Raw genomic sequence first — 57,671 nt, forward strand, 5'->3', positions numbered from 1 at the left:
GGGGTTACTGGCCCATGAAGTTGCTCATTTAGACTTAAGACACTATGAAAGACAAACAAAACATTCGGAAGAAGAACTTCAAAAAACACTGACGCTATTAGGTGCGGGAATTGCTGCAGCATTAGCTGGCGCAGATGCTGATGCGACAACCGCTCTGTGGTTAGGCGGCATAGCCAATCAAGCAGAAAACAATCTAACCTATAGCCGAACCCAAGAGCAAGAAGCCGATCGGCGTGGCAGACAATATCTTATCGAAGCAGGAATTTCGACAGATGGTATGAACCAATTATTCCAAGCTTTTTTCAAAAAAGCTTTAGGCAGACCACAAATTGAATTTTTATCAAGTCACCCTTTACCGGATACTCGGTTATCTGATTCATTCAGTACAGACAAAAAAGAAACCATATTGAACTATAAAAAAAGCAATGATTTTGAGTATTTCAGGGCCTCATTATTGGCCTATCGAGCGGGGCTAGAAGATCAGCCTTATTCTTACCTAGATCAACAAATTCAAGACGAAGACGCTAACGCGTTTGCAAAAGGTCTTTTTTCTTATCTTGTTCAATCACCAGAGCGTGCACTCGTTTTTTTAGGTAAATTAAAAAAACACAATCAATTTACAGACTATCTTCAAGTATTAAGTTACGAAGCCGCAGGTCAAACAGACAAAGCCTTAATTATTGTTAATAAAGAATTAGAATTGGCACCCAAAAACATTCCATTTTCCATGCTACTGGCCCAACTAACGCACTCAAAACCTCTAGATATAAAATCTCAGTTCCTTTATGAAAATCGATTGTTATGGCGAGCCAACATCCAACACTACCAATCAATCAAAAACATACCGATGGCGTTAAGCTACAAAGCCTTATTAGATTTCAGCCAAGGGAAAGGGAAAACAGCACAGCTTATTATTAAAAGAGCTCTCAATGATGCAGAAGAGAAAGATAAAGAACGGATAAAATCCATTATTCGTTCATTTGACATAATCCAACAAGCGGAAAAACAAGAGGACTTAGATAAAGAATAAAATTGAAATGAAACACTTAAAAATGCACCTAAGCGAGGCGAAGAACTTATAAATGGATAGGGATATAGGCTAGAATTTGCTAACCTGACTTATCCACTTAGATTTTAGACATTATGACGCCGCTTCCTTTAATCGACAACTTAGAACATCTACCAAACCCTTTTACTCAGTTCGAGACAATTGCGACTCATCTAAAGGGAAACTCACCACACCTCAATGACCCTGAATACTGCCGAGACTTACAACTTGCCTTATGCTTTATCTATAGCTATAACGGCTCTCAGGCAACCTTCAATTCATATCGTCGCGAAGTAGAACGTTTATTATTGTGGTCCTGGAATGTAGCATCTTGCCCAACATCACAATTAAGACGAGATCAAATAGAAGAATTCATTCATTTTTGTGTTGCGCCACCAGAAAATTGGATCGGGACTAAAAACGTCGCTCGCTTTAAATTATACATGGGTGAAAGAACACCAAATAAAGATTGGCGTCCTTTTGTGGCTCACGTCAGCAAATTAGAATTTAAAAACGGCGATGTACCGAAAACCAAACAACACTCGTTATCTCAAGCGGCCATTCGTGCTACTTTTTCAATACTATCGTCTTATTATGGCTTTTTAATGCAAGAAGACGCTATACAACAAAACCCTGTTGCTTTGATTCGCCAGAAAAGCAAATTCGTTAAAAAAGAAGTTACTCGAAAGCAAGTAAGACGGATTTCGAACTTACAATGGGACTATGTAACTGAAACCGCTGAAATGCTAGCCGAAGAAGACCCAGCGATGCACGAACGCACCTTATTCATTATGAATGCACTACTTGGAATGTATTTACGAATTTCTGAATTAGTCGCCGATGAACGATCTGCACCAGTCATGGGAGACTTCATAAAAGACTCAGATGGACATTGGTGGTTTAAAGTTCTTTCGAAGGGAAATAAGGAACGCCTTGTCGCGGTATCAGATGATATGCTCAACGCCTTAATTCGATACCGTCGTTTCCGTGATTTACCAACCTTGCCTACCATTGCTGAAAACACACCTTTGATTCCAAAAAATCGTGGTCAAGGGGCGATGACCAGCTCAAGACAAGTGCGCAACATAGTGCAATTCTGTTTTGATAGAGCTTATGAACGCATGTGTGAAGATGGTATGAGAGAAGACGCTGACGATTTACGCGTAGCAACCGTCCATTGGTTACGCCATACAGGGATCTCCGAAGATGTAAAAACACGTCCGAAGGAGCATGTAAGAGAAGACGCAGGACACGCAAGCATGGCAACAACCGATAAATACATAGACACTGAATATCGAGAACGTCACGCCAGTGGTCGAAAGAAAGCGCTGCGTCCGAATTAATTAACGATTCAAACCAGAGTAATAGCTCGACTTTAGCTTATTACTCTTTGGACCAACGCTCTAAGCTTGCTTCATCTTTCGTGTTTGCCTCTACCCACTGACTCTTTGAACCTTGAGTTTCTTTCTTCCAAAAAGCAGCGCGACTCTTCAAATAATCCATAATAAAATCACACGCTTGAAATGCCTCCGCTCTATGTGAAGCACTAACCCCAACGAAAACAATTTGGTCGTCTATCGTCAAACGCCCTACTCGATGGACGACACAGACATCTAATAATGGCCAACGATCATTTGCTTCATCAACAATTTTCTTTAGGTTGCGCTCCGTCATTCCTGGGTAATGCTCAAGCTCAAAAGAACACGCTTCTTTTGATAGGTCTGAAAACTGACGTACCAAGCCTACAAACATAGCCACAGCACCAGTCTTATTTGATTTTAATAAGCCTTTATATAAAGCATCAACATCAAAGTCATTTTCCTGTACTTGTATCATTTAGCCTCCTGTTACGGGTGGAAAAAAAGCCACTTCGGTAACATTCACAGGCACTAGATCATCATCTCTCGTGAATTCAAAATCGACAGAAGACTGAATGCCTTTATCCAATAAAGCATCGCCTTTATCCAGCTCACTTACCAATTGTTGCTTTAATTGAGCAATACTCAGTGGTAAAACTAACTCGATGGAATAATTTGCTTGCCCTATGACTTCTTTTAACGACGCAAAAAATACAACATTAACTTTGTGCTTTATTTGGTTTTCTGCGTTAGACATTGTCTTTACTCCAATCACCACTTTTGCCGCCTTTCTTTTCAAGTAAAGAGACATTATTAATAACAATCCCCTTATCAACGGCCTTGCACATATCGTAAAGCGTTAACGCCGCCACACTCGCTCCGGTTAACGCTTCCATTTCTACACCTGTTTTGCCGGACAAAGAGCAAGTACATAACACTTCTAATTCGCAATCACTGATGGTGTTAATTTCCACACTTACTTTGGTCAGCATTAATGGATGACATAAGGGGATCAAATCCGATGTTTTTTTCGTCGCTTGAATACCCGCAATACGTGCTGTGGCAAGAACATCGCCTTTAGGCAAGCCGCCTTCCATCACTTTTATCAAAGTTGATGCCTTCATTTTTAGAATGGCTTGCGCAGTAGCCGTTCGTTTAGTGATCTCTTTATCAGAGACATCCACCATGTGAGCGTGGCCTTGATGGTCTAAATGGGTCAGTGTTTCGCTCATAAAATTCCTAAACATAATACATAAATTGAAAATATGGCCTATATTTTAAGAAAGCGCATACGATTGCAAGCAAAGTATTGCTAATTCAACAGACTCTAATACTTTTTTGTTCTTATAAGTGTTAATTTATAGCTTTGTATTTTCATACAGATATTTTCGATTAGGATAAATAAATTAGGGTATACAAGGATGATATTTAGAAACGTTGTTTTTTTCTTTTTATTAGCATCACTCTTTTCGACGCAAAGTGCATTCGCCAACGAATACACTCAAAAAAGCAGTGATACATTTCCTACCTTCAAGGAAACTACACCCATTACTGCACAGAGCCTTTTATCACTGGATACATTTCAGGAAAGTCTTTATGAAGAGTCTCAAGGCTTTTCTAATTCTGCTTATTGGCACAAACTAACATTTCCAAAAATCACAACAGAATCAACTGATAAAAGGCTGCATCTGGGTATCAGCTATTACATCATCAATAATTTAGACTTTTATCTATTTCATGGAGACGAGTTGCAGCAACACTGGGCCAGAGGAGCACTGCAAACTTGGAACGCTAAGGATGAAAGCTATAAAGGAATTTGGATTCCCATCGTCTTATCAGAGCAAAAAGAAACAACGCTTCTTATTCGAAAACAAGGGCACTCCCCTCTTTTGACACCTATTATGCTGTTTAATGACCAAGAAGTTATTGACAAAAAAGAGCAAAAGTTGCTTTTTTGGACTGTCATTCTTTGCAGTCTCATAGTTCTTCTCACTCACAATATTTTTGTTTTTATGCTACTTAGACAACCGGGTTATGTTTACTACCTTGGTATTAACATTACAATTTTGGTTTCTCTATCGATTATCACTGGGTTTAACCGCTGGATTTTTCCAGAAGAGTTCTCTCAATGGACAACCAAAAATTTATTCTTTGTTTTTGGTATTGCGACCTGGATACTTTATAAATTCAGTTTATCTTTTTTAAAAGAAGTCCAAATCCCAACAGCAGAATCTTTTACACGCAGATATGGTGATTTAGGCTTCATCGCCTTTCTCATAGCAACTCAATTATTTTCTGAACAAGTATCCGCTTCACTGTTCGCGTTAATCGAAGTATTTATGTTTTTCTTTTGTACCTACTGGGGAGTAAAAGCCTATAACAAGGGCTTCCTAGCTGTTCGTTTTTACCTATTTTCTTGGCTTACTTTGATGTTAGGCAGCATTTTTAATACATTAATATTTTGGAAAGTTTTACCCATTAACATTATGACGGAATCCATACTTCCTATTTGTAGTCTTCTGCAATTATTAGGGTTTGCTTTTGCCTTCGCAGACAAATCTAATTACATAGAACGTAAGCGTCAACTCCAAGCCATTACCGACCCATCAACAGGTTTGCCAAATCGCACCTATTATTTTGAAAAACTACCATTATTAATTTCAAAAGGAGCTCATGATCAACCGAATCTTGCATTAATCATGGTAGAGATCACTAGCCACCTAAAATTGAGCCAAGCATTTGGTCCTGCACAAGCAGACATTGCACTTAATGACATTATTAAGCGAATCCATAAAAAAACCATGACAATGGATGGGTTCTTACCTTTACCACTGACAGGCAAACACACCAAACATTTAATGCGTTTAACAATCAGAAACATCGTCATCGTTAGTACAACGCCTAACGAATTAAAGAGTCAAATAGAACAAATTCAACAAGTGCTCGACCATTCTATACTGGTAAACAAGGCACACTTCCGCCATCAATATAAAATTGGTAGTGCACTTTATCCCTCACAGGGCTCCAACCTTGATAAACTTTATCAAAATGCCCTAATTGCCAGTAACACAGTGACTTACTCATCTGGAAGTTGGGCGCCTTTTACAAACAAATTACAAAGCAACCATGCCCACCAACTAAGGTTAATAACGCTATTAACTGATGATATTAAAAATGAAAAACTCTATTTTGATATCCAACCACAAGTTGATCTATCTAAAAACAAAATCGTTGGAGGTGAAGTCCTTCTTCGCTGGCATAACGAATATCTAGGTCAAATTTCTCCTGCTGAATTTATTCCTTTGGCAGAACAAACCGGACTTATTTATAAACTCACTTATATGATAATTGAAAAAGCCTTTCAGTGGGCAGCCGCTCACTCTAAAGAACTCACAACACACACCTTATCTATCAACATATCTGCTCTGGATCTTTGGCAAGAAGACTTTGCTAAACGTACAAGTCAGTTGATTCAAAAATACAATTTAAACGCCGAACAATTCACAATAGAAGTGACAGAAACCAGCATTTTTCAGAATAATGACATAGTCATCAGTAATGTGGCACAACTCCATCAGGCGGGTTTTAAACTCGCAATTGATGATTTTGGTGTGGGTTATAGCTCAATGCAAAACCTAGTTTCTCTTCAAACTGATGAGCTCAAAATTGATCAGTTTTTTGTCATGAATTTACTAAATAATAAGCAAAGCCAAACCTTATGCCGCAATATGATTAACCTCAGTGAAGAATTAAATATCACCAGTGTGGCAGAAGGTATTGAATCAGAAGAGATACTAAACTTACTACAAATGTGGAACTGTCAGCTTGGTCAGGGCTATCACCTTCATAGGCCAATGACTCCAGCTAGCTACCTTAACCTTTTAGACCCTGGTCTATCAGAGTCAAGTCATCAATAAGAACTGGATGCGCCTTTGTCAGAGACCACAAATTGTGCATAATGAGTCTGTTCACCCACTTTCTCATAAACATGGTTAGTATCTAAAACACATGAGCCTAATTGATGACTATCATTTGCTGGAAATACCAACAACTGCCAGCGAAAAGGAAGCTAAAGCTGCTTTTAGACGTTTAGCTAGGTTGTATCATCCAGACAAAAACCCAGATACGGATACCACTGAACACTTTCAGCGACTTCAAGCCGCCTATGAAAATGTCAATAATGCCATTCGCCAAGGTAAAAAGGTCAACGACTGGAAACCTTTTAGCTTTACTAAAGAAAATACTCAAAGCTCTGCGGCGAAAAATCGTTATAACAATTACTCAACCAGTACAGATAAAGAACAAGAAGCTTTCATTAAAGAAGGCCAACGCGCTTACGAAGAAATGAAGCGTAACAATGCTTATCAGGAAAAAGCACGCAACGACGCTATCAAAACCGCGAGAAACACACTAAATGAAAAACGTTTAAAAGCGCTTTATGAAGAAGCCTTTAAAGCCTCCAAAAGCGCTAACACCCAAGGCTACAATTTTACCGACTCACAAGCGCAACCAGATATACCGCCCTATCAATCTTTTGTCGATGATGAAGAGGATTCTACACACTCATCCTATCAAGACTCTTCATATAAGCATCAAGAGCCAATCAGTCAGCCTATTCGTCTAGACGCTGCAAAAGCGGCGTTTCGTGTAGTAACTTACATTGCTTGTTTCGCTGCAGGTATCTACGGCACCCTATATTGGCAATCATCATTCCAAGAAACATCTGAGTCTGACAAAAAAAATACAACTTACATTAGCGGCTTATATCCACAGTTTCGAATAGGAACGAACTACACACTGATAAATACAAACCTATATTCAGAGCCAGATTCATCAAGCAAGATTCTATTAAACGTACCAGCACAATCTAACTTACAAAGCATAAAAATGCAGGGCGATTGGTTAACCGTACGTTTTGAAGGTGTCAGCGGTTGGGTTAAAGCTAAAAACATAGGTTATGGCAGCTCAGAACATGCGACACAAACAAGCTGTGTCGGCCAACCGGGAATATCACCATCTCACGGAGAATTAATAGGCAAAGCAAAAGGTACCAGCCGACTAAGAATACTCAATCAACTACCAGAACACAGCTTACTAACATTTGAGTCTTACGATGGTCAAAAACCCTTCTCTATTTACCTTTACGGAAGACAGTCCTATGCCGCTAACTACATTCCCAGAGGCAATTATCGATTGGTGTTAGAGACAGGATCACTGTATCATCACGCCTGTAATCAATTCCTCTTTAACGACACAACCAAAGTCATCTTAGAAAATGTCGATTTCGCCAGCACAGAGCAATCCCTCACGCTAACGCCATAATCGTACTAAGAGACAATCAACCCTGAGCGCTTAACAACCCATGCTAAGTAACATCCGAATCGTACTAATCAACACCTTTCACCCTGGAAATGTCGGTGCCATTGCACGCGCCATGAAAAACATGGGATTAACCAACCTCTATTTGGTTGATCCAAATGATTATCCATCGGAAGAAGCCACCAGCCGAGCAGCGGGTGCTGTTGATCTACTAGAAAACGCCACGATAGTTCCAACACTTCAAGAAGCCATCGCTGACTGTAGTTTGGTTATTGGGACCAGCGCTCGTCATCGTACCTTCCAGCTACCAATAATGAATGCCAGAGAATGTGCTGAAAGTGTTATTCCTGAAGCAGTAGATCATAGCGTTGCCATTGTTTTTGGTCGCGAAACAACGGGGCTTCTAAACGAAGAAATCGCCCAGTGCCATCGCCAAGTGTATATCGATGCCAACGACGCTTACCCTGTATTGAATATCTCACAAGCAGTGCAAATCATCGCTTATGAAATTTGGATGGCAAACCAAAACAAAAACTTCAAAAATACAGAAACACCAGAGTACCCTCGCAAGAAAGACATGGATCTTTTTTATGAGCATTTAGAAGAAACTTTATACGGCATCAACTTTGTCGTGCGTAATCATCCTGGGAAAGTCTTAGAAAAATTACACAGATTCTTCAATCGCTCGCGCCCAGAGAAACAAGAGTTGGGGATTTTACGAGGCGTCTTAGCGGCTGTTCAACGTGAAGCAGGATTAACGGAAGCGAATAACCATCCTGAGAAAAGATTAAAAGACGATCAAAAATAATTTCTTAGCTGTTAAATTATAACCATAAAAAAACGCAGCCTATCGCTGCGTTTTTTATGGTTATAATTTAAAAAGGATTGCCTTTTTAAGCGCGTCCTGCAAATTTACGCTCTTCTACATTGACCTTAATACGGTCGCCAGTAGAAATATGCTCAGGCACTTGAACAACCGCACCCGTTGACAATTTTGCAGGCTTGTTACGAGACGTCGCTGAAGCGCCTTTAATAGACGGATCGGTTTCAACCACCTCTAGCTCAACATTAGTTGGCAATTCAATCGCCACCGGGCTGTCATCAACCAAAACAACTTGAATACCACTGGTACTTTCATTGATGAATAAAATTTCATCTTCTATCGCTGATTTATTCAAGGTAAAAGGCGTATAGTCTTCATTATCCATGAAAACATACTCATCACCATCAGAGTAAGAATACATAACAGGACGACGAATAAGATCGGCAAGGTTGATCATGTCCGAATCTTTAAATGTCTCGTCCAATTTACGGCCTGATACCACATCGTACATACGCATACGGTAAAGACTTCCACCCGCACGGCCTTGTGGTACTGAACGTTCAATGTCTCTTACGATATACGTTTTACCATCGTATTCAACAGCCATATTTCTTTTAATTTCACTCGCCTTAGGCATTTTTTCTCATCCTAAAAATAACGTTTTATAATATGTAAAATGAGCTTTCACTCATCAATTAACTTCCCTAGGGACTTTAATACTGATTGTACTTTTTAGCACTATTAATCATCTACTTTCATATGAATACTGTTGATTACTTGATGAATCGGATACAACACATCAGCACCCAGAATTTTTGCACGCTCAGGAGACCAACCAACCATATCATCAGGTAGGTTTTGATTATCTTTAAACGGCATTTCCAAAGTGAAAGAAAGACAGTTATAGGTTTCGCCAACCCATTTGGTTGCCACGGTTAAATTGGCTTCACCAAATTGATCTGGCGTATAACCAAGCTCAGTTTGAAAATCAGGACTCACTGAACAGAAAATATTCTTAAACAAGGTTTCCATGGCTTCTATACGAGTATCGAAGGATGGTACACCTTGACAACCGTCTACAAAGTTAACTGGCAGGGCTTCGTCTCCATGGATATCTAAAAACATATCAACACCGGTTTCAGCCATTTTTTTCTGCACCGCCAATACTTCAGGGCTAAATTCTTGTGTTGGATTTTTCCACTCACGATTTAAGTTCACACCTTTAGAATTAACTCGTAAATTACCAAGCACAGCCCCATCCGGGTTCATGTTTGGCACCACATAAAAACGACACTGATTGAGAAGCGAACGAGCAATTGGATGAGATTCATCAAACAAACGCTCTAACAAGCCTTCAACAAACCACTCCGCCATGGTTTCACCGGGATGCTGGCGAGCAATAATCCAGATATTCTTAGCAAGACCTTGGGTTTTACTGACTTCCAACAAGGTAATATCACGACCTTGTGCCGTTTCACCTAAATGGTCGGTTATACAATCTTCATGACTCGCAGCCCAAGAAACCATATCTAAATGACGCTCATAGCTGTAAGGCGCAAAATAAGCGTAATACACACTGTCTTGTTCTGGCTGGTGAGAAATCACCAATTTTCCATCTACATATTCGGTTGGAACACGGAACCAATACTCTCGGTCATAAGACGCAACCGCTTGATAATCAACCCAACCATCAGGATAAGCCGCATCGCTAGCATTCTCGAAATGGATCACACATTGCTCACCCATTCCTCCTTGTAAACGAAAATAAAACCACTGAAGGAATTTAGAGTTTGTATCCTTAGGGATTATTACTCTAATATTGTCCGGCTCCGCAGCATTAATAACGGAGATGTTACCGCCATCAAACGCACTACTAATCTTGATTCGGCTGGTCATTTATTCTTCCTTAACAATCAAACATTGGTTCTAAATTATGGCAAGTTTACCTATATTCATGACGGCTGTCGCCAATTCTTCCGACGAGCCTGCCTTTCCATTGCTTTTCACCTGGTCTACTCATGAAGCTCAAGTCAAAGAAGTACTCGTCATTCCAGACGACGAATGGCTTGAAAATCATAATATTGAGCCAAACGCGCACGATCTAGACGAGCAACAACTCCACGAATTCGGCTTTGAAGCCAGTGATATTTTGGCTGAATGGATTAACGAGTTTGATACTGATGTAATTTATGGCCTAGAGCCAGAGTTACTTAATCAACTTGTTGAAGCCACCTATGGCATAAAAGGACTGGAGCCGAGTTTCGAAGTACAAAGCATTCACTCTTGGTTTGAAGAACGCGATGTAAACCTAGAAGACGCGTTTTCTGAGCAAGGCCAAACAACGCCTCTGCACTTATTACCACCAGATGAGCTGATTATTCAATTACTTCAAATTGCCGTGGAATATGGGCTAATCGATCAAAATGATATTCCAACCATCGAACAATAATCCCCCTAAGCAATCCCAATAAAAGGCTCCATCTTGATGAGTTAAGATGGAGCCTTTTTTGATTTCAAATAATCAGACGTATTTAAAAATTAACCTTCAAAAACAAACCCTAAAGCATCGCCAACGTGTGAGTAAACAAGCCACGTACACCGTTAACCAGCATCTGTACTGCCATCATCAGCAGCAACATCCCCATTAGCCTTTCCATTGCCGCCAAGCCTTTTTCTTTCAATAGTCGATTCAATAAAGGCGACATTGCTAAAATCACAACAGAAATTCCCCATGCTGCCACAACAGCAACTAACAGACTTTCTTGGCGCTCAGGAAAGCTCTTCACCATAACCAACAAGGTCGCCAAGGTAGATGGCCCAGCTAGCATAGGAATCGAAATCGGTACAATAAAGGGCTCCATAACCGGAGGCGTATCTTTCGTGAAAGGCGAAGGAAAAATCATCTTCAAGGCAATCACGAACAACACAACACCACCGGCGATGGAAATGGATTCCGTTTCAAGGTGCAATAACTGCAAGAATTCCGCACCAAAAAACAAAAAACATACAAGAATTAGTAAGCCGATCAAACCATCACGTACAACAATTTGATATTGACGCTTTTGCGGCACGCCTTTCATTACTGATAACAAAATAGGAATATTTCCAAACGGATCAATAACAAACAAAAATAACAGTGTGGCAGATAAAATAGAAAATTCAGTACTCATTACAAACTCAATTTAAACGTTCAAGACAATCTAGCCGCGCATTATATTGAAAAAACATCCATAGAGATAGAAAGGTTAAGTCCTTCAATCCAATACGAGCAAAACCGGTGAAATCTACGCGACTTAAATACACACAAAAAAAACCGTTACTCTGTATAGCAAAGTAACGGCTTTAAGAACGAGATAAATATCTAATTTAATACGATATCAGGCAAACTTAAATCGTTTACCTAACCAATTCCCACCAATGCCACCAGCAACCATCACGACCAAGAATATCCAGCCAGATAATGAGAAGTTCGCAATGGGTGTAAACAAAGCACCAACGTTACAGCCATTAGCAAGGCGTGTTCCTAAGCCCATCGCCAAACCAGCAACAACTAGCATGCCGGCTTCACGACCACTCAAGCGAAGACGAGAAATACCACTAAAGAATCGTCCACCAAGTAACAATGAAATAAACGATCCCAATAAAATACCAATATTTTGTACATTCACTGGATGCTCAAAAAACGGCATTGTAAACAAACCAACAGGTCGATGGGTAAACTCCGAAATTGCCATAGGATCAACACCGACAGCTATCAAAATACGACCAATCCACACACCAAATGGTGTAGAAGCACCCCAACCCGATCCAGTAACGCCCATCAATATAGTAAACAGTACAACAATTACAGCGACCCCCATCCCCATTGACCAACGTTTTACAAACAAGGCCTCATAGGTCTGGAAACTGAAAAATTTATGAGCGGCAAAATCATGGGGTATATTTTCTTGCTGCTCTTTTTCTGATGCTGTACCAACGTAAGTATCATTTAAACGACGATTTCGTTCATAACGATGAGCCAACCAACTCACAATACCAGCGAATAACACAGTCAACAAAATAGCGCCTAAATAACCATCCAGCGGTGTGCCAGAGAAAAGATCAGGAAGATACACCCCCTTCCCTTCATACGTCGAAGTAGAAATCACACTCTCACGAATCCAGCTTTCTTGCGCTTGCATAGGGAAACCAAGAAAAACCCCCATTCCGAAACTGAATAAAACCAAAGCAGGACGCGTTAAGCTGCTTGAGAAATACGTCAACACGCCAGATGCACAGCAACTAGCGAACGACATACCAAAACCGAACATCAAACCACCGAGGATAAGGCCCATATTAATTGGGTTAATCCACAAATTCATATCAAGTGGGTTTTGGTTATACAAAAATGCCGTAGAAGTAATAGCAGTTGCGGTAAACATCAGCATCAATGCACGCATTAATCGAGTAGAACCACCACGAAAAGCACGGTTAACACTACCAGCGAAACCAAGCGCAGAGCGTGTTAAGGCATACCCCAAACCTAGACCGATAACCAAACGAAAGAAAATCGCCGAATCCAAGGCAACAGCACCTATAACAATAACGACAACAAGCAGAGCAAACCCGCTTAGATATTCTTTAACCTTCATAAATTAGTCCGATTTTAATAAATGATTATTTAACACAAAGCATATAAAAAGGACGGTGATTGTAAAACAGCAATATCAGACTGCAAGCAGAGCCTTATAATAAATCAATATAAGCTAATTCTATGGCGACGATAAAACATAAAACTCAAGTCGAAAAAAAAGCCCAGACATAATCCGAGCTTTTTATAAATCAAATACAACTTAACAATTCAATTACTTTCGTTCTTTTAGCGCACCAGCAGAGAAAGTAACAAATTCTTCTGCACTGGTTGGATGAACCCCAACCGTTGCATCAAAATCGGCTTTCGTTGCCCCTGCTTTTAATGCGATGCCTAAGCCTTGGATGATCTCGCCAGAGTAGTCGCCTACCATGTGAGCACCAATGACTTTTTCATCCGCGTTGTTAACCAGCATCTTCATCAATGTTCTTGATGTTGCGCCGCTTAACGTATGTTTCATCGCACGGAAGTCTGTTTGATACACACGGAAGTCGATACCGCGAGCTTCTGCTTCTTGCTCAGACAAACCGACTGTACCGATGGCTGGTTGGCTAAATACAGCCGTCGGGATGTTGTCGTAGTCAAAGTCGACTTCTTTTCCATCAAACCAATAATCGATCAACGCCATGGCTTCTTTAATCGCAACAGGCGTTAGCTGAATGTTATCAGTCACATCGCCTAAGGCGAACACGCTGTCGGCTGTGGTTTTGAAATTCTTATCGATTTTCACTGCGCCATTTTTACCGAATTCAACGCCTGCTTTATCAAGCTCTAACGAACCAACGTTTGGTACTCGACCTGTAGCATACAAGATCAAACCAAAGCGTTCAGAAGTGCCGTCTTTAAAGTGAACCATGCGTTCGCTTGCTTGATCTTCTGGATCAACCAATTCGATGCGATCCACACCCGTATTCAAACGAACGTCGATGCCTGATTTTTTATATTCTTCACTGGCAAAGGCACGGACATCTTCATCAAAGCCACGTAGTAATTGATCACCACGATAAGCAAGCGATGTATCCACACTTAAACCATTTAAGATACCAGCAAACTCAACGGCAATGTAACCACCGCCAACGACCAAGGCTTTGCTAGGTAACGAGTCTAGATAGAACATTTCATTAGAGCTAACCACCAAATCACTGCCCTGAAATTCAGGAATGAAAGGTTTTGCCCCCACTGCAATTAAAATACGTTCTGCTGTGTAGGTTTTGCCATTTACCATAACGGTATGAGCATCAACAAAGCTCGCGAAACCAGAAATAACTTCAACGCCTGCATTACCCAGCATATTGCCGTAAATGCCGTTTAGACGTTCGATTTCTTTTGTTTTGTTGTCTCTTAATACTGACCAATCAAACTTTGTTCCTTCGTTTGTCCAACCAAATCCTGCTGCTTCGCCAAAGCCATGACCATATTCAGAGGCGTAGACAAACAATTTTTTAGGTACGCAACCAATGTTGACACAGGTACCACCTAACGCGCTGCCTTCAGCAACCGCCACTTTATACCCTTTAGATGCCGCAACACGGCTAGCACGCACGCCGCCAGAACCTGCACCAATAACAAATAAATCGTACTGATAAGCCATTAAGCTCTCCAATGTATGTTCATTAAAAATTATCCCTTGAGTGTAACAGGGCTTTTTAAAAATGCTAAAAATTATGAATAAATTAGCGTGATAAAAAAAACTAACTCATTCTAACGGGTTAAGCGCTTTATGAGTTTGTAACATCTAGGTATGATTAAGGAAATTAAACGTGGAATGATTCTCATGAAGTTTGTATCTTTTAACATTAATGGTTTACGTGCTCGACCACACCAAATAGAAGCATTAGTAGAAAAACACTCACCAGATGTCATTGGCTTACAAGAAATCAAAGTACATGATGACGCATTCCCTCATGAAATTCCTGAATCTGTTGGTTATCACGCTTATTACTACGGTCAGAAATCTCACTATGGGGTGGCTATCTTTAGCAAGCAAGAAGCGACAAAAGTAGAATATGGCTTTCCAGGCGATGACGAAGATGCTCAACGTCGTATGATTATTGCAACTTTTGATACGCCTCAAGGTCCTATCAAGGTATTGAACGGTTATTTCCCTCAAGGTGAAAGCCGTGACCATGAAACAAAGTTTCCTGCTAAACGTAAGTTTTACGCGGATTTAATGGATTACCTTGCGTCTCATTCTCCTGATGAAAAAATCATTGTCATGGGTGATATTAATATCTCCCCTACAGATTTAGATATTGGTATTGGTGAACCTAATGCCAAACGTTGGTTGAAAACCGGTAAATGCAGTTTCTTACCAGAAGAAAGAGAATGGCTTAGCACCCTTGTGAATTGGGGCTTAACTGATACTTATCGTTCACTGAACCCAACAAAGAACGATCGTTTCAGTTGGTTTGATTATCGCTCAAAAGGCTTTGACGATACGCCTAAACGCGGCCTTAGAATCGATGTTATTATGTCTTCCAATGGCTTAACACCTTATTTAAAAGATTCCGACGTTGATTATGATTTACGCGCCTTAGAAAAGCCGTCAGATCACGCACCGATATGGACGAGCTTCGAGCTAGATTAGAAGAAAACCATATACCGAATTGATCAAATAACGTACAAAACAATATAATGGCCGTACTATATGATAAGAACTACTATTATTTATAACTACCCCCAAATTTATCCACAGACAATGTGGATAAATTTATTTTGTGCCAGCAGTTCAGATAAATTCAAGTATTTAACTTATAAAAATGAAGATGAGAAAGATCAATGAATGACAAAGCGCTCACGATGGAAGATATGCTAAAACAATCCTCTCTCGCAGCGACGTTTTTAAAAGCTTTAAGCAATGAAAACCGCCTGATGATTTTATGTTATTTACTAGATAAGGAACTCTCTGTAACGGCATTAAATGAAAAACTGCCATTAAGTCAGTCGGCACTTTCTCAACATCTTGCTTTATTAAGAAAAGATGGCTTAGTAAAAACAAGACGTGAATCTCAAACCATTTTTTATAGTTTAGGCGATGCACGAGTAAAAACGTTAATTCAAACCCTACATAGTTTATTTTGCCAGAGTTTGTAAGCTTTTTAATTGAAAGACCGTTGCCTTTCTAGTTTCCATAGCAAAAGCAACGGTCTTTTTTGTTTTAAAAAGACTAATAATTTTGATTGCGCAGCCGTACAAAACTCGCAAATCTAGGCACCCCACGCGCTGTAAAACCATGGTATTTATAAGTGACATAGTCTCCTACTTTAGGTGGAGATCGTCGCTCTTCATCGGAAAATCCACTGCCAATTTTAAAACGTAAACCAGATGGCATTTCCACCAACATCGACCCCATCATGCCATCGAACTTCCCTGCTCCGTTTAAAATTTCTATCACTTTAGCCTCAGCATCCATATGAGGTTTAAGTTTTAGCAAGTTATCTGTTCGGCCGCTTTCAAACAATGCCGACTTACGATGCAACATTAACCCCTCAGCACCTCTTTGAACGTACTCATCTAACAATTGATGTAACGCTTTATTATTGGCAACCGTAAATTGTTTAATGGGAATAACGTATGGTAGATTCATTTCATAGGCAATTTGAGTATAGCGTTGAGAGCGTTCTTCAAACCGCATGGTTTTTTCTTTATCAGGCGCATCAAATATCATGTAATGAATTTTTCGCCACTCACTGTCAATTGGCTTACTTTTTCTCACCGTTGACATAATAAATTCAAAATCATGACGCTTAGACCAAAGCTCGCCATCAAGCCATACATTCGGCCATTTATCTGTAAACCATGCTGGTGCATGAATTGAATTACCTTGTCGAGTTATCAGCTGCTCTCCCGTCCAAATAGCACGAACACCATCATACTTCTCACTTATTAAGTAATCTTCAGCGTGAACGTCATCAGAAAAGCTTGTAGCCAATTGCACATCAACTTGTGCGAGAAGAAATACAGGGAATTGTAATAAGCCGATAAACAGCCATTTTTTAAGATAGGTCATGATTCACTCCTTTAATCATAAAAGTGCTATCCGTAGCACCCGATTACGCTAAACCATTTTATATCAGGAATCAAATTCAAGAAGTGAATTGATGTACAAATGAAAAAGCTCATACTTATCAATAAGTATGAGCTTTTTTATCAAAAATAACCCAGAGGGATTATTTACTTAATTGAACAATTAACTTATTCATACGGCTAACGAAGGTTGCTGGGTCTTCTAGCTGACCACCTTCAGACAAGGTCGCTTGTTCAAACAACAACCAAGCCATATCGGCAAAACGCTCTTCATCAGATTCGTCATTCATTTTAGCCACAATTGGGTGATCTGGGTTCACCTCAAGAGACGGCTTAGAATCAGGCAACTGCTGTCCAGCTTGTTCAAGCAGACGACGCATTTGTAAGCCCATGTCATTTTCACCAACCACCAAACATGCTGGAGAGTTAGTCAAACGATTGGTTGAGTTTACGCTTGCCACTTTCTCTGACAATACTGTTTTCATGCGATCAAGCAATGGTTTGATTTGCTCGGCTTTTTCTTCTTTCTCTTTTTTCTCTTCTTCGTTTTCTTGATCGGTTAGATCGAGTTTGCCTTTTGTAACATCTTGGAAAGATTTGCCGTCAAACTCTTGCAGAGAAGACATCATCCATTCATCAATACGATCACTTAGCAATAAAACCTCATAACCTTTCTTACGAAGAATTTCTAGATGCGGGCTGTTTTTCGCCGTGTTGTGGCTTTCCGCATAGATGTAGTAAATCTTATCTTGACCTTCGCTCATGCGTTCAATGTATTGAGCCAAAGACACTGTTTGCTCTACCGCATCAGTATTTGTTGTACTGAAACGCAATAGTGCTGCAATTTTGTCTTTGTTGCCCATGTCATCAGCTGGACCTTCTTTGATAACATTACCAAACTGATCCCAGAATTTCTGGTAACTTTCTGGTTCGTTCTTCGCCATTTTACTCAACATATCCAAGACACGTTTCGTCAATGCAGAACGCATAGAATCAACAGCGTGGTCATTTTGCAGAATTTCACGAGAAACATTCAAAGACAAATCGTTTGAATCTACGACCCCTTTCACGAAACGCATGTAAGGCGGTAAAAAAGCTTCTGCTTGATCCATGATAAAGACACGCTGAACATACAATTTTAGACCGCGTTGCATTTCACGGTTCCAAAGATCATAAGGTGCGACAGACGGAATATAAAGCAAGCTAGCGTATTCTAATTTACCTTCTACTTTGTTGTGTGACCACTTCAAAGGCTCCTGGTAATCATGGGAAATGTGCTTATAGAATTCTTGATATTCTTCGTCAGTCACTTCATTACGAGGACGAGTCCAAAGCGCTTTTGCAGAGTTAACGGGTTCAAACTCTGGCGCTTTATTTTCATCAACTGGCTTAGGATTGCCCTCTTCGTCCATTTCTGGGTAAACCGGCTTTTCCATTTCAACAGGAATAGAAATGTGATCTGAGTATTTCGTTACCAAACTGCGTAGACGGAAGTTATCGGCGAATTCGCTTTCATCTGATTTTAGGTGCAATGTAATACGAGAACCACGAGTCGCTTTGTCGATGTTTTCAATAGTGAATTCACCAGAACCATCGGACACCCAACGAACCGCTTCATTTTCAGCGGAACCTGCGCGACGAGTTTCAACCGTAACTTTATCGGCAACGATAAAAGCAGAATAGAAACCCACACCGAACTGACCAATCAATTGGCTGTCTTTTTTCTGGTCGCCACTTAGCTGCTCTAGAAAAGAAGACGTACCAGATTTGGCAATCGTACCTAAATTGGTGATCGCTTCTTCACGAGACATACCCACACCATTATCGTCGATAATGACGGTATTTGTTTCTTTATCAAATTCAATGCGAACGCGTAGATTTGGATCTTCAGAGAGAAGGTCTGCGTTAGCGACAGACTCAAAGCGAAGCTTGTCTACTGCGTCAGATGCATTAGAAATAAGCTCTCTTAGAAAGATTTCTTTGTTTGAGTACAAAGAATGGATCATCAAATGAAGTAGTTGTTTAACTTCTGTTTGGAATCCTAACGTTTCTTTTTGAGTATCAGTTGCCATGTTATAGCTTGCTCCTATTTGAATGAACCTTTGAACCAAGTCCAAAGGCGTATTTCTTTTCACTTGTGCAACATAGATAAAGCCTCTTGAAGCAATTTCAAGAGGCTGGTGAATCAAAAAAAGGAAAAAGTCACAATAAATCTATGGGTAATGAGAAAAACGCAGAAATATAACTATTTTTTTCGGATTATCGTTAGACCATCACCAATCGGTAACAGAGATAATTCAACATCGAGATCTTGGTGAATGGTTTTATTTAACTCACGAACGATACAGGTGTCTTTATCCGTAAACGCCTCATCAGCAACATTCCCCCACCAGAGCGTATTGTCAATCACAATACAACCACCTGACTGAAGCAGCTTCTTGCTTAAATGGTAATAAGCCAATAAATTTTGTTTGTCGGCATCGATAAAAATAAAATCAAAAGACCCTGCTTGGCTCTCAAGAAAAGTTTCCATAACAGGCAGAGCTTTATCGCAATAGGTTTGGACTCGATCTCTCACGCCCGCTTGATCTAAATAGCGTGTCGCGATATCCAACCACATTTGTTTTTTTTCAATGGCAACTAACGAAGCATTTTCTGACATTGCCATCGCCATCGATAACGTGCTGTAACCCGTAAAAACACCAACTTCGAGAAGTTTCTTAGGTGACTGAAGTTTAATTAGCAAAGCAAGTAATTGACCAACTTCTGGAGATAACTGCATTCGTGCCATATGATATTGAGCAGTTTCTCGACGCAATGCTTTTAATAAGTCAGTTTCACGAACAGACACGTTAACTAAGTATTGATATAGCCTGTCATCAACATTGACGGTTCGATTAACAGGCTTATCATCTTCGGGTAAAGGTTTAGGAAAATTAGGAAGCATGAGATTTCATAATGAGTCCACGGCTCAATGTTTTGAAGGTTTTCGAACGAAACTCCCGGCGATATAAAACAGCGACAACCATAAAGCTCGCCGCCATACAAAAATAAGGGCCAAGAAACCAACCACAAAATGCCATCGCAAAATAATACGCTCGCAAACCATAATTAAACTGGTTCGCAGCCAAGCTGCAAATTTGCGCCATGTGATTCGCATACATTTCTCGCTCACTGTCTTCTATGCCTCGCTCGGTCGCCAAAGGCGCACTACCGACCAATACTGAACAAAAGTTGTATTGTCGAACTGACCAAGTGAAGGTAAAAAATGCATAAGCAAAAATAACAACCAATACGATAATTTTTAATTCCCACTCTTGCTGACTCATTGGCGCTAGAAGGTAAAAATCAGACAGAATACCTAGAGCTTTCTCAGAGTAATTAAAAGCGGTAAAAAGCCCTGCAATAATCAGCAAACTACTCGATGCAAAGAACAAGCTACTTCGTTCTAAATTCGCCATCACAGAAGCATCGGCAATTCGATTATCTCGGCGCAATAAACGAGACATCCACGCCAATCTAAACTGATGTAACACGCTAACTAAACAAGGTCGACGACGAGAATTGTATTGTGCATAGGCAGCATACCCCCACCAACATGTAAAAAAGACAAAAAGAGTAGTTAGATCCAACGTATTAAACAACAAAGAAACCGAACGACTTTCCATAATTTAACTCTGCATTAGTAACAGTTTATGAAGCCTTCATTAAATCATTTTTGTTTTTATATGTCCCTGATTACTCTTATAAAACTCTCATTCAATTAAGAAAAGAGATAATCTAGACTCGTAACAAAAAAGACTTGCATAGACGCCAAATATCGGTAATATTCCGGCTCGTCAACACGACATGCGGATGTGGTGGAATTGGTAGACACGCTGGATTTAGGTTCCAGTGCTTCACGGCGTGAGAGTTCGAGTCTCTCCATCCGCACCATTTTTTATTAGCACCTTTATTACCCTTCACTATTCATCTTTTGCATTCATGTTCTAAAACTTTCTATTAAGCCTTTTAGCAAACTCTCTTTATCCCTAAATAGAAAAAACCGAATCTATTTCTAAATTCGGCTTTTAACGTACTTTTCATTCAAAAATCAGTGAATCTTTATTTTAGCTTCCAAGCCACTTCTTTGCCTGCAAAGAACGGCACAATAGGCTCACCATTTGACAAAGTAATACTTGCTGGTACTTTCCAAGTTTCTCGCACCAAAGTCACCGTTTCCGCATTACGAGGTAATCCGTAGAAATCAGCACCATAAAGGCTTGCAAACCCCTCTAGCTTATCTAACGCATCCAACTCGTCAAAGACTTGTGTGTATAGCTCTAAAGCAGACCAAGCACTGTAACAGCCGGCACAACCACAATCTGACTCTTTGCGGTTTTTAGTATGAGGCGCTGAGTCTGTTCCTAGAAAGAACTTTGGGGAACCAGATTTTACGACTGCACGTAACGCTTCTTGGTGGGTACTGCGCTTCAGAACTGGCAAACAATAATTATGCGGACGCATACCGCCATCTAACATATCATTACGGTTTAACAATAAATGCTGTGGCGTAATCGTTGCAGCAACGCCTTCACGAGCAGACAATACAAAATCGGCAGCGTCTTTGGTTGTGATGTGCTCAAACACGATTTTTAAATTTGGAACGCGATCAACAATTTTCACCATATGTTGATCAATAAATTCTTTTTCACGATCAAAAATATCAATGTGCTTCTGTGTCACTTCTCCATGAATCAAAAGAAGCATGTTGTTGTCGGCTAAAGCTTCAAATACAGGATAAAGTGATTCAAGAGAATTCACACCTGAATCAGAATTTGTTGTCGCACCTGCTGGATACATTTTTGCAGCTAATACCCCTGCCGCTTTTGCATCTTTAATATCTTGGACACTGGTTTTATCCGTAAGATAAATTGTCATAACTGGTGTAAAAGTACTGCCCGCAGGACGTGCAGCTAAAATGCGCTCTTTATAACTTAATGCTAACTCAGCAGTTGTCACTGGCGGAACTAAGTTAGGCATCACTACCGCGCGCTCAAAACAACGAGCTGTCGCCGGTACCGTTTCAAGCAACATATCTTGATCGCGAAAATGTAAATGCCAATCGTCTGGCTTGATTATAGTAATTTCGTTCATCATTGACCTTTTATTTGAGTCTTGAATTCAGGATAGGAGAAAATAAAGTCGTTGTATATTAACAGAATCTTATTCTAAGTAGCAGAGTGTAACGCCCTAGTCTTTCTCCATAAAAACCAATAGGCGAAAAAAAACCGAATCTTGATTTAAGATTCGGCTTTTTAAGATTTGTAACTAACAAAGCAGATTAACTATCTTTGCGTGGCGCTCTTGGACGACGTTCACCGCGGTTACTCTCACCACGACCACCAGCAGGACGCTTGCGCTCACCAGCATTTGATGGACGACGATCACCGCCACCAGAAGGACGCTTACGAGTTGAAGGTGCTGCTGCACGCTTATTCAACTCATCCGCATTTTCCAATTTAGCGATATCAGTACGTTGACCACAAATACGAGTTTTGCTTAATTTACCCAACACACCTGCTTCCAAGTTAGTTGGTAAATCAACTGTTGCAAAATCTTCATAAATTTCGATATGACCAATGTAACGGCTTTCGATTTCCGCTTCATTTGCAATCGCACCAACGATGTTTCCAGGTTTAACACCTGCACTGTAACCAACTTGGACAACATAACGCGTCATAGACGTGCTTGGGTCATCTTTCAAAGGCATAGCTTCAGCTGTTACCGGACGAACTTTACGTTCGCGTGGGGCACGGTCGCCGCGCTCTCCACGATCACCACGAGAATTTTCGCGATCATCACGACGATCTCTACGTTCTTGGCGAACTTCCATTTCAGATAACAACAATGGTGTTTTGCCTTGAGCCATATGAGCTAAAGCCGCTGCCATTTTCAATGGATCAACTTCGTTTTCTTTCTGGTAGCTCTGTACAAGCTCTAGGAAGAAATCAAGATTTTCATTGTCCATTACATCTGTAATTTTCTGCTTAAAACGATTAACACGATGTTCATTAATGTCTGAAGCAGTCGGAAGTGTCATACTTTCGATTGGCTGACGTGTTGCACGCTCAATAGCTTGCAACATGCGACGTTCACGATGAGCAACAAATAAAATTGCTGTACCAGAACGACCAGCACGACCTGTACGACCGATACGGTGAACATAAGACTCTGTATCGTATGGGATGTCATAGTTTACAACGTGACTAACACGCTCTACATCCAAACCACGAGCTACTACATCAGTCGCAACTAGAATGTCAATTTGACCTTTCTTAATACGATCAACAGTACGTTCACGTAAATTCTGGCTGATGTCACCGTTTAAGGCTTCACAAGCATGACCGCGAGCACATAACTTTTCAGCTAATTCAACTGTTGCCGCTTTTGTACGAACAAAGATGATCATGCCATCGTGTTCGTTCATTTCAAGAATACGAGTCAAAGCGTCAAGCTTATGCAAACCACTTACTGGCCAGTATTTTTGAGTAATCGTCATTGCTGTCGATGTTTTCGTAACAATTTTGATTTCTTTTGGATTATTCAAATGACGGTTAGCCACTTGACGAATCACATTAGGCATTGTCGCAGAGAACAAAGCAATTTGACGCGTTGGTGGTGTTTGCTCTAGAACCCATTCGACATCATCGATGAATCCCATGCGCAACATTTCATCAGCTTCATCAAGAACTAGTGCTTTAAGGCCATCTAATTTTAATGTTTTACGACGAATATGGTCCATAACACGACCAGGCGTACCAACAACAACTTGAACGCCACGCTTTAGCTGACGAAGTTGAGTGTCATATGACATGCCGCCATAAATTGGCAAAACATGGAAATCTGGAAGGTGGCGAGCATACGATTGGAATGCTTCAGCGACCTGAATAGCAAGTTCACGAGTTGGAGCCAGAACAAGTAATTGTGTCGTTTTATCTGTAATATCAATGCGAGACAACAAAGGAAGCGCGAAGGCTCCCGTCTTACCAGTACCCGTTTGCGCTTGTCCTAAAAGATCACGACCTTCTAGTAAATATGGAATACTTTGCGCTTGGATAGCAGATGGTTGCTCGTAACCTAAGTCAGCAACCGCTTTAAGAACAGGGGCGATTAGACCCAACGAATCAAATGTAGGCTGAGTTTCAGCATCGGACATGTAAATTAGTACCTTTTTTTAGATGAGTATAAGGCCTGTAATCATTTACATGCCTTAATAAAATTCCCTAGAATCCTTCGGACGAAAATCCGATGGCGAAGTATATACAAAAAAAGTCAAAATAACCAGTTAGATTCAAATAAGATTAACATCTTCTCTTCTATATAAAAACTTAATGCTTGGAGCCATCGCTTTCAGAGTCAATCATAACCGCCAACCAATGCATTTTTGGATTTGCCTCAAAAGCCAGCTTCATGATGATGGTTAATGGAATCGAAAGCAGCATTCCCACAGGGCCAAAAACCCAACCCCACAACAACAAAGAAAGAAATACCACCAAGGTAGAAAGCCCTAACCCCTTACCCATGTAACGAGGTTCAATAACATTCCCCACAATAAGATTAACAACCAAGAAGCCCATCCCAGTTAATCCGGCAGAAAGCCCACCTAGCTGAACAAATGCCAACAACACAGCTGGAACCGCGGCAATAATCGATCCTATATTGGGTACGAAATTCAACAAAAAGGCACAAACACCCCATAGTACGGGAAAATCAACTCCTAACACCCACATCCAACATGTAATCAGCACACCGGTTAAAACACTGACTAAGGTTTTTATCACTAAATAACGGTTGACTGATTTAATAAAAGATTCAAACCGATCTAACGACTGAGATGCATCACTAAAGGCTAAAGACAGCTTCTTCGGCAACTCAACAGCTTCAAATAAAATAAAAATCACAATCATGACAACCAAAATAAGATTTGTTAATGCACCACCAATACCACGTAGTGTACTAGCCACCATTTGCATTAAAGCTGAAGGATCTACATAGCCTTTTATTTGATCGTAAGATATATGCAACCCAAAGCTATTAATCACCTTAATCACATTGGATGTTTCTTCAGCGAAACGCTGCTTATAGTCTGGCAATTGATTGGAAAATTCATCTAGAGAAGCGCCAACCAATAATGCGACAGAACTCACTCCGGTCAATATCACAAACACCACCAAGACAATTGCCAACCAAGTTGGCACTTTACGTCGTCGCAAACTCGACATAGCTGGCGCACAAATAATGGCAATAAAAACAGACAACATAAAAGGCACAACGATTTGAGAAGCCTCTTTTAATGCCGCAATGATAATGACAAAGGCAGCAAAACCAACAAGCCAATGGATTCCTTTGTGCTGTTCAGTCATATCTATTCCTTATAAAGCTATAGGATAAATGCTTTGGCCGTAATCGGCTAAATCTTGTAACATAACCTGTTTCACGGCTGGTAAATCCGGAGTTTGAGCGATTTCATTTAATCGATCAAAATACTGCTCCATATTAATAGAGCCGCCACCATCTTTTTCAAGCAAACGAATCTGTCTGTATTCTTCCCATTCAACTCTTTGCTGCTCACTTAATTGATCTGGGTAATTACGACCAATATAACGCATTAACATTTCAGGTAAACGACGATCATCAAATGACATAGCCAGTTCTGACAGAGCCTCAACAGGTGTAGAGCGGATCGTCTCCATCCTCACCTTATCTTCACGAGAAAAGAAACCACCAAAATACAACATAAGATCAGGGTCTTTTAAGATCGGACGGTCTTCTTGCGTAAACACATCACTGAGTTTCGCAGCCAAACCAGTATGACCTTTAATAAGGGCAAGATTATGACGACACCTAGCACCATCTAATTCTAAACGCTTCACTACATCTGCATCTTTCAAAAAAGTCGCTGGCGCCACCGCTGGTGATTTATTGTAATGGATGACTTTCAATGGCAATCGCTCTAAGTCTCCCAACTCTTCTTGTCGAGTGAAAACACGATGACGAATTTCTTCCACACTTAAATCAACTAACGGCTGCGCATCTGCCATTAAGTCATAAACAATGACGCCGTTTTTATTTGTTGGGTGTGGCGCAATAGGCACAACGAAAGCAGAATAATGTTTAGCCTGCCCGAACATGCCAGAGATATGCAAAAAAGGCTTCAAACGGGCCACATCAATAAACTGTTGCAATTCATGTTTTTGGCGCATTTTCAAATAATAACTAAATAACTTAGGCTGCTTACTGCGAATTAATTTGGCGATTTCAATTGTGCCATACACATCAGACAACGCATCGTGAGCCTGTTCATGCGCAATATTATTCGCTTTAGTTAACGCCTCAAGCTTCATTGAAACTTGTCCATCTTCATTTTTTGGCCAAACAATGCCTTCTGGACGCATAGCATATGTCATTCGAACAAGATCAATCATATCCCAGCGAGAACAGTTGTTTTGCCACTCTCGTGCATAAGGATCAATAAAATTACGATAAAAGCCATGACGCACTACTTCATCATCAAAACGAATAGTGTTGTAACCGAGAGCGCAGGTACCTGGTAAAGACAATTCAGCTTCTACCGCTTGCATGAATTCAGCTTCACACATCCCCTCCCTGTTCGCGTCCTGCGGACTAATACCTGTCAACAAACACGCATCAGGCTGCGGCAAAACATCTTCAGCCAAACGACAATAGAACATAATAGGTTCGCCGATGGGATTAAAATTCAAATCTGTTCTAATGCCTGCAAATTGCATAGGTCGATCACGCGCAGGGTCCGTTCCGGTTGTTTCAAAGTCAAACCAAAAAAATGAAGTAGGGCCCGATGAAGTCACAAATAATTCCTGTTAGCCATTAAATAAAAGCCGTATTATACGCACCTTGATATGCATTTGGCGATGAGAGGAGTTTATCTATGCCAATCCCTGTAAATTGCCCTTGTGGAACAGGAACCCCTTATGAAATATGTTGCGGCATGTATCATAACAACCCTGGCACTGCACCAACTGCTGAAGTATTAATGCGTTCTCGCTATACCGCTTTTGCTATAAGCGATTTTGATTACATTGCAGCGACACAGAAAATAAAAGACGATCCAAAGCAAACGACTGCCGACATAAAAGACAGTAACGAGCATACACAATGGATCAAGCTAGAAATCAACGAAGTGGAAGAAGGCTTAGAAAAAGACAAACAAGGCGTTGTCTCATTTTCAGCCCATTTTAAAGAAGGTAAGCATATTGGCCGCTTAAGTGAGCGCTCTATATTCAAGAAAACCAAAGGACAGTGGTTTTATATTTCAGGTGAACATGAGGTACAAAAAAACACACCACTCGTCAACTCTGAAGGAATGAAAATAGGACGTAATGATCCATGCTCATGCGGGTCCGGAAAAAAATTCAAAAAATGTTGTGCCGTTAATTAATGGCACAACATTTATATCTAATGATGATTTTTTTCACAAACTCTCGCTTTACCACTCTCGCTCCATTTATTTTTTTTCCACCCCATTAAGCTCCCTCAGAACTGACACAGCACTTTATCGAATGTATACTGATTAATATTCAAGACTGACCTCTCTCACAGAGTGACGCGACCACTTACAAACGGACATATTTTTCGGACGATTATATTTTTTGAGTAATATCCAACCGCTGCAAAAAACTACAACAAACAAAAACCACTGTGATGGACTTAACAATGAATTCAATTACGCTAGGACCTCTTTCAAAAGCAGAAGGTGAGATCCAAATTCCAGGTTCAAAAAGCCTTTCAAACCGTATCCTTTTACTCGCCACTCTGGCAAAAGGCACAACAAAAATCACCAACCTACTCGACAGTGACGACATTCGTTTCATGTTAGAAAGCCTTAAAAAACTTGGTGTTTCATATACTCTAGAAGACCAAGGCACGACCTGTATTCTAGAAGGCCTAAGCGGTCCAATTCAGGCCAAATTTGGTGATTTATTCCTTGGTAACGCTGGAACAGCAATGCGCCCTCTTACTGCTGCACTCTGTCTAGGGAAAGGTGAATTCCACCTACACGGTGAGCCACGGATGCACGAACGCCCAATTGGCGACCTTGTTGATGCACTACAAAGCTTAGGGGTTGATGTTACTTACGAAGGCGAAAAAAACTACCCACCACTTTGTATTAAAGCCAACGGCTTATCTGGCGGTGAAGTCTCCATCAAAGGTAATATTTCAAGCCAATTTTTAACCGCAATTCTAATGAGCGCACCATTGGCTCAAGCTGACCTAACAATTAAAGTCGATGGCGAATTGGTGTCTAAGCCATACATAGACATCACTCTTCACGCTATGAAGCAATTTGGTGTTGAAGTAGAAAATCAAAATTACCAAGCCTTTGTTGTAAAAGGTCAACAGACTTACCAAAGCCCTGGTGAAATCATGGTAGAAGGTGATGCGTCTTCTGCCTCTTACTTTCTTGCTGCGGCGGCGATTGCAGGAGGAAAAATCAAAGTACATGGTGTAGGTTCAGACAGCGTTCAAGGTGATGTAAAGTTTGCTGATGTTCTTAAAAAAATGGGCGCGAAAATAACCTACGGCCCAACATGGATTGAAGCGGAACATAACGAACTAAATGGCGTCGACTTAGACATGAACCATATTCCTGATGCCGCCATGACGATAGCAACAACCGCCCTATTCGCCAAAGGCCCAACAACCATTCGCAATATCTATAATTGGCGCGTAAAAGAAACGGATCGCCTATACGCCATGGCAACAGAGTTAAAAAAACTAGGTGCGGATGTTATTGAAGGTGAAGACTTCATCAAAGTAACGCCAGTAAACAAACTTAAACATGCGGCCATCGATACCTACAATGATCATCGAATTGCCATGTGCTTTTCCTTAGTCGCGTTTTCTGATACGCCAGTCACCATCAATGACCCTGGCTGCACATCAAAAACCTTCCCGACTTATTTTGAGTTATTTAACACTGTCGCGAGCTGATTAGCCTCAAACAGCAAACACTCTCAGTAACTATGTTACATAATCGCCTTGCTCCTAGCGCACAACTAGAGCAAGGCGTTTTTTTGACATAAAAAAGCCCCAGCACTAAATGGCTGAGGCATACTTTTCACTTTGGGAAATAGCTGCAATTAATATTATTGCTGTGGCTTATCTACCATCTCTAATTTGGATATTTGTGCAGGGGTTAAAAGCGCGTACAATTCTGAGCGATTTTCAGCGTACGCAATAGTGAGCTCTTTTGTCAGATCGCCACTTTCTTCTGCCAAACCACTTACTTTCTTCAAGTAACCTTTCGAACTTGGTGAAAGACTGCTCAATTCAACCTGCGTGCTGTGAAGTTGCTCTTGAATATTTCGAATCGTTTCACTGTCTTTTTCAAATAAATCAGACACTTTATCGCGCGTTTTATCATTTAAACTGAGTTCTTGCGATAAACGATCAGCAAGTTGCTCATGACTTGGCGCCTCAGCCTTAACAGCTGGTGAACGTTGCGCTTGCTTGCTATCAGCTAGTGCTGGCTCATCATCTGCAAAGGCGTTTACCGCAACGCCCGTAACAATTGCCGCACTAAGACCAATAACACCGAGCATACCCGCTTTTTTACGATATAACATAAACACTCCTTTTTTGATTCGCTTGCTTTGAATTTGTTTGCTTTCAATGACAATCATTATGTCTTTTTTTGAGTCAAACAGTTCCAAAGAGAAAGGAATCAAGGTTTAAGCGTGTCATGAGCTTGTAAGAAAATGGTACATATTTGAGTTGAATCCAATCAGCACAAGTCAGCATTAATAATTAGTCACAAGTTATTAAAAACACACCCTAATCTCATTGACGAAAGCGTGATCACTTGCTTCAAATTATTCTTCGCTCTGCATTTCCAGAGCCATCTTATAAAGATAGTTTTTCTTTTCACCTGTTAGCTTAGCCGCCATTGCAGCCGCCTGCTTAACAGGTAAATCTTCTAACAGAATCGTCAAAATACGTTTTACTTCTAGCTCGACTTCATTACCGCTCTCTTGTGTAAAGCTCAGCATCACAACAAATTCACCACGCAGCTGGTTTGCATCAGCATCGAACATAGCTAAAATCTCAGCGGCTGTTCCTGATAAAAAGGTTTCAAATGTTTTGGTTACTTCACGAGCCAGAACAAGCTGAGCATCATCACCATAGACCTTTTGAACATCTGTAATAGAATCATATACACGGTGAGTAGATTCATAGAAGACAACTGTTCCCGTTTGCTTTTTCCAGGATTCAAACAAATCACAACGGCCTTTCGATTTTGCAGGAACAAATCCAGCAAAGAAAAACTGATCTGTTGGCAAGCCCGATGCACACAAAGCAGAAATTAAGGCACAAGCACCGGGAATTGGTAACACTTTATGTCCTTTATCACGCAAGGCATGAACCACATGATAACCAGGGTCTGAGATTAAAGGTGTGCCAGCATCTGATACTAAAGCCACATTTTTACCTTCATCTAATAAGGTGGCAACATAATCTGCTTTATCTTTTTCATTGTGATCGTGAATAGAGAACAATTTCGCGTCAATACCAAAATGGTTCAATAAACGGCGGGTATGTCGAGTGTCTTCTGCGGCGATATAATCGACTTCTCGTAAAGTTTGTTCAGCCCTTCTACTAAAATCGTCTAGATTACCTATGGGTGTCGCAACTATGTACAGCGAGCCCCTAACATCATCAGAACTATGTGGTACCATGTGACCTCTTTTATTTGTCATCTATGTAAGCTTATGAGCCTAATTAATTACCGCATCATATCATTAACTCTTTGCTCTTTTCTGCTGAGTGCTTGTAATTCCATGAATTTAAATATGGATCAACCGCAAAATACGGCACAAATCTCAGAAAAAACAGATTCGCAAGGAAAAAACACACAGGAAAGTGTGTATCACCCTTTAGAAAAAAGAACTTTATCTCAAGAAACAGAAGCGACTTACCAGCTTGCTCTAACGCTATACGAGCAAGGTGATTACCAACAAGTTATTGATAAACTAGAAAACAACGTCTTATATTCATCATCTCCAATTCAATTTAAAGCTTATTTACTTGCGGCGCATGCCGCATCGTATTTAGACAAAACCAATGAATCGTTCCATTATTTAAAAGAAGCCGAGTTGCTTTCTACAGCTCGACATCCAGATAATCAGAACGCGATTAAAGAAACCAGAGCAACGGTTTTTGAGCACTTTGGCAACTGGCCAGAAGCTGTCACTATTCGTATGGACTTGACATATAACCTGCCACTTGGGCAAGGCGAAGAAAACCAAGCAAAACTATGGCTAGCCATTCAGAACCTAACACAAAATGAAGAAGATGAGTTTTACCAACAAAACAGACCTTTACTAAATGGCTGGCTAACCATAAGTGATATATTAAGGGACCAATCTCTTTCCATTGAGCAACAATTAGCAACATTTGAGAAATGGCAACAAGAAAATCCAGATCATCCTGCTGCCTCGTCACCACCTCAAGATTATCAGATTATGGCATCTCTTGGCGAAATGGCACCTCAAAAAATCGCCTTAATGCTACCCATGAATGGTAATTTGGGACGTGCCTCTCAAGCGATCATTGATGGTTTTTTTGCAAATTTCTACAACCAGAAAGAAGCAAGACCACAAGTATTCATCATCAATATTGATGACTATGATAACGTCAAAAATGCGTTAGATGCAGCCAATGAGAAACAGCCAGACATTATCATTGGCCCTTTGCAAAAAAACAATGTTGCCCAAGTCAGCCGCTTAAATCTACCTTACCCTGTTATTGCTTTAAACCAGCTTGATATTAACCAACACCAGAAAAACCTTTTCCACTTCTCACTCAATGCAGAAGATGAAATACAGGAACTAATTAATTTTGCGAAGCAAAAAGGCGCCACTAATGCTGCCATACTAAGCACTCAAGATACATGGGCTCTAAAACAAAGCGATGAATTTCGTGCTGCGGCAGAAAAAGAAAATGTAAACATCACATCCAATCAGTCCTATGCCAATACACCAAGAGGCAGACAAGATGCCATACAAAAACTACTTTTAGTTGATGAGAGCTACGCTCGCAAAAAACTGATAGAGCAATGGACAAGGACAAAAGTCGAAAGCATAGCTCGATCTCGTGAAGACCTTGATTACGTCTATTACATCGGAAAATTAAATGATGCCAAGCAAATAAGACCACTAATAGACTTTTATTTCGCCGAAAAAATCCCAATGCTTGCTAGTAGCACACTGAACGACAGTGCCCCAGAAAAATCCACAAACCCAAGTGATATAGAACGCATTATTTTTACTGAAATTTCTGCACTAACACCTAAAAGTAGATCCCTTGAGGTTTTAGATAAAAAACAAAGTTCAAATATTTTACGGCGATTACAGGCACTTGGAGCAGACGCTTATTTACTTGCAAATAAACATCAGCTATTTACCTTGTTGCCAAGCACCCGAGTTTCAGCAAACACTGGCATCATCACAATCGATGACAAAGGCATCTTTCATAAAAGACCTGAAATCATGACTTACCGAAAAGGAAATTTGGTATATGCGACAAGTAATCAATTCTTTCAACAAAAGGAAGGAAGCGAAGAATAGCGGCGAAAAAGCAGAACAAGAGGCCGAACGCTTTCTTCTCGAACAAGGACTGCATCTAATTGAAAGAAACTTTTTTTGTCGCTTAGGAGAAATAGACTTAATTTTCCTCGACAAACAAACCTATGTTTTTGTAGAGGTTCGCTTCCGTAAAAGTAACGCTCATGGTAGCGCTGCAGAAAGCCTCGGACACTCCAAACTCAAAAAAGTACGGAACAGTGCCGCACTATGGTTACAAAAGAACAAAAAAACTTGTAATGCCAGTCGCTTCGATGCGGTACTATTTGATAAAGAAATAAACACACAACACTTAACTTGGCTTAAAGCAGTATTTTAATCACTATGGATTTTCAAGAAGCAATTTACACACAATTTGCACAGAGCTTTGAAGCTCAACAACAAGCACTAGAAAGCCTACCACCTTATATAGAGCATGCTGCAAAAGTTATTTTTTCAAGTATTGCCTCTGGTGGGAAAATAATTTGCATAGGGAATAGTACAGGCTCTCATTTATCCCAATATTTTAGCACTTTAATGCTAGATAGAATGGACAGAGAACGCCCTGGCCTTCCGGCGATTAATTTAAGCGGCGACGGTGCAGCACTATTAGCAATAACTAACAATGACAGCTACCATGACGTCTTTTCAAAACAAATTACAGCGCTAGGAAATCAAGGCGATATTTTGTTTGTTATTGCCAACCGAGGAAACACTTCCTCTATTATTCAAGCTATTCAAGCAGCCCATGAGCGAAAAATGAATATTGTCGCCCTCACTAGCCCTGAAGCAAAAAATGTATCCTCACTAACATCTCAAGACGATACAGAGATCAAGGTAAATCTTCTTGGTACGGCAAGAGTTCACGAATGCCAAATGACTGTCATCCATACATTGGTAGACTTACTTGAACGTCAATTATTTGGCTACGAAGACTAAAGAACCCCATTTACATGCCTACTATTACTAAAATCAAAAAAAGAGCCAAAAGCTCTTTTTGATTACAACAATCCAACCGCATATCTTATAAAGTATTTTATCCACTCTATTTTACGACTTTAAGCTGAAACCCTTTTTTAGGCTCTGGTGGCGTCGGCGGCTCGTCAAAAAACTCCTCATCAGGAAACACAAAACCATCTCCATTTTCTTTGGCATATAAAGCAAGCGCAGCTCTCATTGGTACGTAAACCTGCATAGGCTTCCCACTAAAACGCGCTTCAAAAGATACTGCTTCTTGATCCATAATCAAATGACGGACTGCTGACATACTAACGTTCAATACTATTTGCCCATCTTTAACAAACTCAGTAGGAATAACTACATCCGCTTGTTCAGCATCCACCAGAAGATAAGGCGTCATATCATTATCAGCAACCCACGCATAAGCTGCATTTAATAAATAAGATCGTTTCGGTAACATTACATCTCCTACTTAATATTTTGTAAAAAAAAGGAGCTATAAGCTCCTCTTTTGATATCGTAAAAAACAAAGCATTTTTCAGCTTAATCTAAACGCATTTCTTGCTCAGCTTCAGAAAGACTTTCTTGGAAAGATTCACGAGAGAATACAAGATCCATATACTTATGTAGAGCGCCAGCTTGCTCTTTAGGAATATCTACACCCAATGCAGGTAAACGCCATAAGATTGGAGCCAAACAACAATCAACGATAGTGAAATCATCACTCATGAAGTAAGGTTTTTCCTCAAAAATAGGGGAAACATTCATCAAACCTTCACGCAACTCTTTTTGCGCTTGAGCAACAGCCTCTTTATCTTTACTAGTAAGAATAAGATCAACTAGCTTTGCCCAGTCACGCTGTATACGATACATGAACAAACGACTTTCTGCTCGAGCAACCGGATATACAGGCAAAAGTGGTGGATGAGGAAAACGCTCATCCAAATATTCCATCATGACATTTGGCTCATAAAGAACTAGGTCACGATCAACTAATGCCGGCAATTCGTTGTATGGATTAACATCAGCAAGTTCAGCTGGCTTGTTAAACGGGTCTACATCTATGATGTCCACTGTGACAGCTTTCTCAGCCAATACAATACGAACTCGGTGACTGTAATGATCTTCTCCATCAGAGAAGAACGTCATTGAGGAGCGCTTTGCAATAACACCCATGTCTAACCCCTATATTGAAAACATCGAAGCCCTCTATTTATGAGGACAAACTATAATATAGTGCTGAAACAATGAAATACTAGACCATCACCTCAACACAAAAAATTCTTTCATGGAATAAAAATCACCACCTCGCACCTTATAGAATCAAAACTATAACTTCACTCTTGAACCTACATAGCCAAGCGATTCAGCCAAGCATTCTATAACATAAGACAGTAAATACCTTCAAAAAAGCCATGAACCTCAAAGAAGTAGCTATTCTAACATCATTTTGAATATTTTTTTCTTAGAAAAATCATTTTGTTGCAATGAAAATAGCAACAAGCTTTATTTAAAGCAAAAAGTTCCAAGCAAAAAAAACGCTTGGCAAACAAACCAAGCGTTTTAATAGTAACTCTAAAACGGATATTAACGTTTAGAGAACTGAGGACGACGACGTGCTTTGCGTAGACCAACTTTCTTACGTTCAACTTCACGAGAATCTCGAGTAACGAAACCTGCAGAACGTAGAGTACGACGTAGAGTCTCATCGTATTGCATCAATGCACGTGTGATACCGTGACGGATCGCACCAGCTTGACCAGATATACCACCACCTTTAACAGTGATGTAAACGTCAAATTTTTCAGTAGCATCAACAAGTTCAAGAGGCTGACGAACAACCATTTGAGCTGTTTCACGACCGAAGTACTGAGAAAGTGTACGGTTGTTGATAACAAGGTTACCAGAACCGGCTTTAAGGAAAACACGAGCGGTAGACGTTTTACGACGACCTGTACCGTAGTATTGAGTAGCTGACATAATGATCTTCCGTATTAAATGTTAAGTTCTTGAGGCTGTTGAGCAGCATGTGGATGCTCAGTACCAGCGTACACTTTCATTTTCTTGTGCATTGCACGGCCCAAAGGACCTTTTGGCAACATACCTTTAACGGCAAGTTCAAGAACACGCTCAGGAGCATGATCAATCAGCTTCTCGAAATTCATAGAGCGCAAGCCGCCTGGATAACCAGTGTGGCGGTAGTATTGTTTCGCAGCTGCTTTGTTACCAGTAACATGAACTTTCTCTGCATTAACAACAACGATGTAATCGCCAGTATCAACGTGAGGAGTATATTCAGCTTTATGCTTACCACGTAAACGGCGAGCAATTTCAGTAGCCAAGCGGCCTAGAGTTTTGCCTTCAGCATCAACCACGAACCAGTCGCGGCGTACTTCAGCAGGTTTAGCTGTAAAAGTTTTCATCAAAAAACCCTTTCAATACGCGTGTTCAATGACACGCTATACCTATTATTATTGGTTTATTAAATATTAGATATTTAATAAACGTGCACTTACCTTTAAAAAGGCGAGCGAAGTATACAACAACACCTAAGAAGAAGAAAGCTGAAATAGCACTATGGGCGATGCTCTAAAGACAAATACTCTTCAGATTGCATTTCCAATAACCGACTAACTGTACGGTCGTATTCAAAAGACAATCGAGTCCCTGTATAAATATCAGGAATAGCCACTTCAGCTGAAAAGATCACCTTCACATGGCGGTCATAAAATTCATCAACCAAATTGATAAAACGTCGAGCAAGATCATCTCTTGATGAATCCATTTGCGGCAAATTTGAAATAATAACAGTAGAATAGAAGCGCGCTATTTCTATGTAGTCTATCTGACTTCTTGGGCCATCACACAAGGCTTTAATATCAAACCATGCCAGGTCTTCACAACTACGAATTAGCGGTATTCCTCGCCCTTCTATCTCGACTACCCCACCTTCAACAATATGAGACGCATCAGAGATCAAGCTCATAAAGCGTTCATGAAGTTGACTATCTGCAGCCTCACCTAAAGGATAATGATATAGCTTAGCCTGCTTCAATGTTCGCAGTCGATAATCTATACCACCATCAACATTCATAACCCTAGTATGCTTATTAACAAGGGCAATTGCGGGTAAAAAACGCGCGCGCTGCAAACCATTTTTATACAAACCATCGGGTTCAATATTTGAAGTTGCCACTAGGGTTGTACCATTTTCAAACAACACTTCCAGTAAACCTGCCAATATCATTGCGTCGGTAATATCAGTAACAAAAAATTCATCAAAACATAAAACCTGCGCCTTAGATGAAATTTCTTTACCCACAATTTCCAAAGGATTTTTCACATCACTCAGTTTACGCAACTCTTGATGAACCATCTGCATAAATCGGTGAAAATGCAGACGCATTTTTTTATCTGTTGGTAAACAATCAAAAAAAGTATCCATCAAATAAGTCTTACCGCGACCTACCCCACCCCAGAAATACAATCCTTTTTCTACCGCTGGCGCTTTCTTTTTTCGAAATTTGCTTAAGAACCCAGCAGGAGACGAATTCCCTTGGTCTGCCACTAAACGGTCAAATAAATCTTGAAGAGCCTCTACCGCTTCTTCTTGAGCTGGATCATAATTAAAATCATCTCTTGTTAAATCTTGTTTATAACGTGTAATAGGTGTCATCGTCGCTCTTTTGCTTGAATAAATGAATTATTCATATTCTAGCAAATTGCACATTAAACAACACCTATCAAGCTATTATCGAAGGTAATGTTTCGGCTATAATATAACGACTGCTTTTTGGAGAAAGTTATGAACTTAGAAGAATTTAATATCATTATATTTATTACTGGCATCATAATTGGCTGCATTGCCTGTTATGCCCTTAAACGCCTCAATGCAAAAAGGGTAAACGAGCAAATCAACTCCAATTCAAATGTAGTGACTATGAAGTCACTACAACAAGAGCTAGATAGCAAACAAGTTATTATTGATAATTTCTTCTTCGATAGTAATGAACAGCTAATGGCTATTGAAAAGCGCCTTGAAAGCCTAAGAAACAACCTTGCAGATAACTCAAAACAATTAAGTAATGTAGTTATCGAGAAAAGCACCAGTAAAGTAGATGAACTAGAAACACCTGATACTGCTGCACCACCAAGAGACTACGCCCTTAAAACAGACAAAGAGCCTGGAATGTTAAGTGAAACATTTGGCCTGGGCGAAAAAGAAGATTTAGAACCTAAACGCTCAATTTAAAACCTTAACGTTGACACAGATATCAAAAAATGGGCCTTAAGGCCCATTTTTTTTCCACCTAAACTTTTCAATCAAGCGGGATTGTCTATATCAATGAACACAGCATCCAAACCATGCTTTTCCGCTAAAAAACTAGCCATAGATTGCACACCAAAACGCTCAGTAGCATGATGACCCGCAGCAATAAAGTGAATCCCCATTTCGCGCGCGATGTGTATAGTTTGCTCTGAAACTTCACCCGTTATAAAAACATCTGCATTTACTGAAACCGCTTGCTCTATATAGCCTTGCGCCCCACCAGTACAAAGAGCAACTTTACGTATCTCTTTGTCACCTACATTTTCAAACAACACTTTACGCCCAACAGCCTGCTCAACTAATCCTTGAAAAGCATCTACCGACATAAGCCCATCTAATTCACCAACCAAACCAATCGACTCTTCAAGCGAGAAACCTAACTGCAGCCCATTTCGATTCACTAAGCCAATAGCATCAGCTAAACCTGCATTATTTCCAAATTCTGGGTGCGCATCCAATGGCAAATGGTAACCATACAAGTTAATATCATTTTTAATGAGGGCAGAAATACGCCTATACTTCATTCCAACAATTTCTGGCGTTTCATTTTTCCAGAAATAACCATGATGGACAAAAATAGCGTCCGCCCTATATTCTATTGCAGCATCAATTAACGCCTGACTTGCCGTAACACCTGTCACGACCCTGTTAATTTCTTTTTTCCCTTCCACCTGCAAACCATTGGGCGCATAATCTTTAAAAAGATGTGGGCTTAACGTTTGATTAAGCAATAACTCAAATTCACTGCGTAGCAAAACAACTCCTTAACTTTATGAAGCAAAAGACTTACGGAACAACAGTCATTATCTCTATTCTAGCTGGCACTTGTATAGGTTTAGCCACCTTACTTATACAAGAAAAGCAAAAAACGGTAGATTCTGGCTACTCTCTTCCCGTTCAAATCGCCACACCTTCTGTTGTTAATATTTACTCTCAAGTTAAACCAAAGAAAAGTATTAACGGTTCAAACACACCTGCACACAGCATCAATCTTGGCTCTGGCGTTATCGCAACTAAAGACGGCTTCATCCTCACTAATCACCATGTCATCCAAAACGCCCAAAGCATTATTATTGCGCTAAACGATGATCGACGCATTGAAGCAAAACTTATAGGATCAGATCCGGCGACAGATTTAGCCGTTTTAAAAATAGACCTTCCAAATCTTCCCAATATCAAAATAGGAGAAAGTAATAACATTTTCATAGGCGATCGCATCCTTGCCATAGGGAACCCATTTGGCATAGGGCAAACTGTAACAGCAGGAATCATTAGCGCAAAAGGCAGAAACAGCATTGGCCTAAATACCTACGAAAACTTCCTACAAACGGACGCCGCTATTAATCCTGGAAACTCCGGTGGAGCCTTAGTAAATTTGAAAGGTGAGTTAATAGGGATTAGCTCCGCGATTTACTCAAGCACAGGAGGTTCCCAAGGAATTGGGTTTGCAACACCAATAGACGATGCAATTATTGTTATGACAGACATCATTAAGCATGGCGAAGTAGTGCGAGGATATTTAGGCATGGAGGCACAGAAAATAACACTATCATTAGCAGACAGCCTCTCCCTACCCTCCAATCATGGACTATTAGTAAATGAAATAACAAAAGAAAGCCCAGCCGAAAAAGCAGGCATAGAAATTGGCGACATAATACTTGAAATTAACGACACTCCTAGCGAAGACCCCTTCCAAATTAAACGTCTCATTACGTCTCTTAAACCAGGAACGAGCATTTCACTATTAGGTATTCGTGGACAGCAATCCTATCAAACCGACATCATGTTAGAAAAACAACCAGCAATGCAAAGAATCAATTATTAGAAATAAAATTAACGGCTAAGCTCTATTACTTCTTTCAATTGCTGCAGGCTTTTTTCAAAATTATTACCCGCGATATCATTAGCAAATAAAGCAAGATAAGGCCCTAGCAGCCCAACACTTAAGTCTCCTTCAATAACCCAAGCCACCTCTGTTCCACTACCACCGTTAGATTGAAATGAAATTTCATTATGGACTTGATTCATCTTCGGCTTAGGACGAACATCAAACAATACTGAACGATAAGACAATTCAACCAAAGACAATAAGCCTTGCTCCGCCACATCGTCATAAGACAAAGCAACGGAATCACCTTCGTTCAAAACACCCTCAAATGAATCAACCTTACCATTCTGGACAAACATCCAGTTAGGTAGATAATCACCTCGAAACATTTTTTGCTGAATTTCGTCTTGAGAAGCATCAATTACAATGCTCCTCTCGACGCGATAGTCAGTTGGCAAGAAAAGACCAACAACAATTACAACCAAAATAATAAGCGCTAAAATGCGTGTCACTTTTCTGAGCTGATAAAGTGCCGCTGGGTGAGTAGCATTACCCACAATTAATCATCCTTTAAAATGCGATATTCTGCAGACATAGCGTGAGCCTCTAGAGACTCACCTCGAGCCAAAGGTGAGGCTATTTTAGCTAACTCACTTGCACCTTCAGGAGAACAATAAATCAATGAGCTACGCTTTTGAAAATCATAAACACCAAGAGGTGACGAGAATCTAGCCGTACCAGAGGTCGGAAGAACATGGTTTGGTCCAGCACAATAATCACCTAACGCTTCCGGTGTATGTCGCCCCATAAAAATAGCGCCAGCATGACGTATTTTTTCTGCCCATTTTTCCGGATCTTCAATGGACAACTCAAGATGTTCAGCAGCCACAATGTTCGCAATATCCATCGCTTCATCCATATCTTTCACATGAATAAAAGCACCGCGATTCTCTAACGAAACTTTAATAATATCTTTACGAGTTTGCGTTTCAATCAAACGCTCCATTGATAGTTTTACCGCTTTGATAAAATCCAAATCTGGAGATATTAGAATTGATTGAGCGTCTTCATCATGCTCAGCCTGAGAAAACAAATCCATTGCAATCCAATCTGGATCCGTCTTGCCATCACACACAACCAAAATTTCAGACGGCCCAGCAATCATATCAATGCCAACAACGCCAAACACCATCTTCTTAGCTGTTGCCACGTAGATGTTACCAGGCCCCACTATCTTATCGACTTTCGGTATAGTTTCAGTACCAAAAGCCAATGCAGCAACGGCTTGCGCACCACCAATAGTAAATACACGATCAACACCTGCTATATAAGCTGCTGCTAAAACGATGTCATTAACAAAACCATCTGGTGTCGGTACAACCATTATAATGTCACCAACACCTGCTACTTTAGCTGGCATTACATTCATTAAAACAGAAGACGGATAAGCCGCTTTACCACCTGGCACATAAACACCTACACGATCCAAAGGCGTCACCTTTTGACCTAACAAAGTGCCATTCTCTTCCTGATAACTCCAAGAAGGCTGCTTCTGACGTTCATGATAGTCATAAACTCGCTTTGCTGCGGCTTCTAAACTTAGAATCAACTCCGGACTCACACGGTCTTTGGCTAGAGCAAGCTCTTCTCTAGATATCTCTAGTTCCGAAGAAGATACAACCTGACGACGATCAAAACGATTTGTAAACTCAACTACCGCACTATCACCGCTAAGTCGAACCTGTTCGACAATGTCCGCAACCGACTTTTGAACAGTCGCATCAGAGACAGAATCCCATGCAAGTAAAGCATCCAACTCTGAACGAAAGTCATCAGAACTAGAAATGAAATTTCGAATATTAAGGTTCAACTACTTATCCTCACCTTCTTCAACTGCACGCCTAATCATTTCTAGAATCGGCTCAATTTCAGAATATTTTGTTTTATATGCCGCTTTATTTACAACCAAACGCGTACTAATAGGTGCAATCAACTCTCGAGCTTCAAGCCCATTTGCCTTCAATGTATTCCCTGTATCGACAATATCAACAATCAAATCAGCCAGCCCCATAATAGGAGCCAATTCCATTGCACCGTACAGCTTAATAACATCAGCCTGAACGCCTTGCTCAGCAAAATAGGCTTTCGCTGTTTTAGTAAATTTAGAAGCTACTTTTAAACGTCGATTTGGAAGAGATTGACCCACAACGCCTGCGGTCATCAAACGACACTTTGCAATTTTAAGATCAAGCAATTCATAAAGATTTTTTGTAGACGCCTCCATCAAAACATCTTTCCCGGCAACGCCAAAATCAGCAACACCATGCTCAACATAAGTCGGGACATCAGTGGCGCGTAAAATAACCAACTTGATATGTTCATGATTTGTATCAAAAATCAGCTTACGACTTTTACTAATATCTTCAACAGGAACAATGTTCGCTTTTTCTAGAAGCGGCAAAGTCTCTCCAAGAATGCGACCTTTCGATAGTGCAATCGTTAACGTCTTACTCATATTAATTTAAAACCCGTGAAATTTTTGCACCTAATGAACCAAACTTTTCCTCAATACACTCATAGCCACGGTCAATATGATAAATACGATCAATTTTCGTATCACCGTCCGCAACTAGTGCAGAAAGCACTAAGCTTGCTGATGCTCGTAAATCTGTCGCCATTACTGGCGCACCTTTCAAGGACTTACAACCACGAACAATGGCAGTATTGCCATTTACTTCAATATCAGCCCCCATACGGAGCATTTCATCAACATGCATAAACCGGTTTTCGAAAATATTTTCTATCACTCGACCAACGCCATTAGCAACAGAGTTTAACGCGACAAATTGTGCCTGCATATCCGTAGGGAAAGCCGGATAAGGTGCAGTACTAATATTAACAGCATTAGGGCGACGACCATCCATATCAACTTCTATCCAGTCTTCACCACACGTTACTTTCGCACCAGCTTCTTCTAATTTAGCAAGTACGGCCTCAAGAGACTTTACATCAGTATCAATAACTTTGACTTTACCGCCAGTGATTGCTGCCGCAACTAGAAACGTACCTGTTTCAATACGATCTGGCATAACCGGATAAGTAGCACCATGTAAAGCTTCTACGCCTTGAATTACGATTGTGTCTGTACCATGACCCGTTATTTTCGCACCCATCGCGATTAAGCATTCAGCAAGATCTACAACTTCCGGTTCACGAGCCGCATTTTCTAAAATCGTCTCGCCATCAGCCAATGTTGCAGCCATTAGTAGGTTTTCAGTACCTGTCACAGTCACCTTGTCAAAAAAGATGCGCGCGCCTTTCAAGCGACCATCGACGCTGGCAACAATGTCACCACTGTCGACGGAAATAGTTGCGCCCATTGCCTCTAGACCACGTAAATGTAAATCGACTGGACGACTACCAATCGCACAACCGCCAGGCAAAGAGACAACCGCTTTACCGAAATGGCTAACTAAAGGCCCAAGAACCAAAATGGAAGCTCGCATAGTTTTCACTAAATCATAAGGCGCTTCACAATTATTTAATGTTGAAACATCTAACTGCACGCCCATTTTTTCATCTAAAACAACACCACACCCCATAGAGCCTAGAAGCTCAAGCATGGTAGTAATGTCGTGCAAGTGAGGTAAGTTTGTAATTGTAATCAATTCTTTAGTTAATAAAGTGGCTGCCAAAATAGGCAATGCGGCATTTTTTGCACCAGAGGCGCGAACCGTTCCATTTAGCCGAATACCACCGGTAATTAGAAGCTTATCCATATTTTCAATCTCTTAATAATCGCTTTTACAGCTTATTGTTTTGCTCTGGTGTATAGGTCTTCATTGTCACCGCATGAATGGCACCGCTTGCAATCGCATCTTGAAGATGTGAATACACTAGTTGCTGTCTTTTAACAGTAGAAAGACCTTCAAACTCACTACTCACAACAACCACTTGAAAATTACAACCTTCTCCCTCTGCAATCACTTCGCAATCAGGGATAGAGGATTCTAAAAGTACTTTAACTTCACCTGCGTTCACAGTCGCTCCAATATATAAAAATCTCAGTTATTTACATTCTACATCAGTAAAGCCAACTACTTAACACCCTTAAGCCAACTCTTAAGAAAAAACTATATGTTTTCCAATATTTTATCGAAGACTGACACTACCACAGAGGTAAATGTCACAAAGGCTACCGATAATACAAAAAAAAATCCGATTCCACACCATGAAATCGGATTTTTAATGCTGTAAAAAATCAACTTATCAGATTAAGTTTTTTTCGCTAACGATTTTTGCCAAGCGCCAATAGCAGACTCTATATCGTTTTTGTTCTGCTCCATCATCACTGCAAATTGCTTACGGAACGTCTGGCCAAAATTGATATTATTAATAACAATATTACTTAAAACCCAATCACCTTCTTTCGTATCTTGCATATGAAATGTGATATTTAGCAGGCCACCAGATTCCATCTGAAAATCAACATCCACTTTCGTTTCCCTACCTCGCCCTTGAGGACCTAAAGGTAAAACATTAATGCGATCTGCGTCCAGTTCAAGCAAAGAAGAACCGTATGTTTGTAATAAGGTATCTTTCGTTACACTAGCAAAACGCACACGCTGCTCTGGCGATGCACGTCGATAATACTTACCCATTACTTTTTTAGAAAAATCATCAAAATTGATGATTTTTTCCAAGATAGCGTTAACTCGCTCCTCTAGAAGCTTAGGGTCTTGAGCTAAAATCTCTTTATCTTCAACAATCTCAGTGCGAAATGCATCAACCATCGAAATAACAGCATTCCTCGCCCCTTCATCATCTTGAGACCAAGATAAACTCGCACCAAAAAAAGCAACGACCAAAAATACTTTTGATAAAACTTTGAACATCTATTTATTCCTCAGAATCATCAGATTTAAACAAAAACTGACTAATAAGGTTCTCTAAAACAAGAGCTGATTGCGTATCGTAAATTTCATCACCTTCAACCAGCACATCATCTTCAGCACCGATTGAAATCCCAAGATACTTTTCCCCTAACAATCCACTCGTTAAGATTGCAACTGAGCTATCCGTAGGAATATTATTAACATCAGATACGATGTTCATTTTCACCAACCCCATATATAACTCTTTATCAAACGAGATTGATTCAACATCACCAACAGCAACACCCGCAATCGTAACTTTAGCACGATCACTTAAACCACCAATATCATTAAAACGGGCAACAATTTGATAGGTATCTTTCTTACCAGAAAACGCAAGCCCGCTTACTTGAACCGCCAGATACACAAAAGCTAGGACGCCTAATACGATAAAGCACCCAACAAACAATTCAGTACGTTTATTTCTCATTCTAAAAATCCCCAAACATGGCGGCAGTTAATATAAAATCCAGTGCCAAAATAGCTAACGATCCCAAAACAACGGTACGCGTTGTTGCTTTACCTATCCCTTCGGAAGTAGGAAGACACTCGTACCCCTGATATACCGCAATCCAAGTAACAACAATTGCAAAGCACACCGCCTTGATAAAACCATTAATGATGTCTGTATCAAAATAAACAGACTGCTGCATCAATGACCAAAAAGCACCATCATGAACACCAAGCCAACCAACAGACACAACAAGTCCACCAATTATCCCTGTTGCCGAAAATATAATACTAAGCAAAGGCAAACAAATCACACCTGCAATAAATCGAGGTGCAATAACCCTACGAAGAGGATCAACCCCCATCATCTCAAAACTTGATAGCTGTTCGGTTGCTTTCATCAGCCCAATTTCTGCCGTTAACGAAGAGCCAGCACGCCCAGCAAACAATAAAGCAGTAACAACTGGAGCTAACTCTCTCAATAAAGCCAGGGCCAACAGTTGACCTACCGCATCCTCCGAACCAAACTTAGCAAGAATACTGTAACCCTGAAGAGCTAAAACCATGCCTATAAAAGCGCCGGAAACAACAACAATTACTAAGGATAAAACGCCAACAGAATAAAGTTGTTTCACTAATAAATTAATAGATTCATTTAAACGCACTGGAAATCTAAAAACACTTTGAGCTAAAAAAATTCCAGCTCGACCAACCGCTTCTAACCAATTAAGCAGCCACCCACCTAAATCCGTAATTGCTTTCATAGTGCCGCCTTATCGGAAGACTCTGCTTCAGGGTAATGAAATGGAACAGGGCCATCAGGCTCACCATTTAGAAACTGTTTTACTTGAGGGTCTTCCGATGCACGTATAGCTTCTGCAGAACCCTCCGCTATCACTCGCCCACCAGCTAAAATACAAACATGATCAGCAATAGATAATGATTCTTCAACATCATGCGATACTAAAACAGAAGTGATCTTAGCGGCATCATTAAGCTGACGAATCAGCTTAACCAAAACCCCTTTTGATATGGGGTCCTGCCCAGTAAAAGGTTCGTCATACATAACCAAATCAGGATCCAGAGCAACAGCTCGCGCTAATGCAACACGACGTGCCATACCACCAGACAACTCAGAAGGCATTAATTGAGCCGCGCCGCGCAAGCCTACACTGTGCAATTTCTCCGAGACAATTCGATGGATTTCGTCTCGATCCAACTTTGTATGCTCCTCCATCGGAAAAGCAACATTCTCTTCTACTGTCATATCACTAAATAGAGCACCACTTTGGAAAAGCATCCCCATTTTCTCTCTTAATTTATAGAGGTCTGAGCGAGATAAAGCATGGACATTTTGTCCATCAACTAAAATAGAGCCTTGGTCTGGTGCCAATTGTGCCGCGATCAAACGCAACAGCGTTGTTTTACCCGTGCCACTAGGCCCCATAATGGCGGTAATTTTACCGCGCGGAATAGTAAGAGAAATATCTTTATAGATGACATGTTCCCCCCTAGAAAAGCTAAGATTTTGGACATTTATATAAGCATCTACCACTGACACACCTTTTTATCCCAGTCTAATATCAGCAGATACTATCACCGCCCCTTCCTAAATAAAATCGCATGAACTCCAAATTCAATTTGTTTCTTAGATCAAGTCTTGAATTTCAACCCTAAACCTCATTAAATAGTATCTTCGATTTTTATGAGTAATTTCAATATCATGTTGTTATTTTCTATCGCCCTAATTGCAGGGTTAATTCTTTTAGTCGTCAGTTCCGATAAATTCATAGAAAACTCTGCTCTAGTAGCAGAAAAGCTTAACGTCAACCCAATGGTTATTGGCATCACATTGGTGGCCTTAGGAACATCAGCACCTGAAATGGTTGTTTCCGCAATAGCCGCATTTGATAACGCGCCAGAAATTGCAATTGGGAACGTACTAGGCTCTAACATTGCAAATATTGCACTTGTGCTTGGTGTAACTTTATTATTCTCTGCAATCCCAATTGCAAAAGGATTATCGACCAAAGAAGTTCCTCTTGTATTGGCAGTAACACTATTAACTGGCTTTTTACTTTACGACCAACATCTTACGATATTGGATGGCGTTATATTAATTATCACCTTTATTATTGTCTTAACAATTTTGTTACGAGGCAGCAAAGATCTTGAAGACACCCTAGAAGAGGCGCTATCCGAAGACGAGAACATTTCTATAGTAAAATCCTTAATCACCGCTTTTATTGGACTTATTGTACTTATTGGGAGTTCTAAACTATTGGTTTGGGGCGCAATCGGTATTGCAACCGGTCTAGGCGTCAGCGAACTAATTATTGGTCTAACTATTGTTGCTATTGGAACAAGCCTCCCAGAATTAGCCGCATCGGTAAGCAGCGTCAGAAAAGGCCATCATGATATTGCGATTGGCAACATATTGGGCTCAAACATTTTCAACCTAGCAACTGTTTTACCTTTACCCGCACTTATAGCTCCAGGACTTATCGATGCAAATATTGTTAGCCGGGATTACCCATGGGTTCTAGGGCTTACAATTGCACTGGCTTTCATGATCTATTTATTTAAGAAAAGTAAAAATGGCAGCATACCTAAATGGATAGGATTGCTACTTCTAGCGTCTTACGCTATTTACTTATTTATAATCAGTACAAGTAGCTCAGTATAATGCTTAACGTTAACAAGTTACTTTCGTTGAAATCATTAACTATTTATACGGTCATTCTTGCATTGGTTATTTTTACATTTTGGTATGGTGTAGCGCCAACACAAAACCTTGTACGAACAGAATCACTCAGCACCGCTCCAGACTACTTCATCACTAAAGTAACCGTGAAAGAATTTGATAATAATGGCTTCTTAATTGAAACTATCAATGCAGATCAAACACTTCATTACATCTCTCAATCCAAAACATTATTGGAGAAACCTGACGTAAAGCGTCTATCAAAATCTGGCAGCTGGAGCGCAAAAGCAGATAAAGGAGTTATTGAAGACGGAAGTAATGATATTCTATTAACAGAAAATGCGAGCGCGAAAAAAACATACCTGACATCTGAAGATATATATCTAAATGCAGACAGCGTACATTATCTAGACAAAGATCAATCGTTAACAAGCAGAGACAATGCTATTCTTTTCTCCACTCAAGGAAAAACCTCTGCTGATACAATTACCACTTTTATAAATTCAGAAGAAGTCATCATGACAGGATCTGTACGAGGAAAATATGAAACAGCTCATTAACTTTAGCGCTTTACTTACTTTAGCTTTAATCGGCCAATACACTTACGCACTTCCTGATGATACAAACAAACCATTAGAAATTCAGGCTGATGAGGCCTCATTTGACCAAAATACAGGTGAAGCCATCTATAAAGGCAATGTATTCATTAAACAAGGTTCTATTGAAATAGAGGCTGAATATTTAAGAGTTTCAACAGATCAAAGCTCTCGCAAATTCACAAGCCTAGAAGCAAGTGGTACACCTGCCAAATTTAGCCAACAAGTAGATTGGAGTGGCAACATTGTCATCAGTAAAGGTGATGAGATCCACTATTCAACAAGTGAATCTAAACTTGAAATAATGGGAAATGGCTACCTAAGCCGTATGCAAAATTCCATTTCAGCAGACTACATTCTTTATATGATCGATGACGGCACATTTAACGCTGAGAAAAAAGACACAGGTCGCGTATCAATGACCCTACAACCACAAGCAACTAAGGCAACAAAATAGATGGCTTTACTAGAAGCAAAGAACCTAGCTAAGAGCTACAAAAAAAGACAAGTCGTCAAAGACGTTTCGATATCTGTTGAATCGGGACAAGCTGTTGGTTTGCTCGGCCCAAATGGCGCTGGCAAAACTACGTGTTTTTATATGATAGTTGGCATGGTTGCTAATGATGCTGGCGGCATATTCATTGATGGTAACGACATCACCAGTAACGCCATGCATACTCGTGCTCAAAAAGGTATTGGATACTTACCTCAAGAAGCCTCTATTTTTCGAAAAATGTCTGTTGAAGACAATATTTCGGCCATATTAGAAACGCGCAAAACATTAACGAAAGCAGAGCAAAACATCAGATTAGAAGAGCTCCTAGAAGAATTTCATATCACCCATATCCGTAAAAACTTAGGCATGGCACTTTCTGGCGGAGAACGTCGCCGAGTAGAAATAGCAAGAGCCGTTGCGATGAATCCGAAGTTCATTCTTTTGGATGAGCCTTTTGCCGGTGTCGACCCAATTTCTGTTGGCGACATAAAACTGATCATCAAACACCTTCAAGAAAGCGGTATTGGCGTTCTCATTACCGACCATAATGTCCGAGAAACTCTCGACATTTGTGACAAAGCTTATATTGTTGGTAATGGCTATATCATTGCATCTGGAGATGCGAAGGCAGTCATCAACAATGAACAAGTCAAAAAGGTTTATTTAGGCGATGACTTCCGTCTGTAACCCCTTATCATTGCTGTAGAAAGGGAGTAGTATGCACAACTCGTTCCAATTCATTCAAATAAGAAGAGTTGCTCTATGAAGCAGTCTTTGCAATTAAAACTCGGTCAACAGCTGACCATGACACCACAACTGCAACAAGCCATTCGCTTGCTGCAGCTTTCTACGTTGGACCTAAAACAAGAAATACATGAATTTCTTGAGTCAAACCCCCTCCTTGAACTTGATGATGATGAACTGCTTCATAATGAAACACCGGCTAGCATTGAATCTAAAAGCACTGATAATTCTGTAGATAGTAACTCAAGCGAAGAAGCTCGAGTGGAATCCGAATGGACTGAAAACATTCCTGAAGAACTGTCTATAGACAGTAGCTGGGACGACACATATCAAAGCTCTGCAGCCGTTAGTGATAACAATAGTTATGAAGGTGATGGTGACTTTGAAAGTCGCAATGCGCCAACTGAAAGCATCCAAGATCATTTAATTTGGCAATTAAATTTAACTCATATATCTGACAGAGACATTGAAATAGCTTATGCCATTATTGAATGCGTTCAACCTGATGGTTACCTCAGCATATCAACAGATGAAATCTGGGAATCTCTTGCCGTTGAGTTAGAAGACTTAGACATAGAAGAAGTGATTGCGGTTCAACATAGATTACAGCGCTTTGATCCTGTTGGCGTTTGCTCAATTGACTTACGTGATTCGCTATTGGTTCAACTAGAAGCATTTCAAAACCACCCACTTTATAAAAGTACTCACAACCTTATTGACCATTATCTGCCTTTATTAGGGAATCGTGACTTCGCCCAATTAAGCCGAAAAACAAAACTAAAAGATGAAGCACTCAAAGAAGTTGTTGATTTAATTCAACAACTTAATCCGCGCCCTGGCTCAGTGATCGATGCTGATGATACGGATTACGTTATTCCAGATGTAGCGGTTAAAAAACGTAATGGCACTTGGCAGGTAGAGCTAAACAATGACGCCCTTCCTCCAATTAAAATTAACGAAACCTATTCTGCAATGGCAACAACATCCGCAGTAACAACAGAAGACATCAGCTATATTAAAACATCGCTCCAAGAAGCTAAATGGTTCATGAAAAGTCTACAAAGTAGAAATGAAACATTATTGAAAGTGGCCAGTTGTATTGTGAGCAGACAGATTGATTTCTTCGAATTAGGCGAAGAAGCAATGAAACCTATGGTTCTTCATGATGTTGCCGAAGAAGTAGGAATGCATGAATCAACAATATCTAGGGTTACAACGCAAAAATACATGCACACTCCTAAAGGTATTTTTGAGCTTAAGTATTTTTTCTCCAGCCATGTTAGTACAGCGTCTGGTGGAGAATGCTCTTCTACCGCAATACGAGCTATGATTAAAAAGCTTGTTTCTGATGAACCTGCAAAAAAACCATTAAGTGATAACAAATTAGCCATTATATTGGCTGACCAAGGCATACAAGTTGCTCGACGAACTGTAGCAAAATATCGTGAGGCGATGAACATCCCTCCCTCCAATGAACGTAAGCGATTGATCTAAACGGATACCATTTTAATATGTCATTAAAATCATTATTAAAAGCTGAGCTAGTTCTAGCAAAGCAAGATATTGTCAGCAAAAAACGCGTTCTAGAAAGCTTGTCAGAAGTAGCGTCAAATCGCCTACATTGTGATAACGAAGCAGTATATGACGCATTATTAGGACGAGAGAAGCTCGGCAGCACTGGTATAGGTAATGGCATAGCCATTCCTCATTGCCGTCTAGAATCAGCAAACCATACTGCGATTGTGATTATGTCACTACAAAACCCTATTGATTTTGACTCAATTGACAAAAGATCCGTCGATCTTATTTTTGCATTAATTGTCCCACCACATGAGTGCGACCAACACTTAGCAACATTGGCTCAGATTGCTGAACTAGCCCAGTCACCTCAGGCGCTTGATCAATTACGAGCAGCTCAAACTAACGAAGATTTATTCAATATATTTGACTCATTAATATAGGAAAACACATGCAGGAAGAGTCCGTCACAATCATCAACAAATTAGGCTTGCATGCACGTGCCGCTGGAAAATTGGTAGAAACTACGTCTCGCTATTCTTGTGATATCACAATTGAAAAAGAAGGTCGTAACGTAGATGGAAAAAGCATTATGGCAATGATGATGCTAGCCGCTGGTAAAGGTACGGAAATCCTTATCAAGACAAATGGAGAAGATGAAGAGGAAGCCATTAAAGCGGTTATTGAGCTAATTAACAATTGTTTTGACGAAGACGAGTAAAACCTCTATGTCAGAGAAAAAAACGACTCTAGCTCACCTCCAAACGGTCACCGAATCACTCGAATCCGGTACCACGATGCAGATCCGTTATTTACTTAACGGTGCTTTGCCAGCACAAGATGTTGCCCGACTATTAGAGTCATCCCCACCAAAGGAGCGTAAACTCCTTTGGGAATTAATCGACTCAAAAAATGAAGGCGAAGTTCTACAATACCTAAGTGAAGATATTGGCGTTCAGTTCATGAGAGACATGGACACTGAACGACTTATAGCCGTCTCTGAAAGCTTTGAGAGCGACGATCTTGCCGATTTACTTCAACACCTACCTGAAACGATTGTAAAAGAAGTTCTTGCGTCAATGAGCACGCAAGACAGAATGCGGGTAGAAGCATTATTAAGCTATTCGGAAGATTCTGCCGGCGGCTTGATGAACACGGACACCATCACCATTCGTCCAAATATTACTGTAGACATTGTTTTTCGTTATTTACGTAGGCACAACACATTGCCAGACATGACCGACAACCTATTGGTTGTCAGTCGCTCTGATCGACTACTAGGAACTCTTCCTCTTACAAAATTATTAGTTTCAGATGTTAACGCAACAGTCCGTGATATTATGGAAACAGAATACACTGTCATAGAAGCAGAAATGCCTGCCAGCGAAGTTGCGCAACTTTTTGAAAAAATGGATCTTGTTTCTGCTCCCGTTATCGATGGCAGTAATAAAAAACTACTAGGTCGTATTACCATTGATGACGTAGTCGATGTTATTCGTGATGAGGCAGAACACTCCATGCTGAGCATGGCCGGCCTTGATGATGACGAAGATACTTTTTCACCAATAATGAAAACAACCAAAAGACGCGCAGTATGGCTTGGTGTCAATTTGATAACAGCCTTTATTGCTTCTTACGTCATTGGTTTATTTCAAAACACGCTTGACCAAGTTGTCGCTCTGGCCATTCTTATGCCGATTGTTGCAAGCATGGGCGGAATTGCAGGTTCACAGGTACTAACTCTTGTGATTCGCGGTATAGCATTGGATCAAATTGGCGCCGCCAATACTCGCTGGCTACTAAATAGAGAGATTATTGTAGGCCTTCTGAATGGACTATTATGGGCAACGGTGATAGCTGCACTTACCGCACTTTGGTTTGACAACATAAAGATTGCCTATATTATTGCTGCCGCTACGATAATAAACCTGCTATTTGCGGCAACCACTGGTACACTTCTGCCAATTTTCTTAAAAAAAATTGGCGTAGATCCCGCACTGGCGGGCAGCGTAATTTTGACAACTGTGACCGATGTGGTAGGTTTTCTATCCTTCCTCGGCCTCGCTACTATCTTTTTAATATAGGTTCCCATGACAGACTTCGATCAATATGAAAATGAAGATGAAATTCCTAAGAGCAAAACCCAGATCAAACGCGAAGTAGAAGCGCTACAAGATCTTGGTAAGAAAATGCTTGGGCTTAGTAAAAATCAACTTAAAAAAGTTGATATGTCAGAGACACTCCGTGAGGCATTCGTTGAAGCTGGCCGCATTAAAAAACACGAGGCAATGAGAAGGCACTTACAGTACATTGGCAGAGTAATGAGAACAGAAGATCATGAAGCCATTGCGCAGCGTGTAGCTCTGTTTGACTCCACATCAGCAGCATACAACAAACTATTTCATCAACTAGAGATTAAACGAGATACTTTAATTGGCGAAAATAGCAAAGAAGCCCTATCTAAATTTTTAGACGAGAACCCTGAAATTGAAGACATCCAACTTCTTAGACAATTAATTCGCCTATCCCAAAAAGAAGCATTACAAGAAAGCAAAACGACAAACCGCAAAAAACTGTTTCGTTTTTTACGTGAAGCCGAAGAGAAGCGTTTAGGCTTATAAAAGCTATTTTTAAATTCTTATCACACCAATAAAAAGCCTTAGTTTGTCATAAACTAAGGCTTTTTATTGTCATGTAAAATGTAATAAATACGTCTTAAAAATCAGACAAAACTCACTATTTTTTTACCTCTAATGGATTATATTTAATGGGTGTCATTGTCGGATTATTAAAAGAACCTTCGATTTTATATTGCACACTGGTTACCTTTGAAAGCTGATCACCAATTAATTTATCGGTAATATAAAGCAAACCAGCTAACTGCGGTGTTCCCCATAAAAGACCAGCAAGAGGCAAAGCTCCTGTCAAAGGAAACGTCGCTGTTAGTGTTTCATCAAAAATCTCTTCTACAATATTCGCTTTGCCTGCCAAAGAAAGTACAGCCGAGGGAGAATCTACAGTAATAGGGGAAGTTGTTTTCAAAATACCATCACCTAGAGAGAGTTCACCGCTAAAATCATCATAAGTAAGTCCTGGCTGATACATATCTGAAAAGTCTAATGAAAGCCGTCTTGTCAAAGCACCAGCATTAAAAACGCCTAAAAATTTCAAAAACGCAGGCAACTCATCTACTTTATTAAAATTACCATCTTCTGCAGAAAAACTGATACGTCCAGCAACAGATTGCCTATCAAAGTAAAAAGGATGTCCTTCCCAATCGAGCGCCACATTGATCTTATATTTTTTAGAAGACACAAAAGCCTCACTAGAAAACTTACCAGTCAACTCAGATAAATCAGCACCATTGGCAGCTATCAGCAAAGCAACACTGGATTCCTCTCCCTTATCCAACCAAACAAGACTTCCATTAAAATCACCTTTCTTCAGCTTAGTAGAAACTGGATCGACACGAACACGAACACTATCACCATCTCGCGAAACCTTTAATTGCCAATCACCATATGGTTGTTCATCGATATATAACTGATCAACCGAAACAGTCATATTAGGTATTTGACTTGCCGTTATCGGTGCTTCTGTTGGAATACGATCTGATGGCACAATATCTGAATCTTCTGATGGTGCCGTATTCCAGCTTAGGAAATCAAAATGTAGATCAGGAATGCCGCCCTTTTCTAGAAAAGAGAAATTGACCTCATCCGAACTCACATACAATGACTTATCAGACGCAGCGCTATAATTAACTTTAAAGTTATTTAATGTATTCTGTGGATTCATCACAACCTCATCAACGATTAAGTCAATTTTATTGATCCACTCTGGCAATTTGGGTATTTCAACACCCTTTGAAGCAGGACTCGATAAATCGGCAAACGCTGACTGCCACTCTTGAACATAAACGTGGTCAAAACTACCTGTCAGAACCAATCCCTTAGATATAGCTGAATTTAAGGTTTGATTTTGACCGCCATTCAAGATAATTTCCCCACCAATGAATTCACCATTTTGGAGTAAAAATCGAGCCTTCGATAACTGGTTATAATCCGTATCAATAACAATATCACTTTCATGCTGCATCACTTTAAGGTGCAATTTCTTCGCTTCTTCTGCTTTCTTCCCAATGGGTTCTGGCAGATCAATATTTACACCAACCAAATCACTATTAATCGTTAAATCAACCTGACCTTCTTGAGTTTTGTTAATCAGTAACTTACCGTTATATGCAACATTGCCTGATATTTTTTCAATGAGGGTATCCGGTAACTTATGCCAAGCAGCGACTTGAGCAAGATCTGCGGTACCAACAATATCCCCTATAACCGCCAGCCTCCCATTTTCTTTATTTACAGAAGACAACTGTAATTGAGAGGCCCCTCCTAATGTTTGTACGTCAAATGTCGAATCAGTTATCCCTTCATTTGTGCTGTAATTAAATCGACCTTTTTTAATATATGAGGCCAATTCAATGTTATTTATCAAAAGATGGTTTTCTTGGAAGTCCAAACCTAAATTTACTTTTGGCTCAATGTCTTTAGAAAAAGGTATCCCTATAGCAAATTCACTCTTAATTTCACCTTTAGCTTCCCAAGTTTCAAAAGGTAAAAGAACCGTCTCTTTTAATGGGGTTTTCCTAAGCACTGTAAGAATAGTAGAGATCTCACCTTCAAGCTGTCCCTGTAAATTTAACCAATCTGCCGCTCCCTCATTAATAGGGACTGTAATTAATAAATTATTAACAGGAAGGCCTAATAAAGAAGCTGTATCGATTTGTACCGAAACACCAGTATTATCAAATTCGAATACTCCGTTTACTTTTTTGGCTGTCGGCCAATCCTCATGAAAAGCCACATCAAGATCACTTGCTGCCACTCGCACTCGAACGTGTGGCACAGCGCCCTCAACCAAATCGCTTTGGATCAATACATCTGCCACATCCGCTTGTCCAATTTCAGCAAAACCATCCTGTATCCAAGACCGTAGATCTTCACCAAGCGCATTATCAGGAATATACGTTAACCGATCTAGTGCTGAGATATTATTGCCATGCAAATCTAATGATATCCAACTAGGTAAATCTTCTCGAATCTCTAATCGGAATCCACCACTAACATCTGCACCATTGCGTTTAATATGAAGATCTCGACCTGTTAATAGAAAGACATCCTGTTGTTTACGCCAATCAACATAACCAGATAAGGCCTCAGTTTTCCAAGAATCCTTATAAACAGTATCAAAGCTGATTTCACTACCTTTGCCTTTAAAATCGATATAACCACTGTCATTAGATAAGCTAAAGATCGCATTTATCTTATTAGCTTTTGGAATTCCGTTATAAGCCTTCACCGAAGCCGCTTCTAGATTACTTAACAACTGAAACGACATTTCATCATTTTCACGCCAAAACTGAAAAGAACCATTCTTTGCCGTGCCATCAGGCGAAAGCCCATTTAATAGTTTTATCGCATCAGACTTTTCAGGTAAAAAATAAGACAGTGCCTGATGAGTAAAACCAAGGTCAACTTCATTAAAATTAACACTAGAGCGATTCGTAACAGATGACCAATCAAACACCAAATTAGCCGTAGGGTAAGTAACGCCTGTTTGATCTTTAATCTCTACATCATGTACATCGATACGTAAATTAGGGTGTTTTTGTGTATAGCGTAGTTTTACTGAGGGAGAAGTTTCGTATGTCTGACCATCTTCAAAAGCAAATTTCATATGTGCTGATTCAGCTCGCACTTCAAACTCTTTATCTATTAAAGCATCCACCCAAACATCACCGCCCAGTTCAACAGATGACAATGAATAAGGCATAGACGGAAACATCTCGCGCAAAGGAAGAGAAATAACAGGAGCCTGTATAGACGCTTTAACACGATAACCACCAAGTAAACGTGTATCTTCAACGCGAGCACTAATCTGAAACGGTGCTTCATAAGCATCAAGATAAAGTCTAGACTTTACTAAAGAACCAAACTCTTTTTGGAAGATATAAACTTGAGGAATTTGTATTGTATGTTCACCAAACTGAGCACTGTGAATATCAATAGTGGCATCTAGAATTGAAAAATTACGTTGCGCTGACAAATAATCTAAAATTCGCTCAACACCCACTTCATTGCGAACGGTCTGAAGTGGCTTGGCACCATTAAGGCGCCATTGACCATCACTCTCTTCCAACGCAACATTGGATCCAACAAATCTAATATATGTAAATTGAGGACTGAAACTAAGAAGGGATT

Annotated in this window: 58 protein-coding genes and 1 tRNA gene (2 of these 59 cut by a window edge); 25 read left to right on the forward strand and 34 right to left on the reverse strand. The window is 40.2% G+C overall.

Annotated elements, in window-relative coordinates; all coding sequences use genetic code 11:
* Both MUS1_RS03710 and MUS1_RS03715 read left to right on the forward strand, forming a co-directional pair.
* A protein-coding gene (locus MUS1_RS03710) for a M48 family metallopeptidase (RefSeq protein ID WP_036159327.1) crosses the window boundary here: on the forward strand, nucleotides 1-1,030 show its 3' portion. Its footprint begins 383 nt before the window's first position; 1,030 of the gene's 1,413 nt are visible here — the last part of the coding sequence; its start codon lies beyond the left edge, outside the window; it ends in the stop codon at nucleotides 1,028-1,030.
* A gap of 113 nt (nucleotides 1,031-1,143) precedes the next feature.
* Nucleotides 1,144-2,391: a tyrosine-type recombinase/integrase gene (locus MUS1_RS03715; protein ID WP_036159329.1), complete on the forward strand. Its 1,248-nt coding sequence runs from the start codon at nucleotides 1,144-1,146 to the stop codon at nucleotides 2,389-2,391.
* A gap of 40 nt (nucleotides 2,392-2,431) precedes the next feature.
* On the opposite strand, the gene MUS1_RS03720 is transcribed toward MUS1_RS03715, so the two are convergent.
* The 3 genes from MUS1_RS03720 to moaC are packed head-to-tail and all read right to left on the reverse strand — an operon-like array spanning nucleotide 2,432 to nucleotide 3,638.
* Complete coding sequence (locus MUS1_RS03720) at nucleotides 2,432-2,884, reverse strand: molybdenum cofactor biosynthesis protein MoaE (protein ID WP_036159331.1); 453 nt, start codon at nucleotides 2,882-2,884, stop codon at nucleotides 2,432-2,434.
* Nucleotides 2,885-3,163, reverse strand: a complete 279-nt coding sequence (locus MUS1_RS03725) for a MoaD/ThiS family protein (RefSeq protein WP_036159333.1) — start codon at nucleotides 3,161-3,163, stop codon at nucleotides 2,885-2,887.
* The gene (gene moaC / locus MUS1_RS03730) at nucleotides 3,156-3,638 is read right to left on the reverse strand and encodes a cyclic pyranopterin monophosphate synthase MoaC (RefSeq protein WP_036159335.1); all 483 of its coding nucleotides are present in this window, start codon (nucleotides 3,636-3,638) and stop codon (nucleotides 3,156-3,158) included. The genes MUS1_RS03725 and moaC overlap by 8 nt, the downstream gene beginning before the upstream one ends.
* A gap of 189 nt (nucleotides 3,639-3,827) precedes the next feature.
* Between moaC and MUS1_RS03735 the strand changes: the two genes are divergently transcribed.
* From MUS1_RS03735 to trmJ, 3 genes are all read left to right on the forward strand, one after another.
* Nucleotides 3,828-6,323 (forward strand): EAL domain-containing protein, encoded by a 2,496-nt coding sequence (locus MUS1_RS03735; RefSeq protein WP_036159337.1) that lies wholly within the window; start codon nucleotides 3,828-3,830, stop codon nucleotides 6,321-6,323.
* A gap of 91 nt (nucleotides 6,324-6,414) precedes the next feature.
* A complete protein-coding gene (locus tag MUS1_RS03740) occupies nucleotides 6,415-7,728 on the forward strand; it encodes a J domain-containing protein (protein ID WP_036159340.1) in 1,314 nt (437 codons plus the stop codon).
* Between the two features lie 40 nt (nucleotides 7,729-7,768).
* Nucleotides 7,769-8,533 carry a tRNA (cytosine(32)/uridine(32)-2'-O)-methyltransferase TrmJ gene (trmJ, locus tag MUS1_RS03745; protein WP_036159341.1) on the forward strand — a complete coding sequence of 255 codons (765 nt, stop codon included), beginning with the start codon at nucleotides 7,769-7,771 and terminating at the stop codon, nucleotides 8,531-8,533.
* Nucleotides 8,534-8,618: 85 nt separating this feature from the next.
* Here the strand turns inward: trmJ and efpL are convergent, their stop codons facing one another.
* On the reverse strand, nucleotides 8,619-9,185 hold the full coding sequence (efpL, locus tag MUS1_RS03750) for an elongation factor P-like protein EfpL (protein ID WP_036159343.1): 567 nt from the start codon (nucleotides 9,183-9,185) through the stop codon (nucleotides 8,619-8,621).
* A 104-nt stretch (nucleotides 9,186-9,289) separates the two neighbouring features.
* On the reverse strand, nucleotides 9,290-10,444 hold the full coding sequence (locus MUS1_RS03755) for a M14 family metallopeptidase (RefSeq protein WP_036159344.1): 1,155 nt from the start codon (nucleotides 10,442-10,444) through the stop codon (nucleotides 9,290-9,292).
* Nucleotides 10,445-10,481: 37 nt separating this feature from the next.
* On the opposite strand from MUS1_RS03755, the gene MUS1_RS03760 reads away from it, so the two are divergent.
* On the forward strand, nucleotides 10,482-10,997 hold the full coding sequence (locus MUS1_RS03760; protein ID WP_036159346.1) for a hypothetical protein: 516 nt from the start codon (nucleotides 10,482-10,484) through the stop codon (nucleotides 10,995-10,997).
* A gap of 109 nt (nucleotides 10,998-11,106) precedes the next feature.
* On the opposite strand, the gene MUS1_RS03765 is transcribed toward MUS1_RS03760, so the two are convergent.
* The 3 genes from MUS1_RS03765 to gorA form a co-directional block, all read right to left on the reverse strand.
* Nucleotides 11,107-11,718: a MarC family protein gene (locus MUS1_RS03765; protein WP_036159348.1), complete on the reverse strand. Its 612-nt coding sequence runs from the start codon at nucleotides 11,716-11,718 to the stop codon at nucleotides 11,107-11,109.
* Nucleotides 11,719-11,925: 207 nt separating this feature from the next.
* Nucleotides 11,926-13,179, reverse strand: a complete 1,254-nt coding sequence (locus MUS1_RS03770) for a YeeE/YedE family protein (RefSeq protein WP_036159350.1) — start codon at nucleotides 13,177-13,179, stop codon at nucleotides 11,926-11,928.
* A 213-nt stretch (nucleotides 13,180-13,392) separates the two neighbouring features.
* Nucleotides 13,393-14,769 carry a glutathione-disulfide reductase gene (gorA, locus tag MUS1_RS03775; RefSeq protein ID WP_036159352.1) on the reverse strand — a complete coding sequence of 459 codons (1,377 nt, stop codon included), beginning with the start codon at nucleotides 14,767-14,769 and terminating at the stop codon, nucleotides 13,393-13,395.
* A gap of 183 nt (nucleotides 14,770-14,952) precedes the next feature.
* Between gorA and xthA the strand changes: the two genes are divergently transcribed.
* Nucleotides 14,953-15,765, forward strand: coding sequence for an exodeoxyribonuclease III (gene xthA / locus MUS1_RS03780; protein ID WP_036159707.1), 813 nt, complete (start codon nucleotides 14,953-14,955; stop codon nucleotides 15,763-15,765).
* A 212-nt stretch (nucleotides 15,766-15,977) separates the two neighbouring features.
* Nucleotides 15,978-16,271, forward strand: a complete 294-nt coding sequence (locus tag MUS1_RS03785) for an ArsR/SmtB family transcription factor (protein WP_156924857.1) — start codon at nucleotides 15,978-15,980, stop codon at nucleotides 16,269-16,271.
* A gap of 73 nt (nucleotides 16,272-16,344) precedes the next feature.
* Here the strand turns inward: MUS1_RS03785 and MUS1_RS03790 are convergent, their stop codons facing one another.
* The 4 genes from MUS1_RS03790 to MUS1_RS03805 all read right to left on the reverse strand — a co-directional run bounded on the left by MUS1_RS03790 (nucleotide 16,345) and on the right by MUS1_RS03805 (nucleotide 20,872).
* A complete protein-coding gene (locus MUS1_RS03790) occupies nucleotides 16,345-17,187 on the reverse strand; it encodes a DNA ligase (protein WP_036159357.1) in 843 nt (280 codons plus the stop codon).
* A 160-nt stretch (nucleotides 17,188-17,347) separates the two neighbouring features.
* The gene (htpG, locus tag MUS1_RS03795) at nucleotides 17,348-19,276 is read right to left on the reverse strand and encodes a molecular chaperone HtpG (protein WP_036159359.1); all 1,929 of its coding nucleotides are present in this window, start codon (nucleotides 19,274-19,276) and stop codon (nucleotides 17,348-17,350) included.
* A gap of 173 nt (nucleotides 19,277-19,449) precedes the next feature.
* Nucleotides 19,450-20,151, reverse strand: a complete 702-nt coding sequence (locus MUS1_RS03800) for an O-methyltransferase (protein ID WP_036159361.1) — start codon at nucleotides 20,149-20,151, stop codon at nucleotides 19,450-19,452.
* Complete coding sequence (locus MUS1_RS03805; protein ID WP_084035545.1) at nucleotides 20,141-20,872, reverse strand: DUF599 domain-containing protein; 732 nt, start codon at nucleotides 20,870-20,872, stop codon at nucleotides 20,141-20,143. Before MUS1_RS03805 ends, MUS1_RS03800 begins: the two co-directional genes overlap by 11 nt.
* A gap of 183 nt (nucleotides 20,873-21,055) precedes the next feature.
* Between MUS1_RS03805 and MUS1_RS03810 the strand changes: the two genes are divergently transcribed.
* Nucleotides 21,056-21,140 (forward strand) — tRNA-Leu (locus tag MUS1_RS03810).
* 168 nt (nucleotides 21,141-21,308) lie between these two features.
* Here MUS1_RS03810 and pyrC read toward each other — a convergent pair.
* The 4 genes from pyrC to sbcB all read right to left on the reverse strand — a co-directional run bounded on the left by pyrC (nucleotide 21,309) and on the right by sbcB (nucleotide 27,073).
* Nucleotides 21,309-22,340: a dihydroorotase gene (gene pyrC / locus MUS1_RS03815; protein WP_036159363.1), complete on the reverse strand. Its 1,032-nt coding sequence runs from the start codon at nucleotides 22,338-22,340 to the stop codon at nucleotides 21,309-21,311.
* Between the two features lie 187 nt (nucleotides 22,341-22,527).
* On the reverse strand, nucleotides 22,528-24,402 hold the full coding sequence (locus tag MUS1_RS03820; RefSeq protein WP_036159364.1) for a DEAD/DEAH box helicase: 1,875 nt from the start codon (nucleotides 24,400-24,402) through the stop codon (nucleotides 22,528-22,530).
* Between the two features lie 172 nt (nucleotides 24,403-24,574).
* Complete coding sequence (locus tag MUS1_RS03825) at nucleotides 24,575-25,609, reverse strand: AI-2E family transporter (RefSeq protein ID WP_051436092.1); 1,035 nt, start codon at nucleotides 25,607-25,609, stop codon at nucleotides 24,575-24,577.
* A gap of 9 nt (nucleotides 25,610-25,618) precedes the next feature.
* Nucleotides 25,619-27,073: an exodeoxyribonuclease I gene (sbcB, locus tag MUS1_RS03830; RefSeq protein WP_036159366.1), complete on the reverse strand. Its 1,455-nt coding sequence runs from the start codon at nucleotides 27,071-27,073 to the stop codon at nucleotides 25,619-25,621.
* An 80-nt stretch (nucleotides 27,074-27,153) separates the two neighbouring features.
* Between sbcB and MUS1_RS03835 the strand changes: the two genes are divergently transcribed.
* Entirely contained in the window at nucleotides 27,154-27,663 is a 510-nt protein-coding gene (locus MUS1_RS03835; RefSeq protein WP_036159367.1) for a YchJ family protein, read from the forward strand.
* A gap of 275 nt (nucleotides 27,664-27,938) precedes the next feature.
* Nucleotides 27,939-29,216: a 3-phosphoshikimate 1-carboxyvinyltransferase gene (gene aroA, locus MUS1_RS03840; protein WP_036159370.1), complete on the forward strand. Its 1,278-nt coding sequence runs from the start codon at nucleotides 27,939-27,941 to the stop codon at nucleotides 29,214-29,216.
* A gap of 155 nt (nucleotides 29,217-29,371) precedes the next feature.
* Here aroA and MUS1_RS03845 read toward each other — a convergent pair whose 3' ends face one another.
* Together MUS1_RS03845 and rsmI are read right to left on the reverse strand one after the other, a co-directional pair.
* Nucleotides 29,372-29,851, reverse strand: coding sequence for a Spy/CpxP family protein refolding chaperone (locus tag MUS1_RS03845; protein WP_036159713.1), 480 nt, complete (start codon nucleotides 29,849-29,851; stop codon nucleotides 29,372-29,374).
* A 246-nt stretch (nucleotides 29,852-30,097) separates the two neighbouring features.
* The gene (gene rsmI / locus MUS1_RS03850) at nucleotides 30,098-30,961 is read right to left on the reverse strand and encodes a 16S rRNA (cytidine(1402)-2'-O)-methyltransferase (protein ID WP_036159372.1); all 864 of its coding nucleotides are present in this window, start codon (nucleotides 30,959-30,961) and stop codon (nucleotides 30,098-30,100) included.
* A 114-nt stretch (nucleotides 30,962-31,075) separates the two neighbouring features.
* Between rsmI and MUS1_RS03855 the strand changes: the two genes are divergently transcribed.
* The 3 genes from MUS1_RS03855 to MUS1_RS03865 are packed head-to-tail and all read left to right on the forward strand — an operon-like array spanning nucleotide 31,076 to nucleotide 33,784.
* Entirely contained in the window at nucleotides 31,076-32,851 is a 1,776-nt protein-coding gene (locus tag MUS1_RS03855) for a penicillin-binding protein activator (protein WP_245595733.1), read from the forward strand.
* A complete protein-coding gene (locus tag MUS1_RS03860; protein WP_051436093.1) occupies nucleotides 32,802-33,185 on the forward strand; it encodes a YraN family protein in 384 nt (127 codons plus the stop codon). Before MUS1_RS03855 ends, MUS1_RS03860 begins: the two co-directional genes overlap by 50 nt.
* Before the next feature lie 5 nt (nucleotides 33,186-33,190).
* Nucleotides 33,191-33,784: an SIS domain-containing protein gene (locus MUS1_RS03865; protein WP_036159377.1), complete on the forward strand. Its 594-nt coding sequence runs from the start codon at nucleotides 33,191-33,193 to the stop codon at nucleotides 33,782-33,784.
* A 106-nt stretch (nucleotides 33,785-33,890) separates the two neighbouring features.
* On the opposite strand, the gene MUS1_RS03870 is transcribed toward MUS1_RS03865, so the two are convergent.
* The 5 genes from MUS1_RS03870 to zapE all read right to left on the reverse strand — a co-directional run bounded on the left by MUS1_RS03870 (nucleotide 33,891) and on the right by zapE (nucleotide 37,481).
* On the reverse strand, nucleotides 33,891-34,265 hold the full coding sequence (locus tag MUS1_RS03870; protein ID WP_036159379.1) for a ClpXP protease specificity-enhancing factor: 375 nt from the start codon (nucleotides 34,263-34,265) through the stop codon (nucleotides 33,891-33,893).
* An 83-nt stretch (nucleotides 34,266-34,348) separates the two neighbouring features.
* Nucleotides 34,349-34,981, reverse strand: coding sequence for a glutathione S-transferase N-terminal domain-containing protein (locus MUS1_RS03875; RefSeq protein WP_036159381.1), 633 nt, complete (start codon nucleotides 34,979-34,981; stop codon nucleotides 34,349-34,351).
* Nucleotides 34,982-35,392: 411 nt separating this feature from the next.
* A complete protein-coding gene (rpsI, locus tag MUS1_RS03880) occupies nucleotides 35,393-35,785 on the reverse strand; it encodes a 30S ribosomal protein S9 (RefSeq protein ID WP_036159384.1) in 393 nt (130 codons plus the stop codon).
* 14 nt (nucleotides 35,786-35,799) lie between these two features.
* Nucleotides 35,800-36,228: a 50S ribosomal protein L13 gene (gene rplM / locus MUS1_RS03885; RefSeq protein ID WP_036159386.1), complete on the reverse strand. Its 429-nt coding sequence runs from the start codon at nucleotides 36,226-36,228 to the stop codon at nucleotides 35,800-35,802.
* Nucleotides 36,229-36,380: 152 nt separating this feature from the next.
* On the reverse strand, nucleotides 36,381-37,481 hold the full coding sequence (gene zapE, locus MUS1_RS03890) for a cell division protein ZapE (protein ID WP_036159388.1): 1,101 nt from the start codon (nucleotides 37,479-37,481) through the stop codon (nucleotides 36,381-36,383).
* A gap of 129 nt (nucleotides 37,482-37,610) precedes the next feature.
* Between zapE and MUS1_RS03895 the strand changes: the two genes are divergently transcribed.
* Nucleotides 37,611-38,057: a ZapG family protein gene (locus MUS1_RS03895; RefSeq protein WP_036159390.1), complete on the forward strand. Its 447-nt coding sequence runs from the start codon at nucleotides 37,611-37,613 to the stop codon at nucleotides 38,055-38,057.
* 71 nt (nucleotides 38,058-38,128) lie between these two features.
* Here the strand turns inward: MUS1_RS03895 and MUS1_RS03900 are convergent, their stop codons facing one another.
* Nucleotides 38,129-38,890, reverse strand: coding sequence for a Nif3-like dinuclear metal center hexameric protein (locus MUS1_RS03900; protein ID WP_036159392.1), 762 nt, complete (start codon nucleotides 38,888-38,890; stop codon nucleotides 38,129-38,131).
* 17 nt (nucleotides 38,891-38,907) lie between these two features.
* Between MUS1_RS03900 and MUS1_RS03905 the strand changes: the two genes are divergently transcribed.
* Entirely contained in the window at nucleotides 38,908-39,960 is a 1,053-nt protein-coding gene (locus MUS1_RS03905) for a S1C family serine protease (RefSeq protein WP_036159394.1), read from the forward strand.
* 8 nt (nucleotides 39,961-39,968) lie between these two features.
* Here MUS1_RS03905 and MUS1_RS03910 read toward each other — a convergent pair whose 3' ends face one another.
* The 9 genes from MUS1_RS03910 to MUS1_RS03950 form a co-directional block, all read right to left on the reverse strand.
* Nucleotides 39,969-40,520, reverse strand: a complete 552-nt coding sequence (locus tag MUS1_RS03910) for an SRPBCC family protein (RefSeq protein WP_245595734.1) — start codon at nucleotides 40,518-40,520, stop codon at nucleotides 39,969-39,971.
* 2 nt (nucleotides 40,521-40,522) lie between these two features.
* The gene (hisD, locus tag MUS1_RS03915; protein ID WP_036159397.1) at nucleotides 40,523-41,833 is read right to left on the reverse strand and encodes a histidinol dehydrogenase; all 1,311 of its coding nucleotides are present in this window, start codon (nucleotides 41,831-41,833) and stop codon (nucleotides 40,523-40,525) included.
* Nucleotides 41,834-42,478: an ATP phosphoribosyltransferase gene (gene hisG, locus MUS1_RS03920; RefSeq protein ID WP_036159399.1), complete on the reverse strand. Its 645-nt coding sequence runs from the start codon at nucleotides 42,476-42,478 to the stop codon at nucleotides 41,834-41,836.
* Between the two features lies 1 nt (nucleotide 42,479).
* On the reverse strand, nucleotides 42,480-43,742 hold the full coding sequence (gene murA, locus MUS1_RS03925) for a UDP-N-acetylglucosamine 1-carboxyvinyltransferase (RefSeq protein WP_036159401.1): 1,263 nt from the start codon (nucleotides 43,740-43,742) through the stop codon (nucleotides 42,480-42,482).
* Nucleotides 43,743-43,767: 25 nt separating this feature from the next.
* Nucleotides 43,768-44,004: a BolA family protein gene (locus MUS1_RS03930; RefSeq protein WP_036159403.1), complete on the reverse strand. Its 237-nt coding sequence runs from the start codon at nucleotides 44,002-44,004 to the stop codon at nucleotides 43,768-43,770.
* A gap of 233 nt (nucleotides 44,005-44,237) precedes the next feature.
* Nucleotides 44,238-44,858 (reverse strand): MlaC/ttg2D family ABC transporter substrate-binding protein, encoded by a 621-nt coding sequence (locus MUS1_RS03935; RefSeq protein ID WP_036159405.1) that lies wholly within the window; start codon nucleotides 44,856-44,858, stop codon nucleotides 44,238-44,240.
* Nucleotides 44,859-44,862: 4 nt separating this feature from the next.
* Complete coding sequence (gene mlaD / locus MUS1_RS03940) at nucleotides 44,863-45,327, reverse strand: outer membrane lipid asymmetry maintenance protein MlaD (RefSeq protein WP_036159407.1); 465 nt, start codon at nucleotides 45,325-45,327, stop codon at nucleotides 44,863-44,865.
* A 1-nt stretch (nucleotide 45,328) separates the two neighbouring features.
* Nucleotides 45,329-46,111 (reverse strand): lipid asymmetry maintenance ABC transporter permease subunit MlaE, encoded by a 783-nt coding sequence (gene mlaE / locus MUS1_RS03945; protein ID WP_036159409.1) that lies wholly within the window; start codon nucleotides 46,109-46,111, stop codon nucleotides 45,329-45,331.
* Nucleotides 46,108-46,908 carry an ABC transporter ATP-binding protein gene (locus MUS1_RS03950; RefSeq protein ID WP_425411731.1) on the reverse strand — a complete coding sequence of 267 codons (801 nt, stop codon included), beginning with the start codon at nucleotides 46,906-46,908 and terminating at the stop codon, nucleotides 46,108-46,110. The genes mlaE and MUS1_RS03950 overlap by 4 nt, the downstream gene beginning before the upstream one ends.
* Before the next feature lie 144 nt (nucleotides 46,909-47,052).
* On the opposite strand from MUS1_RS03950, the gene MUS1_RS03955 reads away from it, so the two are divergent.
* The 9 genes from MUS1_RS03955 to yjgA all read left to right on the forward strand — a co-directional run bounded on the left by MUS1_RS03955 (nucleotide 47,053) and on the right by yjgA (nucleotide 54,026).
* Nucleotides 47,053-48,033, forward strand: a complete 981-nt coding sequence (locus MUS1_RS03955) for a calcium/sodium antiporter (RefSeq protein WP_245595735.1) — start codon at nucleotides 47,053-47,055, stop codon at nucleotides 48,031-48,033.
* A complete protein-coding gene (gene lptC / locus MUS1_RS03960; protein ID WP_036159415.1) occupies nucleotides 48,033-48,611 on the forward strand; it encodes an LPS export ABC transporter periplasmic protein LptC in 579 nt (192 codons plus the stop codon). Before MUS1_RS03955 ends, lptC begins: the two co-directional genes overlap by 1 nt.
* Complete coding sequence (gene lptA, locus MUS1_RS03965; protein WP_036159417.1) at nucleotides 48,595-49,104, forward strand: lipopolysaccharide transport periplasmic protein LptA; 510 nt, start codon at nucleotides 48,595-48,597, stop codon at nucleotides 49,102-49,104. The genes lptC and lptA overlap by 17 nt, the downstream gene beginning before the upstream one ends.
* A complete protein-coding gene (gene lptB / locus MUS1_RS03970; protein ID WP_036159419.1) occupies nucleotides 49,105-49,830 on the forward strand; it encodes an LPS export ABC transporter ATP-binding protein in 726 nt (241 codons plus the stop codon). It begins immediately after the preceding gene.
* A gap of 75 nt (nucleotides 49,831-49,905) precedes the next feature.
* Nucleotides 49,906-51,381 (forward strand): RNA polymerase factor sigma-54, encoded by a 1,476-nt coding sequence (locus tag MUS1_RS03975; protein WP_036159421.1) that lies wholly within the window; start codon nucleotides 49,906-49,908, stop codon nucleotides 51,379-51,381.
* Between the two features lie 17 nt (nucleotides 51,382-51,398).
* Nucleotides 51,399-51,848, forward strand: coding sequence for a PTS IIA-like nitrogen regulatory protein PtsN (gene ptsN / locus MUS1_RS03980; RefSeq protein WP_036159423.1), 450 nt, complete (start codon nucleotides 51,399-51,401; stop codon nucleotides 51,846-51,848).
* An 8-nt stretch (nucleotides 51,849-51,856) separates the two neighbouring features.
* Nucleotides 51,857-52,126, forward strand: a complete 270-nt coding sequence (locus tag MUS1_RS03985; RefSeq protein ID WP_036159425.1) for an HPr family phosphocarrier protein — start codon at nucleotides 51,857-51,859, stop codon at nucleotides 52,124-52,126.
* Between the two features lie 7 nt (nucleotides 52,127-52,133).
* Entirely contained in the window at nucleotides 52,134-53,489 is a 1,356-nt protein-coding gene (mgtE, locus tag MUS1_RS03990) for a magnesium transporter (RefSeq protein ID WP_036159427.1), read from the forward strand.
* A gap of 6 nt (nucleotides 53,490-53,495) precedes the next feature.
* Nucleotides 53,496-54,026, forward strand: a complete 531-nt coding sequence (yjgA, locus tag MUS1_RS03995) for a ribosome biogenesis factor YjgA (protein WP_036159429.1) — start codon at nucleotides 53,496-53,498, stop codon at nucleotides 54,024-54,026.
* 115 nt (nucleotides 54,027-54,141) lie between these two features.
* Here yjgA and MUS1_RS04000 read toward each other — a convergent pair whose 3' ends face one another.
* Nucleotides 54,142-57,671: the 3' portion of a YhdP family protein gene (locus MUS1_RS04000; RefSeq protein WP_036159432.1), read on the reverse strand. Its footprint extends 298 nt past the window's final position; the window shows 3,530 of its 3,828 coding nt (coding positions 299-3,828); its start codon lies beyond the right edge, outside the window — the gene reads right to left on this strand; it ends in the stop codon at nucleotides 54,142-54,144.

Origin of the sequence: Marinomonas ushuaiensis DSM 15871 (genome assembly GCF_000521805.1) — a bacterium.
Taxonomy (GTDB): domain Bacteria; phylum Pseudomonadota; class Gammaproteobacteria; order Pseudomonadales; family Marinomonadaceae; genus Marinomonas; species Marinomonas ushuaiensis.

Bases quoted from the DNA above. Each gene is read 5' to 3' on its own strand.
- MUS1_RS03715 (WP_036159329.1), top strand. From the start codon at position 1,144: ATGACGCCGCTTCCTTTAATCGACAACTTAGAACATCTACCAAACCCT.
- MUS1_RS03720 (WP_036159331.1), bottom strand. From the start codon at position 2,884: ATGATACAAGTACAGGAAAATGACTTTGATGTTGATGCTTTATATAAA.
- MUS1_RS03725 (WP_036159333.1), bottom strand. From the start codon at position 3,163: ATGTCTAACGCAGAAAACCAAATAAAGCACAAAGTTAATGTTGTATTT.
- moaC (WP_036159335.1), bottom strand. From the start codon at position 3,638: ATGAGCGAAACACTGACCCATTTAGACCATCAAGGCCACGCTCACATG.
- MUS1_RS03735 (WP_036159337.1), top strand. From the start codon at position 3,828: ATGATATTTAGAAACGTTGTTTTTTTCTTTTTATTAGCATCACTCTTT.
- MUS1_RS03740 (WP_036159340.1), top strand. From the start codon at position 6,415: ATGAGCCTAATTGATGACTATCATTTGCTGGAAATACCAACAACTGCC.
- trmJ (WP_036159341.1), top strand. From the start codon at position 7,769: ATGCTAAGTAACATCCGAATCGTACTAATCAACACCTTTCACCCTGGA.
- efpL (WP_036159343.1), bottom strand. From the start codon at position 9,185: ATGCCTAAGGCGAGTGAAATTAAAAGAAATATGGCTGTTGAATACGAT.
- MUS1_RS03755 (WP_036159344.1), bottom strand. From the start codon at position 10,444: ATGACCAGCCGAATCAAGATTAGTAGTGCGTTTGATGGCGGTAACATC.
- MUS1_RS03760 (WP_036159346.1), top strand. From the start codon at position 10,482: ATGGCAAGTTTACCTATATTCATGACGGCTGTCGCCAATTCTTCCGAC.
- MUS1_RS03765 (WP_036159348.1), bottom strand. From the start codon at position 11,718: ATGAGTACTGAATTTTCTATTTTATCTGCCACACTGTTATTTTTGTTT.
- MUS1_RS03770 (WP_036159350.1), bottom strand. From the start codon at position 13,179: ATGAAGGTTAAAGAATATCTAAGCGGGTTTGCTCTGCTTGTTGTCGTT.
- gorA (WP_036159352.1), bottom strand. From the start codon at position 14,769: ATGGCTTATCAGTACGATTTATTTGTTATTGGTGCAGGTTCTGGCGGC.
- xthA (WP_036159707.1), top strand. From the start codon at position 14,953: ATGAAGTTTGTATCTTTTAACATTAATGGTTTACGTGCTCGACCACAC.
- MUS1_RS03785 (WP_156924857.1), top strand. From the start codon at position 15,978: ATGGAAGATATGCTAAAACAATCCTCTCTCGCAGCGACGTTTTTAAAA.
- MUS1_RS03790 (WP_036159357.1), bottom strand. From the start codon at position 17,187: ATGACCTATCTTAAAAAATGGCTGTTTATCGGCTTATTACAATTCCCT.
- htpG (WP_036159359.1), bottom strand. From the start codon at position 19,276: ATGGCAACTGATACTCAAAAAGAAACGTTAGGATTCCAAACAGAAGTT.
- MUS1_RS03800 (WP_036159361.1), bottom strand. From the start codon at position 20,151: ATGCTTCCTAATTTTCCTAAACCTTTACCCGAAGATGATAAGCCTGTT.
- MUS1_RS03805 (WP_084035545.1), bottom strand. From the start codon at position 20,872: ATGGAAAGTCGTTCGGTTTCTTTGTTGTTTAATACGTTGGATCTAACT.
- pyrC (WP_036159363.1), bottom strand. From the start codon at position 22,340: ATGAACGAAATTACTATAATCAAGCCAGACGATTGGCATTTACATTTT.
- MUS1_RS03820 (WP_036159364.1), bottom strand. From the start codon at position 24,402: ATGTCCGATGCTGAAACTCAGCCTACATTTGATTCGTTGGGTCTAATC.
- MUS1_RS03825 (WP_051436092.1), bottom strand. From the start codon at position 25,609: ATGACTGAACAGCACAAAGGAATCCATTGGCTTGTTGGTTTTGCTGCC.
- MUS1_RS03835 (WP_036159367.1), top strand. From the start codon at position 27,154: ATGCCAATCCCTGTAAATTGCCCTTGTGGAACAGGAACCCCTTATGAA.
- aroA (WP_036159370.1), top strand. From the start codon at position 27,939: ATGAATTCAATTACGCTAGGACCTCTTTCAAAAGCAGAAGGTGAGATC.
- MUS1_RS03845 (WP_036159713.1), bottom strand. From the start codon at position 29,851: ATGTTATATCGTAAAAAAGCGGGTATGCTCGGTGTTATTGGTCTTAGT.
- rsmI (WP_036159372.1), bottom strand. From the start codon at position 30,961: ATGGTACCACATAGTTCTGATGATGTTAGGGGCTCGCTGTACATAGTT.
- MUS1_RS03855 (WP_245595733.1), top strand. From the start codon at position 31,076: ATGGATCAACCGCAAAATACGGCACAAATCTCAGAAAAAACAGATTCG.
- MUS1_RS03860 (WP_051436093.1), top strand. From the start codon at position 32,802: ATGCGACAAGTAATCAATTCTTTCAACAAAAGGAAGGAAGCGAAGAAT.
- MUS1_RS03865 (WP_036159377.1), top strand. From the start codon at position 33,191: ATGGATTTTCAAGAAGCAATTTACACACAATTTGCACAGAGCTTTGAA.
- MUS1_RS03870 (WP_036159379.1), bottom strand. From the start codon at position 34,265: ATGTTACCGAAACGATCTTATTTATTAAATGCAGCTTATGCGTGGGTT.
- MUS1_RS03875 (WP_036159381.1), bottom strand. From the start codon at position 34,981: ATGGGTGTTATTGCAAAGCGCTCCTCAATGACGTTCTTCTCTGATGGA.
- rpsI (WP_036159384.1), bottom strand. From the start codon at position 35,785: ATGTCAGCTACTCAATACTACGGTACAGGTCGTCGTAAAACGTCTACC.
- rplM (WP_036159386.1), bottom strand. From the start codon at position 36,228: ATGAAAACTTTTACAGCTAAACCTGCTGAAGTACGCCGCGACTGGTTC.
- zapE (WP_036159388.1), bottom strand. From the start codon at position 37,481: ATGACACCTATTACACGTTATAAACAAGATTTAACAAGAGATGATTTT.
- MUS1_RS03895 (WP_036159390.1), top strand. From the start codon at position 37,611: ATGAACTTAGAAGAATTTAATATCATTATATTTATTACTGGCATCATA.
- MUS1_RS03905 (WP_036159394.1), top strand. From the start codon at position 38,908: ATGAAGCAAAAGACTTACGGAACAACAGTCATTATCTCTATTCTAGCT.
- hisG (WP_036159399.1), bottom strand. From the start codon at position 42,478: ATGAGTAAGACGTTAACGATTGCACTATCGAAAGGTCGCATTCTTGGA.
- murA (WP_036159401.1), bottom strand. From the start codon at position 43,742: ATGGATAAGCTTCTAATTACCGGTGGTATTCGGCTAAATGGAACGGTT.
- MUS1_RS03935 (WP_036159405.1), bottom strand. From the start codon at position 44,858: ATGTTCAAAGTTTTATCAAAAGTATTTTTGGTCGTTGCTTTTTTTGGT.
- mlaD (WP_036159407.1), bottom strand. From the start codon at position 45,327: ATGAGAAATAAACGTACTGAATTGTTTGTTGGGTGCTTTATCGTATTA.
- mlaE (WP_036159409.1), bottom strand. From the start codon at position 46,111: ATGAAAGCAATTACGGATTTAGGTGGGTGGCTGCTTAATTGGTTAGAA.
- MUS1_RS03955 (WP_245595735.1), top strand. From the start codon at position 47,053: ATGAGTAATTTCAATATCATGTTGTTATTTTCTATCGCCCTAATTGCA.
- lptC (WP_036159415.1), top strand. From the start codon at position 48,033: ATGCTTAACGTTAACAAGTTACTTTCGTTGAAATCATTAACTATTTAT.
- lptA (WP_036159417.1), top strand. From the start codon at position 48,595: ATGAAACAGCTCATTAACTTTAGCGCTTTACTTACTTTAGCTTTAATC.
- lptB (WP_036159419.1), top strand. From the start codon at position 49,105: ATGGCTTTACTAGAAGCAAAGAACCTAGCTAAGAGCTACAAAAAAAGA.
- MUS1_RS03975 (WP_036159421.1), top strand. From the start codon at position 49,906: ATGAAGCAGTCTTTGCAATTAAAACTCGGTCAACAGCTGACCATGACA.
- ptsN (WP_036159423.1), top strand. From the start codon at position 51,399: ATGTCATTAAAATCATTATTAAAAGCTGAGCTAGTTCTAGCAAAGCAA.
- MUS1_RS03985 (WP_036159425.1), top strand. From the start codon at position 51,857: ATGCAGGAAGAGTCCGTCACAATCATCAACAAATTAGGCTTGCATGCA.
- mgtE (WP_036159427.1), top strand. From the start codon at position 52,134: ATGTCAGAGAAAAAAACGACTCTAGCTCACCTCCAAACGGTCACCGAA.
- yjgA (WP_036159429.1), top strand. From the start codon at position 53,496: ATGACAGACTTCGATCAATATGAAAATGAAGATGAAATTCCTAAGAGC.